Annotated in this window: 51 protein-coding genes; 25 read left to right on the top strand and 26 right to left on the bottom strand. The window is 41.3% G+C overall.

Going from position 1 to position 57,671, the window contains the following annotated elements; all coding sequences use genetic code 11:
• Window positions 1–342 precede the first annotated feature (342 nt).
• From Q4574_RS16275 to Q4574_RS16265, 3 genes are all read right to left on the bottom strand, one after another.
• Complete coding sequence (locus Q4574_RS16275) at window positions 343–1,293, bottom strand: DUF4097 family beta strand repeat-containing protein (RefSeq protein WP_303475376.1); 951 nt, start codon at window positions 1,291–1,293, stop codon at window positions 343–345.
• A gap of 80 nt (window positions 1,294–1,373) precedes the next feature.
• Window positions 1,374–1,880, bottom strand: coding sequence for a hypothetical protein (locus Q4574_RS16270; RefSeq protein ID WP_303475375.1), 507 nt, complete (start codon window positions 1,878–1,880; stop codon window positions 1,374–1,376).
• A complete protein-coding gene (locus Q4574_RS16265) occupies window positions 1,873–2,439 on the bottom strand; it encodes an RNA polymerase sigma factor (protein ID WP_303475374.1) in 567 nt (188 codons plus the stop codon). Before Q4574_RS16265 ends, Q4574_RS16270 begins: the two co-directional genes overlap by 8 nt.
• Before the next feature lie 238 nt (window positions 2,440–2,677).
• On the opposite strand from Q4574_RS16265, the gene Q4574_RS16260 reads away from it, so the two are divergent.
• The gene (locus Q4574_RS16260; protein WP_303475372.1) at window positions 2,678–3,496 is read left to right on the top strand and encodes a hypothetical protein; all 819 of its coding nucleotides are present in this window, start codon (window positions 2,678–2,680) and stop codon (window positions 3,494–3,496) included.
• Here Q4574_RS16260 and Q4574_RS16255 read toward each other — a convergent pair.
• On the bottom strand, window positions 3,443–5,593 hold the full coding sequence (locus tag Q4574_RS16255; RefSeq protein WP_303475370.1) for a hypothetical protein: 2,151 nt from the start codon (window positions 5,591–5,593) through the stop codon (window positions 3,443–3,445). The genes Q4574_RS16260 and Q4574_RS16255 overlap by 54 nt on opposite strands.
• Window positions 5,594–5,845: 252 nt before the next feature.
• On the opposite strand from Q4574_RS16255, the gene Q4574_RS16250 reads away from it, so the two are divergent.
• The 3 genes from Q4574_RS16250 (at window position 5,846) to prsT (ending at window position 10,935) form a co-directional block, all read left to right on the top strand.
• On the top strand, window positions 5,846–6,751 hold the full coding sequence (locus Q4574_RS16250; RefSeq protein ID WP_303475369.1) for a hypothetical protein: 906 nt from the start codon (window positions 5,846–5,848) through the stop codon (window positions 6,749–6,751).
• A 304-nt stretch (window positions 6,752–7,055) separates the two neighbouring features.
• The gene (locus Q4574_RS16245) at window positions 7,056–7,976 is read left to right on the top strand and encodes a choice-of-anchor A family protein (RefSeq protein WP_303475367.1); all 921 of its coding nucleotides are present in this window, start codon (window positions 7,056–7,058) and stop codon (window positions 7,974–7,976) included.
• Window positions 7,977–8,121: 145 nt separating this feature from the next.
• Window positions 8,122–10,935 (top strand): XrtA/PEP-CTERM system TPR-repeat protein PrsT, encoded by a 2,814-nt coding sequence (prsT, locus tag Q4574_RS16240; RefSeq protein WP_303475365.1) that lies wholly within the window; start codon window positions 8,122–8,124, stop codon window positions 10,933–10,935.
• 130 nt (window positions 10,936–11,065) lie between these two features.
• Here the strand turns inward: prsT and rplI are convergent, their stop codons facing one another.
• The 6 genes from rplI to Q4574_RS16210 form a co-directional block, all read right to left on the bottom strand.
• Window positions 11,066–11,518 (bottom strand): 50S ribosomal protein L9, encoded by a 453-nt coding sequence (gene rplI, locus Q4574_RS16235; protein WP_303475363.1) that lies wholly within the window; start codon window positions 11,516–11,518, stop codon window positions 11,066–11,068.
• A gap of 28 nt (window positions 11,519–11,546) precedes the next feature.
• Window positions 11,547–11,774 carry a 30S ribosomal protein S18 gene (rpsR, locus tag Q4574_RS16230; RefSeq protein WP_008843478.1) on the bottom strand — a complete coding sequence of 76 codons (228 nt, stop codon included), beginning with the start codon at window positions 11,772–11,774 and terminating at the stop codon, window positions 11,547–11,549.
• Window positions 11,775–11,785: 11 nt separating this feature from the next.
• A complete protein-coding gene (gene rpsF / locus Q4574_RS16225; protein WP_303475362.1) occupies window positions 11,786–12,208 on the bottom strand; it encodes a 30S ribosomal protein S6 in 423 nt (140 codons plus the stop codon).
• A 195-nt stretch (window positions 12,209–12,403) separates the two neighbouring features.
• Window positions 12,404–12,772, bottom strand: coding sequence for a hypothetical protein (locus Q4574_RS16220; RefSeq protein WP_303475360.1), 369 nt, complete (start codon window positions 12,770–12,772; stop codon window positions 12,404–12,406).
• A gap of 118 nt (window positions 12,773–12,890) precedes the next feature.
• On the bottom strand, window positions 12,891–13,775 hold the full coding sequence (locus Q4574_RS16215) for a DMT family transporter (protein ID WP_303475359.1): 885 nt from the start codon (window positions 13,773–13,775) through the stop codon (window positions 12,891–12,893).
• A 27-nt stretch (window positions 13,776–13,802) separates the two neighbouring features.
• Window positions 13,803–16,664 carry a hypothetical protein gene (locus tag Q4574_RS16210; RefSeq protein ID WP_303475357.1) on the bottom strand — a complete coding sequence of 954 codons (2,862 nt, stop codon included), beginning with the start codon at window positions 16,662–16,664 and terminating at the stop codon, window positions 13,803–13,805.
• Window positions 16,665–17,192: 528 nt separating this feature from the next.
• Between Q4574_RS16210 and Q4574_RS16205 the strand changes: the two genes are divergently transcribed.
• Genes Q4574_RS16205 through Q4574_RS16190 form a run of 4 tightly spaced genes read left to right on the top strand, consistent with a single transcriptional unit; the run spans window position 17,193 to window position 19,491 of the window.
• Window positions 17,193–17,828 (top strand): energy transducer TonB, encoded by a 636-nt coding sequence (locus Q4574_RS16205; protein ID WP_303475356.1) that lies wholly within the window; start codon window positions 17,193–17,195, stop codon window positions 17,826–17,828.
• 28 nt (window positions 17,829–17,856) lie between these two features.
• Window positions 17,857–18,417, top strand: a complete 561-nt coding sequence (locus Q4574_RS16200) for an RNA polymerase sigma factor (RefSeq protein WP_303475354.1) — start codon at window positions 17,857–17,859, stop codon at window positions 18,415–18,417.
• Complete coding sequence (locus Q4574_RS16195) at window positions 18,410–19,024, top strand: hypothetical protein (RefSeq protein ID WP_303475352.1); 615 nt, start codon at window positions 18,410–18,412, stop codon at window positions 19,022–19,024. The genes Q4574_RS16200 and Q4574_RS16195 overlap by 8 nt, the downstream gene beginning before the upstream one ends.
• Before the next feature lie 5 nt (window positions 19,025–19,029).
• The gene (locus Q4574_RS16190; protein WP_303475351.1) at window positions 19,030–19,491 is read left to right on the top strand and encodes a hypothetical protein; all 462 of its coding nucleotides are present in this window, start codon (window positions 19,030–19,032) and stop codon (window positions 19,489–19,491) included.
• 21 nt (window positions 19,492–19,512) lie between these two features.
• Here Q4574_RS16190 and ppk2 read toward each other — a convergent pair whose 3' ends face one another.
• Window positions 19,513–20,286, bottom strand: a complete 774-nt coding sequence (gene ppk2 / locus Q4574_RS16185) for a polyphosphate kinase 2 (protein WP_303475349.1) — start codon at window positions 20,284–20,286, stop codon at window positions 19,513–19,515.
• A 216-nt stretch (window positions 20,287–20,502) separates the two neighbouring features.
• On the opposite strand from ppk2, the gene Q4574_RS16180 reads away from it, so the two are divergent.
• Window positions 20,503–21,396, top strand: coding sequence for a hypothetical protein (locus tag Q4574_RS16180; protein WP_303475347.1), 894 nt, complete (start codon window positions 20,503–20,505; stop codon window positions 21,394–21,396).
• 83 nt (window positions 21,397–21,479) lie between these two features.
• Here the strand turns inward: Q4574_RS16180 and Q4574_RS16175 are convergent, their stop codons facing one another.
• From Q4574_RS16175 to Q4574_RS16150, 6 genes are all read right to left on the bottom strand, one after another.
• Complete coding sequence (locus Q4574_RS16175) at window positions 21,480–22,139, bottom strand: NADPH-dependent FMN reductase (protein WP_303475346.1); 660 nt, start codon at window positions 22,137–22,139, stop codon at window positions 21,480–21,482.
• A gap of 63 nt (window positions 22,140–22,202) precedes the next feature.
• Window positions 22,203–22,643: an OsmC family protein gene (locus Q4574_RS16170; protein ID WP_303475345.1), complete on the bottom strand. Its 441-nt coding sequence runs from the start codon at window positions 22,641–22,643 to the stop codon at window positions 22,203–22,205.
• Window positions 22,644–22,721: 78 nt separating this feature from the next.
• A complete protein-coding gene (locus Q4574_RS16165; RefSeq protein WP_303475344.1) occupies window positions 22,722–23,306 on the bottom strand; it encodes a cyclopropane-fatty-acyl-phospholipid synthase family protein in 585 nt (194 codons plus the stop codon).
• Window positions 23,307–23,426: 120 nt separating this feature from the next.
• A complete protein-coding gene (locus tag Q4574_RS16160) occupies window positions 23,427–23,711 on the bottom strand; it encodes a hypothetical protein (protein ID WP_303475343.1) in 285 nt (94 codons plus the stop codon).
• A gap of 65 nt (window positions 23,712–23,776) precedes the next feature.
• Window positions 23,777–24,091, bottom strand: coding sequence for a hypothetical protein (locus Q4574_RS16155; protein ID WP_303475342.1), 315 nt, complete (start codon window positions 24,089–24,091; stop codon window positions 23,777–23,779).
• Window positions 24,092–24,215: 124 nt separating this feature from the next.
• On the bottom strand, window positions 24,216–24,644 hold the full coding sequence (locus Q4574_RS16150) for an Rrf2 family transcriptional regulator (protein ID WP_303475340.1): 429 nt from the start codon (window positions 24,642–24,644) through the stop codon (window positions 24,216–24,218).
• Between the two features lie 119 nt (window positions 24,645–24,763).
• On the opposite strand from Q4574_RS16150, the gene Q4574_RS16145 reads away from it, so the two are divergent.
• A complete protein-coding gene (locus Q4574_RS16145) occupies window positions 24,764–25,966 on the top strand; it encodes an NnrS family protein (RefSeq protein ID WP_303475339.1) in 1,203 nt (400 codons plus the stop codon).
• A 17-nt stretch (window positions 25,967–25,983) separates the two neighbouring features.
• Here Q4574_RS16145 and Q4574_RS16140 read toward each other — a convergent pair whose 3' ends face one another.
• The 4 genes from Q4574_RS16140 to Q4574_RS16125 all read right to left on the bottom strand — a co-directional run bounded on the left by Q4574_RS16140 (window position 25,984) and on the right by Q4574_RS16125 (window position 31,351).
• Window positions 25,984–26,655, bottom strand: a complete 672-nt coding sequence (locus tag Q4574_RS16140) for an SOS response-associated peptidase (RefSeq protein WP_303475337.1) — start codon at window positions 26,653–26,655, stop codon at window positions 25,984–25,986.
• A 104-nt stretch (window positions 26,656–26,759) separates the two neighbouring features.
• Window positions 26,760–27,824, bottom strand: coding sequence for an alkaline phosphatase D family protein (locus Q4574_RS16135; protein ID WP_303475336.1), 1,065 nt, complete (start codon window positions 27,822–27,824; stop codon window positions 26,760–26,762).
• Complete coding sequence (locus tag Q4574_RS16130) at window positions 27,821–28,972, bottom strand: alkaline phosphatase family protein (protein WP_303475335.1); 1,152 nt, start codon at window positions 28,970–28,972, stop codon at window positions 27,821–27,823. The genes Q4574_RS16135 and Q4574_RS16130 overlap by 4 nt, the downstream gene beginning before the upstream one ends.
• A gap of 72 nt (window positions 28,973–29,044) precedes the next feature.
• A complete protein-coding gene (locus Q4574_RS16125) occupies window positions 29,045–31,351 on the bottom strand; it encodes a TonB-dependent receptor (RefSeq protein WP_303475524.1) in 2,307 nt (768 codons plus the stop codon).
• A 308-nt stretch (window positions 31,352–31,659) separates the two neighbouring features.
• Here Q4574_RS16125 and Q4574_RS16120 point away from each other — a divergent pair, with 308 nt between their 5' ends.
• From Q4574_RS16120 to Q4574_RS16100, 5 genes are all read left to right on the top strand, one after another.
• The gene (locus tag Q4574_RS16120; protein WP_303475333.1) at window positions 31,660–32,325 is read left to right on the top strand and encodes a glutathione S-transferase family protein; all 666 of its coding nucleotides are present in this window, start codon (window positions 31,660–31,662) and stop codon (window positions 32,323–32,325) included.
• Between the two features lie 42 nt (window positions 32,326–32,367).
• Window positions 32,368–33,543 carry a dipeptidase gene (locus Q4574_RS16115; protein WP_303475332.1) on the top strand — a complete coding sequence of 392 codons (1,176 nt, stop codon included), beginning with the start codon at window positions 32,368–32,370 and terminating at the stop codon, window positions 33,541–33,543.
• Between the two features lie 111 nt (window positions 33,544–33,654).
• A complete protein-coding gene (locus Q4574_RS16110; RefSeq protein ID WP_303475331.1) occupies window positions 33,655–34,551 on the top strand; it encodes an ABC transporter ATP-binding protein in 897 nt (298 codons plus the stop codon).
• Window positions 34,548–35,291 (top strand): ABC transporter permease, encoded by a 744-nt coding sequence (locus Q4574_RS16105; protein WP_303475329.1) that lies wholly within the window; start codon window positions 34,548–34,550, stop codon window positions 35,289–35,291. Before Q4574_RS16110 ends, Q4574_RS16105 begins: the two co-directional genes overlap by 4 nt.
• A 22-nt stretch (window positions 35,292–35,313) precedes the next feature.
• Entirely contained in the window at window positions 35,314–37,158 is a 1,845-nt protein-coding gene (locus Q4574_RS16100; protein WP_303475328.1) for an amidohydrolase family protein, read from the top strand.
• A gap of 36 nt (window positions 37,159–37,194) precedes the next feature.
• Here Q4574_RS16100 and Q4574_RS16095 read toward each other — a convergent pair whose 3' ends face one another.
• Window positions 37,195–37,551, bottom strand: coding sequence for a hypothetical protein (locus Q4574_RS16095; protein WP_303475326.1), 357 nt, complete (start codon window positions 37,549–37,551; stop codon window positions 37,195–37,197).
• A gap of 83 nt (window positions 37,552–37,634) precedes the next feature.
• Between Q4574_RS16095 and Q4574_RS16090 the strand changes: the two genes are divergently transcribed.
• The gene (locus tag Q4574_RS16090; protein WP_303475324.1) at window positions 37,635–43,895 is read left to right on the top strand and encodes a DUF6701 domain-containing protein; all 6,261 of its coding nucleotides are present in this window, start codon (window positions 37,635–37,637) and stop codon (window positions 43,893–43,895) included.
• Window positions 43,896–43,971: 76 nt separating this feature from the next.
• On the opposite strand, the gene Q4574_RS16085 is transcribed toward Q4574_RS16090, so the two are convergent.
• Together Q4574_RS16085 and Q4574_RS16080 are read right to left on the bottom strand one after the other, a co-directional pair.
• Window positions 43,972–44,529 (bottom strand): DUF5655 domain-containing protein, encoded by a 558-nt coding sequence (locus Q4574_RS16085; RefSeq protein ID WP_303475323.1) that lies wholly within the window; start codon window positions 44,527–44,529, stop codon window positions 43,972–43,974.
• A gap of 318 nt (window positions 44,530–44,847) precedes the next feature.
• Window positions 44,848–45,579 (bottom strand): YafY family protein, encoded by a 732-nt coding sequence (locus Q4574_RS16080; RefSeq protein ID WP_303475321.1) that lies wholly within the window; start codon window positions 45,577–45,579, stop codon window positions 44,848–44,850.
• A gap of 142 nt (window positions 45,580–45,721) precedes the next feature.
• Here Q4574_RS16080 and Q4574_RS16075 point away from each other — a divergent pair, with 142 nt between their 5' ends.
• Complete coding sequence (locus Q4574_RS16075) at window positions 45,722–46,108, top strand: VOC family protein (RefSeq protein WP_303475320.1); 387 nt, start codon at window positions 45,722–45,724, stop codon at window positions 46,106–46,108.
• A gap of 211 nt (window positions 46,109–46,319) precedes the next feature.
• On the opposite strand, the gene Q4574_RS16070 is transcribed toward Q4574_RS16075, so the two are convergent.
• Window positions 46,320–47,306: a PEP-CTERM sorting domain-containing protein gene (locus tag Q4574_RS16070; RefSeq protein ID WP_303475318.1), complete on the bottom strand. Its 987-nt coding sequence runs from the start codon at window positions 47,304–47,306 to the stop codon at window positions 46,320–46,322.
• Window positions 47,307–47,710: 404 nt separating this feature from the next.
• On the opposite strand from Q4574_RS16070, the gene Q4574_RS16065 reads away from it, so the two are divergent.
• The 6 genes from Q4574_RS16065 to Q4574_RS16040 all read left to right on the top strand — a co-directional run bounded on the left by Q4574_RS16065 (window position 47,711) and on the right by Q4574_RS16040 (window position 55,413).
• Window positions 47,711–48,664, top strand: a complete 954-nt coding sequence (locus tag Q4574_RS16065; protein WP_303475317.1) for a nitronate monooxygenase family protein — start codon at window positions 47,711–47,713, stop codon at window positions 48,662–48,664.
• Window positions 48,665–48,968: 304 nt separating this feature from the next.
• Complete coding sequence (locus tag Q4574_RS16060; RefSeq protein ID WP_303475316.1) at window positions 48,969–50,120, top strand: iron-containing alcohol dehydrogenase; 1,152 nt, start codon at window positions 48,969–48,971, stop codon at window positions 50,118–50,120.
• 32 nt (window positions 50,121–50,152) lie between these two features.
• The gene (locus Q4574_RS16055) at window positions 50,153–51,535 is read left to right on the top strand and encodes a hypothetical protein (protein WP_303475315.1); all 1,383 of its coding nucleotides are present in this window, start codon (window positions 50,153–50,155) and stop codon (window positions 51,533–51,535) included.
• Window positions 51,532–52,908, top strand: coding sequence for a sigma-54-dependent Fis family transcriptional regulator (locus Q4574_RS16050; protein ID WP_303475313.1), 1,377 nt, complete (start codon window positions 51,532–51,534; stop codon window positions 52,906–52,908). The genes Q4574_RS16055 and Q4574_RS16050 overlap by 4 nt, the downstream gene beginning before the upstream one ends.
• Before the next feature lie 116 nt (window positions 52,909–53,024).
• Window positions 53,025–54,083 carry a cyclase family protein gene (locus Q4574_RS16045; RefSeq protein ID WP_303475311.1) on the top strand — a complete coding sequence of 353 codons (1,059 nt, stop codon included), beginning with the start codon at window positions 53,025–53,027 and terminating at the stop codon, window positions 54,081–54,083.
• A gap of 166 nt (window positions 54,084–54,249) precedes the next feature.
• Window positions 54,250–55,413, top strand: a complete 1,164-nt coding sequence (locus tag Q4574_RS16040; protein ID WP_303475309.1) for a porin — start codon at window positions 54,250–54,252, stop codon at window positions 55,411–55,413.
• 190 nt (window positions 55,414–55,603) lie between these two features.
• Here Q4574_RS16040 and Q4574_RS16035 read toward each other — a convergent pair whose 3' ends face one another.
• Window positions 55,604–56,056, bottom strand: a complete 453-nt coding sequence (locus tag Q4574_RS16035) for a MarR family winged helix-turn-helix transcriptional regulator (RefSeq protein ID WP_303475307.1) — start codon at window positions 56,054–56,056, stop codon at window positions 55,604–55,606.
• Between the two features lie 137 nt (window positions 56,057–56,193).
• Between Q4574_RS16035 and Q4574_RS16030 the strand changes: the two genes are divergently transcribed.
• Together Q4574_RS16030 and Q4574_RS16025 are read left to right on the top strand one after the other, a co-directional pair.
• Window positions 56,194–56,622 (top strand): organic hydroperoxide resistance protein, encoded by a 429-nt coding sequence (locus Q4574_RS16030; RefSeq protein WP_303475306.1) that lies wholly within the window; start codon window positions 56,194–56,196, stop codon window positions 56,620–56,622.
• Between the two features lie 219 nt (window positions 56,623–56,841).
• Window positions 56,842–57,474 carry an NAD(P)-binding oxidoreductase gene (locus tag Q4574_RS16025; protein WP_303475304.1) on the top strand — a complete coding sequence of 211 codons (633 nt, stop codon included), beginning with the start codon at window positions 56,842–56,844 and terminating at the stop codon, window positions 57,472–57,474.
• Window positions 57,475–57,671 lie beyond the last annotated feature (197 nt).

Genomic DNA, 57,671 nt, shown 5'->3' with positions numbered 1-57,671 from the left:
CGCTAAGTTTGATATTGCATCAAAGTCTATTGTACAAATTTCTGTGTAATCCAGAAATTCTTTTTAGATGTTTTTATTCGCCTTGTAGGCGGGTGCTTTAGCCCCGCTGTAGTCGGAGGCTTTAGCCCCGAGAGTTGTTTCAATTCCAACTCATAGGTTCATGGCCTAAAGACCATGCTACAGATGATGACAAAATTTCAATTCGCGTGAACCCGGATGTTGATGCCAAAATTCCACCTGTAGGCGGTGGCTTTAGCCCCGCGAGGAACATTTGGAATCCATGGCCTAAAGACCATGCTACAAAGAATCAACCTTTCCTGGTGAATCCATGGCCTAATTTGACTATTTTTTATCGACTTTAATTCTACCACTGACGGTGGATACTTTTACTTGACCATTGCCACCATTGTGAGAAAACTCAAGCCATCGACTAGGACCATATTTCGCTTTATGTTCTTTATCACTGCTGATTTTGTTGATTATTCTGCCACCAGCATGGCCTTGTAGATCAAATCGAGCAGAAATATCCGCTTGGAAATTTAAGCTGATACTACCGCCAACACTGGTAGCCCTAACGTCTCCTTGAGGAACAAGCTCTAAACTAGCTTCGACACTTCCATTTACCGTGTTTAAATTCAAATGTTCCACTTTTGCTAATGTTAATTCAATATCACCATTTACTGTTTCTGCTTTTACTTCCGCCGCATCTAACCTAACGTTGATGTCTCCATTAACAGATTCATAAGTCGCTTCACTAGCTGCAGAATCGCGGTCTTGAATATCGCCATTAACCGTTTGAATTTTAATATTGCCAGTTAATGAATTGGCCTCTATATCGCCATTTACGGCTTCAATTCTCAATCTTCCTGCCAGATTCGAAACGTCTATATTGCCATTCACAGTGTCTATGTCTGCACTGCCGCGAACCTCGGTCACCTCTACATTAGCATTTGTAGAGTTGTAATTTATATGGCTGCCAAAAGGTACGTATATTTCCAGATCATCACCGTCTTCGGAATTCCAGTTCCAACCATTTCGTTTACTGTTCACCTTAACTTTGATAATGACTTCATTGCCATCACGCTCAAAAATAAACTTTTCAGTACGATCACCTAGCTCCCCAGCCACCCTGACCTCATTTTTCGACCATCCAGTAATATTCGCGTAGCCGCCAAGATGCTCAATCTGCACATAACCGTTACCGTCTGCTTTTAATGTTTGGTCAATCTTTTCACCCGCAAAGGTAAAAGAGCTCAACAAGCAAAACCCAACACTAAAAAATAATTGTTTCATTTTTATACCCTTAAATACATTCGCTAATGCGATGTGATAGCGCTTTTTAACACTCAAATTTTTATGTAAACCTATGCTCATTAAATTTGTCTCCATTTAGGAGAATGCACTCGCTCAATTAAATCAATCTGTTGTTGATGAACGTTTTGCAACATTTTTAACAGCGCTATGTTGTTTGGATCCTGCTTCAACGCTGCCTTAATCGCATCAGCTGCTTCATCTAACTCTGATAACTGCTTCTGCCAGTTTTCTGTCAACGCGGGTTGATCCTGAAATTTCACCAACAAAGCATCCTTTTGCGCTTCGTGCTGACTACTTAATGCAGCCACCAAATCCTGTCCGGTTATTTGCCCTGTGGCCGGTTGCAACGAATACCAACTTAAGACGCAAACAAGGGCAAAAGAAGCCGCAATGGCAATCATTTTGAAGCGGGATTCACTGCTCGTTTTTGTTATCTGTTGATTAGCCCCGGTCTCTTCGGTTAACGCCACTTCAATCCCAGCCCATAAATCTCTTTCGGGTTGCTTTTCATTACTAAGGGCATTTATTTGTGCGCGTAAATCTTTTTCAAAATTCGTATTATTCATATCCCATCCACTCCTTTAACAACTGTTTAGCACGGTGAAACTGTGCTTTACTGGAGCCAACCGCCATATTCATCATACTTGCGATATCTTCATGCCGGTAACCTTCTATTGCATGCAATACAAAAACAATCCGCGCCCGCTCGGGCAATCTAGCTACATGCCTTTCTAGCTCGCTTAGGTCAGTAGATTCCTCTGCGGCATAATAGTTTGCCTCAGAGTCTTCAATATTGAACATTCGTTTAACCCAGCCCCGCTGCTTGCGTAAATATGAAATAGTGATATTCGAAGTGACAGTGTGTAACCAAGTTGAGAATTTACTGTCTCCTTTGTAGTTTCCAATTTTACGCCACAGCTGAATGAACACTTCTTGGGCAGCATCTTCTGCTAGTGACTTATCACTAGTGAGTCGATAGCACAGTCCATATACCTGACCAATATAGGTCTGATATAGACGCTGGTATGCATTTTTGTCGCCCTGTTGTACCGCCGTTATCAGGTCACGTTCTGATTTGTCTTCGAACGTGCGCTGGGCAGAAACAACATTTCCGTGTGTGTTCAATATATTTATCAGTTTTTATTAGTGTTAAAGAGTTAGTCGCAGAGTAAATCAGAAAGGTTTAAACCACCAAATTTATATTTTAGATTTTGCCAATTAATGATTATAACTGTCTGATATTTTTACAATTATCCTACTAAAATAATCGCGACCATCTGTTACTTATTGTTTTATACCAGGTTTATTTTTAGGTATGGACATTGCTTAATTTTTAGCCACCACAATCAAAATAAGAAAAATCATGTTCATAGCAAATTCTCGAATAACGGTTATTTACTCATTGGCGTTAGTATTATTTTTATTTCACGCCTTTGCAGATGCGCGCTTGGTTAGAGGGGGAGGAAGAGGAACCTACACAGATTCAGCAAATGTTGAGTATTACCTAATTGACAATAGTTATGAGAACTCTGTCGGCATTGGATTAGACTTTGTAGCGACCCAATATTTATACAAAAACTCCCAAGCCCCCTTCTTACTTGCTACTCCTAATGATTGTTTGAGAAACTTGGGCTCCTTCTCGGATTATAATTTTCAAATAGACAATGGCTTGTTCGTAGAAGAGCCGTGTTACTATGAGTTTTATGAAAATGAAACAACACTTAGCTTAAACGGATTCTCTCCGTTTGCCTTTGATCTTGCCCAAAGCGCGGAAATTAATTGGACCCTATCTCAAATAGGGAAACCTGATCTCATTATTGTTCAGAATATAACTGCGTTTGACGACGAAGATATACTTTTAGACATTTTAATGCCCTCAGAGCTGATACCCGGAGAGTATGAAGTGAGCTTGGATGTCACCTTATATTCAGGCCCGGATGCTGATTTTTATAATGAAGTTTCAGGAGAGGGAAATTCGCTTCCAATCGATTGTGATCCCGTGACTAACGTTTGCGGGTATACCTCTTTTATAGCCTCCGATACGTTGTCATTTACTTCCAGCTATAATGAACGTCTAGTTATTCTTGCTGAACCACAAGTTGAGGTAGCAGAACCGGCAATACTGGGTTTAATGTTGCTCGGTCTGCTGGGTATCAGACGCAAACAGCAAGGTTTTTGCTAATTGTTTCTGTTCGGCTAACTGCTGTTTAATCCGTTGGAAAGAACTTTGCAACTCCGGAGTTTTTGCAAATTTGGAAAGAATGGGATCCTTTTCGCTCCACCATTCTCTCCATCCCCCTTCGATGGCTACCGTCAATTTATCCTTCACTTCAGATAATGGACTCCCGTTTAATACTGAAATACGAACTTGAAGGTAATCTACAAAATTATCTTTAAGTAAGGTATTTTCGGCTAACTGAGCTTGCGTATCACAACGAGAAATAATGCTCTGTGCCGCTTCTATTTCTCCTTTTTGCTGTAATGCCCATGCCACTTCAATGGCGGGGCTACACATGGGCATCATAAATAAGTCCTCGTCACTCAAACCATCGTTGGCTTTTAAAATAAGGGAAATCCCCTGCTCCATATCCCCATAAAGTAGTTGATACCAACCCGCTTCAAACTGAACCCATGGATCATCTGGATACGCTTGTAAGATGAAATCCATTTCTTCGAACAAACTGGCATAGTCCTGTTTAATAATAAAAATTGAGGCATTATAAGCAGGATCATCCGTAGACTTTTCTAGTTCATCCACCAGCTGCAAACTGGTTAAGGTATCTAAATAATTATATTTATACGCCTCATTTTCAGGTGAAAGTTTAGATGCTTGATTCCAATTAAATAGGCTTTGTGCCAAGTTTCCTTGCATAAAAGCATGAGTTGCTAACCCTGCATAACCAAAAGGTGATTCTGGATGTTCTTCTAGCAGCTTATGGAATATGACCGAGGATTTTTCAAATTCACCTCTAAAAGTAAGTTCTAGTCCGTAATTGTTAATTATTGATATAGACAGTGGATCTAACTCATAGGCCTTGGAAATGGCATCCATTGCCTGACTATGCTTATTCAGTTTTTTGTATACTAAAAACTGCCACATATGGGCCACGGCTAAACTAGGGTTAATGGAAATAGCTTTATCGTAACTCGATATAGCTTTGTCAAACTCCTGTTTCAACTCAAAAGACTTCCCCTGAATCGCGTAGGAGCGCGCATTAGTATCATCACGCACAAAGGCTTTGGCTAATTGCTGATCGGCTAATTGTATTGCGATGTCTGTTTCCAAAATACCAAACCGACTATCGCCTTTTTCTAACAATAGAATAGTGTCTGCCAAGGCCACATAAGCCGCTACATACTCTGGGTCTAAGGCAATAGCTTGTTCAAAAAACTGCCTCGCGCCTTTGATAGATTCAGTGGTTTGCTTGCGGTACTGTTCTCGTCCTTTTAAATACATTACATAGGCATCTGTGCTAGCAGTTTTCGATTGCGTTGTTACTTGCCCTGATTCTAAATAACGATCTTCCAGGAGATTAACGATTGATCGGCTAATTTGTTCTTCAATGGAAAAGATATCTTTAAACTTGCGACTAAAGGTTTCTGACCACAAGGTCATGCCATCTTTACTATCAATGAGTTCAGTTCGAATTTTTAAGCGATCGCCAGTCACCCGCAAACTTCCGCTTACCACTACATCAACTTGCAAGCGTCTACCTATATCAGTTGCGGTGAGATTTTGTTCGGCCAAGGCAAAAGCAGAGCTCGCTGCAGCAACCTTTAATTGACTCACTTTACCCAACAATGCCGTTAGTTCTTCACTTATTCCTTCGCTAATGTAGCCTTGATCTTTATCTGGGCTTAGGTCTCTAAAAGGTAGAACTGCTATTGAAGTGACCGACTTAATTTGACTCAGCCCTTCTTCTTGCTTGACCATTTGTTCCTTGAGATCGGTAAAATACACATACCCCAAACCGCCAGACCCTAAGGTGATGAGAATTAACAATAACCATTTGCCAGCACCAAAGGTGATAGCTTCTTCGCCATCAGCAATGGGTTCCAACCCCTCAAGTGTGAAGTTAAAGTACCAAGACAAGTACAAAACTACCGGAAAACCCGCAAACAAAATAATGGCGGTTAGCGTGCCAATCAATGGTGACAAATTGAGCATTGGTTGAATAACTGAAATAACTTGCAGCAGCAACCAAATAAGGCCAATGTAAGGCACTACGGTGGGCAGCACATTGCGGCGACGTATTTCAGACACTAGGGTTTTAAACATAAAAATCCTGAGTAATGCTCTAATTAAGGTAACTAAGAGAATTCTGTCGAATTGGAAGAGCCGAGCGCGACACACTTAGAACGAGAGAGTCTTTTTACTTATGTTGGCCTAATTTAATAGTAAAATCAATTGTGCATATATTAGGCTACACATCATAGGTATTTGTTGCTGAACACTTTATTTTCTAACTATTCGCAAAATAGTCGTCTACAATTTGAATTCAAATCATTAGGGTAATAAGGTAAATCTTCAATGAATATGGAAATAAATCCCTTTAATCATATTTTAGTTGTGCTTCAAGCCAATGAGGACCCATCAATCCCTTTGGCGAGAGCCACACGCTTATGCAAAGCGTATACTGGCAAGATGAGTGTATTCGTTTCCCTCCATGAGCTTTTTTACCCTAAGGCAAATTTTAACTTAGCAGATAATTTACAAGAAATTGTTGATGAACAGCAGGATTCAATTACTAAAATACTGGCAAAGTGGGATGCCACAGAATATGTAGAAGATATCTTTTTGTCTTGGCAGCAAAAACCATCTAAAGCAATCGAAAAATTGTTATCGCAAGAAACCTTTAATTTAGTAATAAAAGCACCTTATCTACAAAGTGACTTTAAACGCCTATTTTTAAGCGGATTAGATCATTATTTTGTAGCAAACTGCCCACTGCCTATTTGGATGGTTAAACCAAGACTTTGGGACAAACAATTTGAGGTGTTAGCCTGCGTGGATATCAAAGATGACGATTTCGACAATCACTTACTCAACCGCAAGATACTCGGCGTTAGTGACAGCTTAGCTCACACTATTGGTGGGCAAATGCATGTTATCGATTGTTATGACGGTGAAATAGGTAGCCTTCACATAGACTTCAATAAAGAGCGCGGTTTTAAACGAGAAGCAACACTGAAACAGAAGCATCAGGAAAAGTTAAAGCTCTATATTCAGGAATATTCCCTTGCCGAGGATGTACTTCATTCCGTAGAAGGCATTCCTGATGAAGCCGTCCCTGAGAAAGCCGCCATTTTAAATGCGGAAGTAGCGGTTATTGGTAACAATGAAGATAAACACTTTTTCGACAAAATGTTTGGCGATACAGCCATGGCACTGACAGAAGCAATGCCCTGCGATATTCTAATTTTGAAGCCAGAATAAGCTGAATGATGAAGAAAGCATTACTAAAGTATAACTAAACTTACCTAATCTAAGTACTCTACCTATCTAAAATATGCTATATTATGCGCGAATTTTCTGAGGTAAAGGGATTCTCGAGTCTGATTTTTTTACACTTTACTCAGAAATAACCAATATATGGAATTATTTTTATAAAATACAGGCACTTAAGTTCCGGCTCAAATATTGCTTATGTAAGCATCTCAAATAAGTTTTGAGGCATGAGTTTTAAGAAACCTGTCTGTGTGGCGTAAATATATAAATTGTAGTAATAGGAAGAAGTAAATTGAAATTGGTAAAATCATTATTCGCATTTGCAGTACTGGCTTCGCTCTCAGGCGCAGCAACTGCAACCAGCGGCACTATTGGTAAGTATAATCTTTTATTGCTTGGTGATTATAATTTCAGCGGTGGGGACGTCCAAGGTCAATCCTTTATTGGCGGCGATTTAAATTCATCTAATCCGGTGGAGTTTGGTAGCAGGCTAGCCAATACTGACACCGCTATCGATGCCGTTACTATTGTTGGCGACTTAAACGCCAACCGCGTGCGAGTGTTGCGTGACAATAATTTAGTTTATGGGGGGGATTTAAACGGTACCGCCATTGAATTGAATGACGGAGATGACGGACAGTTAATACATGATTCATCACTTACCGTAGCTGACATTAAAACTGAGTTGTACGCTGATACAGCCTATTTCGCTGGACTTTCAAGCACTGGTAGTTTTTCCAGTGGTAATTTTGATTATGCTGGCTCGGAAAACATGGCAGTGTTTGATGTTTCTGCTGCCGATATTTTCGCACAAAATAGCAATCTCTCAATGAATTGGGGAAGCGCTGAAACTGTTATCATTAACGTTTCAGGTACCGATATCAATATCGGTGGCGGTGTTAACCTTAATAACGGTTTCAATGGCGATGCAGCATTTTCTAATATCGTGTGGAATTTCTTTGAAGCAACTAACATCGATTTTAATGGCTTAGCATCTAAAGGTTCTGTTTTAGCACCCTATGCAGATACGAGCGGCGGAGCATCTTTTGACGGCTCTTTCGCAGCGGTGTCATACACTGGCGCGAGAGAATTCCATAATTATACATTCGACTACACCCCACCTACATCAACTAAGGTAGCAGAGCCTTCTTTGTTTGGTTTGATGTTACTGTCGGGTTTACTCGTCATTAGAAAACGTAGAATCAAATCATAAACACTTTGATTGTTTGGAAAGCCCGTTAATTAGCGGGCTTTTTTATTGCTAGTGTTAACCAATGTGGCTTTTTAATTCACCAATATCAAGGTAAATTAAAACATTATTTCCCATATAGACAACAACCTGATTCGTCAGAGATCCCATGAAAAAACATCACCTGAAGTACCGTTTTTACAAATTTATCATTTTAATTGCCGGTTGTGCTCTCAGCCAGGTCGTCAGTGCAGACAATTCTGATTATGAAAAAGCACTTTCAAGCTTCCAACAAGGGCAATATGAAGAAGCCTATATCCACGTTAAAAATGCACTTCAAGACAACCCCAGAGATCTGTCAGCAAAAGTACTATTAAGCAAACTACTGGTAAAAAACAAACTGTATAAAGAGGCAGAAACGCAGATTCGCGAGGCAATCCAACAGCGAGTAGATATTAACCTAGTGTTTGCTGAATGGGCAGAAACGCTGCTTAATTTAAAAAAATATAAACAATTAGTAGAACTCGATTATAGCGCTAGGCTATCGCAGAAAAATCAAATGGAATGGAATATCTATAAAGCTACAGCTTGTATTAACTTGTTAGATTACCAATGTTCCAATCAATTTTATCAACAAAATTTAGCGGTCGATGCCGGTCACATTGAGTCTATAAATGGACTAGCGACAATTGCACTGATCGAAAAAAACTATGCTCTGGCCAATAATCAAATTGAGAGCGCCTTACAAGTCTCAACAGAAAACGCAGAAACTTGGCGCTTAAAAGGCCAGCTAGCCCGATCTCAAGGTGATATTCAACAAGCAATTCTTCACTTAAATAGAGCCCTTGAGATCAATCCAACTGAGCCCGCCATCGCCCGTAACCTCGTTGATGCTTATATCGCAAGTAATGACCTGGATAAGGCTTTTTCCCTATCTGACAAGTTACTAGTAGAGTCGCCCAATGATTTATACGTGCAATTCGCGCGTAATTGGTTGGCGGTTAAAACCGCTAACGACAGCGACGGCTATAAACAGATGCAAGTGTTAGCCAATAGGCTCAACGGTTTACCAAGATATTTGATCGACGAATATCCGACTTTTTCATATTTAAGGGGGACGGTTTCTTTTTTACTTGGGCAATACCAAAGTGCCAGGGACGATTTAGCAGAATACAATATGCGCACTGGCGGCGAGTTTCAATCCGCCTATCTATTAGCTAAAACCTACTCGGCACTTTACGACTTTGATGCGGCTTTAGAAACATTTGAAAAATACCAAATGCAAATCACCAATAACCTCTCCCAGTCATTATTTTTAGGTGGGCTATATTTGGTAAACCATAAACCTCATAGGGCTGTTGCTTTATTAGATAGACTTGAAGGAGACTTCTCTGAACAAGTGGAATACAAATTGTTTGCTGTTCAGGTTGCAATCTCAAGAGGTAAAACCGACGCTGCTTTGGCTGAATTGGACAATTTGATCACAGCATACCCCAACAATAAAATGGTTCTCATTGAACACTGCATGGTAAACATGGATGCAAAGAGGCTCAACGCAGCAAACCAGAGTCTGACTAAACTTAAAAAGTTAATCCCTAATGATGTGGATGTTAAAAATCTAGATACTGCGATGCTGATCATGCAAAGCCAAGATCTTCAGGCAATGGCTGCTATACAAAATGTCCTAGCCGAAAACCCGGAATCTTATTCAGCATTATATAACCTTGCGACTGTACAAAGTCGTTTAAAACGGTACCCAGAAGCACTACTGACACTTGAAAAATTGCTCAGCATTAATACCAGCGATATAGCGGTTAAACTGAGATTGGCCAGAATAAATTTGGCTATGTCTAATACGGATAAAGCTAACAACCTATATCAGTCAATACTCAAGCAAGATATCAATAATCTACAAGCAATGGAGGGCTTGTTACAAATTAACGAGCTACAGGCTAATTTTACTCCGGCATTGCGTTTAGCACAAAGTCTCCAACGCTTAGAGCCGCGTTACCCATTATATGTATTAAAAGAAGCACAGCTTCTGATCAAGTTGAAAGACAATGACAAAGCCCTAAGAGCGATTAATAAATATGAAAAACTGATAGAAAAAACAGCGTTTAACTTATTGGCACTGAGTCAGTTGTATTTAGCGATAAATGAAAAAGAAAAAGCATTAATAGCGGTTGCACAAGCACATCAGTTAAAACCTAAAGACATAAATTTGCACTTACAATACGTGTCGCAATTAATTACCTTGAATCATCTCACACAAGCTGAAAAACAGCTTAAAACACTTCAACAAAGCAATGCTACTAATCCTGATGTATTGTTGAAGCTTGGTGAGTTAAATGATGCAAAACAACAATTTGACGTGGCTAAACAGTACTACTTTCAAATATTAGAAATAGATGATAAGTATGAATTAGCTCTGGCTAAGCTCTATGCTCATGTCGCTAATGGGATGTCAGATAAAGAATTTTTAACGGTACTTAATCACATTGTGAACAAATACCCGGAAGCCTATTTTCCACGTAGCTTGCTTGCCCAATTTCATTTTTACTATGGTCAATCATCCATTGCTATCGAACAGTACCAATATTTACTAGAGACCGATAATATGCCGAACAAAGCGGCGCTACTTAATCGGTTGGCGTATTTATATTTACCCGATGACTTAAACAGAAGTGAAGATTATTCATTGCAAGCTTTAGCACTGGATAGTAATAATGTAACTATTCTAAGTAACTACGGGTGGATACTTGCTAAACAAGGCAACTACGAAAAAAGTATCACAGTACTGCGCGATGCGATAACTCGAGATGCAAGCAACCCAGAGCTGAAATACCACTTAGCTTACACATTAGAAAAACTGGGTAAAACCGACCAAGCAAAAAGGTTACTCAACGAAGTCTTGGCCTCGAATGTGTTTTTCACAGAAAAAACGGATGCCGAGTTACTACTCAAAGAAATCGAAAAACGTTGAAATCGGTCTTGAGTTAGCTTGATGATGTTTCCTAAACACCTCAGCCGTTGAACCACATGGCCATATGATTTTATTTTACCCATAAAAAAACCTCGCCAGAGCGAGGTTTTTGAAATGATAAATCTAAGATTTATGCTTCTTGGATGATAACCAATTTAACTGTGGTCATTACATCTGAATGCAACTGTAAGTCAATTTCAAACTCACCAGTTTCACGCAAAGTACCAGTAGGCAATTTCACTTCAGATTTAGCAACTTCAACGCCAGCAACTGTGATTGCATCAGCAATATCACGAGTACCAACTGAACCGAAAAGCTTACCTTCTTCACCAGCAGGAGAAGCAATAGTTACTTCACCAAGCTCAGCGATTTTAGCAGCGCGAGCTTCAGCAGTAGCTAAAGTTGCAGCAATGCTTGCTTCAAGTTCAGCACGTTGTGCTTCAAACTTTTCTACGTTTGCTTTAGTTGCAGGAACTGCTTTTTTCTGAGGAAAAAGGAAGTTACGTGCATATCCTGATTTTACAGTGACAGTGTCACCCAAGCCGCCCAGGTTGGCGATCTTGTCTAGTAGAATGATTTCCATCTTTGCTACCTCTTATTTACGCCAACGATTACTTGTGAGAATCAGTATATGGAAGCAATGCTAGGAAGCGTGCGCGCTTGATAGCAGTTGACAACTGACGCTGATATTTAGCGCTAGTTCCAGTGATACGGCTTGGTACGATTTTACCACTTTCAGTGATATAGTTTTTCAGCAAAGCGATGTCTTTATAATCGATCTGAACAACACCTTCGGCTGAGAAACGGCAAAATTTACGACGTCTAAAAAAACGAGCCATTGTCTGTCTCCTTATGCTTTGTCTTCAGTGCTAGCAGGCTCTACAGCTGCAGCAGGTGCTTCTTCTTGCTTTTCAGTGCGTTCCTGACGACGGTCGTCACGACGATCATCACGACGCTCTTCTTTCGCCATTGGAGACTGTTCAGTTTCAGCTCCTTTGGTACGCATAACAAGGTTACGAAGAACAATATCATTAAAACGGAAAGCAGTTTCTAGCTCTTCAATTGCTTCTGCAGTGGCTTCAGCATTGATTAGTACGTAGTGTGCTTTATGCAATTTTTCGATTGGGTATGCCAATTGACGGCGGCCCCAGTCTTCTAAACGGTGGATTGTTCCGCCGTCATTCGTGATAATTCCGGTATAACGTTCAATCATACCTGGAACTTGTTCACTTTGGTCAGGGTGGACCATAAACACGATTTCGTAATGACGCATTGTTGCTCCTTACGGTTGTAGCCTCTTACAGCTCAGCTAAACTGTGTTGAGACAAGGAACTAAAAGTGATAGCTGATTTAAGGGCGCGAATTGTATATAAAGCCGACACTTAAGGCAACATATATTTCATACAAAAGTGAGGTAGGTAATAGCTCCGTCACTTTTAGCAATAAAACCAATTCTTGTAAGCTGTATTTAGTCCCTTTTCGACTTTGCGATTAGGTTGTCGATAACGTCTTGTGCGCTATAGGCATCTTCGTTGAGCTTCACCCCTTTGCCCATCCGAATATCAAAAATGCTGTGGATCTCTTTACGTTCATTCCCTGCCCCAGTGGCGATTGTCATATCTATCTCGGTAGAAGGGCGTTGGTAAGCGAAGCCCTCCTCGGTAAATTTAGTTTGGCCACTCACTGTGGTATCCAAAACATTGGCAATCTCTGTTGAAACACGTGAATCAGGCGCTCGCTGGTTGAGAGTTAATACGCCGGCTGCCAAAGTAACCGTGCTTGCATGGGCCATCCCAACGATTACCATTAGGTTTAATATTTTATTTAGCTTAGTCATCTTCGTTTCCTCGTGTTTATGTAAATGACACTTGGATAACGAATAAAAAACGCAATTATTCCATCGAATAATAAATTAATTTAACTAAGCCAAAGCAAACTGCCTAACAAGGCGGGTTTTACAGGTGCTCTAAACCCACCAGCACACCCACTCCTATTAACGCGATAATTGACCAAATCGTCGTTTTGCCGCTGACCTTTTCCCCCAGTACTTTAGCCACGACCAGCGATAGAATCACACTCATGGCGAACAAGGTTTGTACGACCGCAGCCTTAGTATAGGTAAAGGCAACCATTTGCAGATACAAAGCGGCGAATGTTCCTATTACGGTAGCGCCGGTGAAAAACAACCATGTACGTTTCACATTGTCAGTCGTCGGCAGCCATTTTTGTTTGGTTATGAACATCAGAATAACAATAATTCCTAGCCCGCCAATTAATCGAATTTGACTGGCATTGAAGGCATCGATTCCTGTTGAGGTAAGAATATCCCGACTCACAACCGCCCCAACGGCTTGGCACATGGCAGCCAGACCAGCATAAATATAGCCACTTAATTCGAAGGGCTCAAAACCGGAACGCTTTTGAATCTTAATGATCATGTCCACTGAAAATAATACCAAGGCAATACCGCACCATTGTTGCCAGGTTAACCATTCAGCAATCCAAGCCATAGCCAGTAATGCGGTAAAAATAGGCGCCAGGGTTTCAGCAACTAAAATAGATTGACTGTCGCCAATTTTATTCAGTGCTTGGAAGAAAAAGGTATCTCCCAGTCCAATACCGATAACACCACTAAATAGCAGCCACAACATGGTTGAGTTAGATACAGACACCTGAGGAAGAAAAAACTGGGTAATAATCAGCAAAATGCCAATTGCGGCTAATCCTTTCCATAAATTTAGCGCTAAAGGCGAAAAGTTTTTGCCTAATATTCGGAACATACGTGCTGCTACGGCCCAGCACAAAGCTGTGCTCAGAGCAGCAATTTCACCTATCATCATATTTTTGGAGTACTTCTATTTGATTATTTACTGTGACGTGAATTCTCGAATTTGTTTGCGCAGAGTGTCACGCAACTCTTCAAGATCTTTATTTAACCACATTTCTTGAGGAACTTGTTGCCATAATCGTTCTAATTTTTCTAAATGACGGTGAAAACTATAATACTCCAGCGCCGCAATCAACAATTGAGGTTTCAATATCTCATCGGATTGCAGAATATCAAAGCTTACTTCATTACCAGATAAAGTCGCTATACGAACTTTCCATTTCATTGCATCTTTGTGGTCTGCACTCGTCACAACTAGCCTAGCAGATTCAAACGCTTGCTGATTGCCAGTGTCATGATGAAGTCGAGCTAACCAGTATTGCCGTTCATAGAAAGCATTTTGCCACTGCCCCATTAAATCACCATTGGTAGCTCCAAGCTTTCTGTAGCTTTGAGCAAATAAGCTACTAGCCTTGTCATTGTTACCCATTAACATGGCCATTTGGGCCAGAGCGGCATCACTAAATGCATCTAGATATTGCCATTGAATATCCGCATTTTCAGTGGCCATTCCTTTAGCACAGGCAACCTTAAGATCATTTAGCACTGCATCAGCTTGTTTATATTGGCCAACTAACATATTTTCATTTGCCAATTTCCACATGGAATATGCTGTAGCCATTGCATTGGCAGGAGAGCGTTCTTTTTTGTAAATCAATGCTCTTAGTCTTTGCTCGCCCTTATTCATCTCAAGGGATTCAGCAATTTTTAATTCTGAATAATACTTATTGGCTAACCAAGTATAAGCGCTGGCCGCTTCTAATAAATCGTTCACATGGGCTGCTGCTCTGCCTTTTTCAGTAAATTTTACAGCTTCAAAAAAGCTTTGGCTGGCACTTTCAAGTTGTCCCCGCTGGGCGGCAATTTTGGCTAAATTTGAATATGCTCGGGAAAGCTCTATTTTGGCAATGGGACTATCAGGCTGCAATTCAACCAGATCATAAGCATTGGCTTGATAAAACTGAAAATATTGCTCGGCTTTTTGAACATCGCCTGCCCGCAAATGTGTCATCGCAATCCAATAGTTAGCATGAGCCAATTCCAATACATAGGTAAACCCGTTTGGGTGAATCTCAACAAGCTCAGTATCCAATTCGAGGGTTTTGTTAAACGCGTCTAGGGCACCGGAGAACTGCCTGTTCTCTAAATAAACTTTCCCAAGTTGGAAAAAGGTTTGGCTGCGACTCAACTTGGCGGCTGTAGAGTCATCTTTGGGCGCAACTGTGCTTAAATATTCCAATGAACGTTTCGAACTTTCCTGAATTAAATCTAACCTCCCAATGGTTTCTAATTTAGTACTTTCATCAATTAGAAATTCTATTAATTCATGGCTTTCATTCAACTTAGCCTCAGCAATTTTTTGATTTACTTTTGCGTCATAAGCATGGTTCACCATAAAACCAAAGATCATCAACAGCACTATGGCCAGGCCAAATCCAACACGATATTTGAGACTTGCACGCTTAATGGAAGCATGGATCATGGCTCTTAACGTAGGGCTTATGGATCCACCTTGTTTAAGAATAGACTCTCCTTCATCCAATGATTTACCCGGTGAAAGCAAATAAGCAGAAGGGCGCGTAGCGCTTTTCCACTCAGAAGCCTGGCCTTCTAATTTGTTTTTAAGCTCGACCTTTTTTTGATGATTGTCTAAGGTTTCATTGAGTCGAGGCCAGTTGGCGAATAGACAATCGTGCACCAAGCTTACATAAAGATTTCCATCAATTCCTTTTTCACTTTTCATAATGCCGATAGCTTCAAATGCATCCACTAGCTCTTTGCCATTATGACTTTTATATAAGTCGTCAGCTACAACCCACACTCTCTCGTAATGGCCTTTAAAGCTTAACACTGCCAGGCGACTTACAATACGATGGAAGTGACGCTTATTAGCACGATCCAAGCTTTCATAGGTTTGCTCGGTCATTTTAGCAATAGCCCGTTCTAAACCGCCTAAATTCCGGTAAGTTGAATAATTAATCAGACCATTTTGCGAACGATTTTGATGAAGATGAAACAACACAAATTGTAATAAGGGTAAACTATCGGGAAACTCAAATGCACGCTGGGCAATATATTCATCTAAACTAACTTGCTCACCGTTTTCCTGCTCAAATTTCAAATGTTTAGCAGGTTCTGGAAACACCATTTTCTTGAGTTGATTTAATGTGGGAGGCAACACATCAAGCTGCCCACCATTTTGTTTTAATCGCAGCAATGCCGGGTAATCTGACAACGTGTGGTAAAAATCACTGCGTAATGTCGCCACAACTAAAATGCCACAGTGGACCACCAGACCTGCTAAAATATCAGTGAAATATCGACGCTCTGTGTAACCTAAGGAGTCGGTTAAAAATAGCCGTTCGAGTTGAAGAATACCAATTGCGAGCTTTTTATCCGCAGGCCAAGATTCCATTTTTTGCTTCATCAACTGCAAGAACTTATCTGGCTGCTGTTTGCTCATTTTAACCAAGGTATTAATATCTTCATTGGCCACAATTACTTGCTCAGAACTTTCTGACAAGGCCGAAATAAGAGACTTAAAGGGATCGATACTCAGGTTACATGGGGTGATAATCGTAGAACGAAATTCGACCTTACCATCCGCTAATTGCAGCTCGTCTAATTTAGGAAAAATACCGGCTTGTAAGAGGCTAGATTTACCCGCTCCGCTTTTACCTAAAAGCAACAAAAATGGTTGGGATGATAGCGCTTTGTGTTGAAGCTTTGACAGTGCCTGTTGAGTTGCATCTTCTCTGCCTTGAAAATAATCAGCTTGATCACTACTAAAGGCATTTAATCCAACAAAGGGGTTCTCATTGTTACGGTGATTTGATTCCAAAATCGACATCCTAATCTAGCAAAATTTTTGCAGCTTCATACTGGCGTGTAGGCTTAACTGCTATTCACTTTATGGCTGTGCCTAAAGTTCCCTGTTTCCATCAAAAGTTAACATAGCGACATAAACTGCCAGTCTAATAATAGATAAAACCGATGCCTACCATATTGAACTACAAAGTTAGCATTTATTGTATGTTTTATCATCAAATAATTATTAAACTAACTTGCTGATAAAAAGTGAATTTTACCTGCAGATTAAATGTACCCTGAGTGTTGATTAGCTTACGATTAGAGACATCCGAACAATGATTATACCAATCTTGTATCAGCAGAAACTATTCTCCAGGTTTTACCAGAATGCTGTTAAATTTTAATTTAATGTAAATGTATTTAGTCAGAAGTACAATTTAAAATTGTCCTGTTCAGAATGAATAAAAAACCTTATCAATCATATTTAATAAATTTTTTTAACCCTGTTACTCGATCTGATTCGTTCAGTTCTTATACCCAATAGTTAACAGGAAACATTATGCAAAATGTCATGCCATATACAGCGAATTACTCGCACCTTAAAATAGCTGGTTTTATTTGTTCTGCTGCCATTATTACCTTCAGCTTATTTGTGATAATGCAAAAATTAACCGCACAAAATGCCAATTACGTCCCAGCGCCAACGGCTGGCGTTTTTGTTGATCCCATATTTAACACCCAAGACAGCCAGTCTATAGAAAAGACCAAAATAAAACCCATTGAACCTCCTAAGTTGATGCCAAAAACAATTCAACCAAAGGAAATATTTGAGCCTAATGACAGCAACCTAACCGCAGGCTTTAAAATTGAGGTCCCCGCTCAGGAAATCACTCAAGACAATCAATTTTTAACGATTCAAGATGCTGAAACCACGCCTATGGTGCGAATTTCTCCGAAATATCCTGCCAGTGCAGCAAGAGAAGGCGTTGAGGGCTGGGTTAAATTACAATTTAGTATTGATGCCACCGGGGCAGTTCAAAATATTCAAATTATTGACGCACATCCCAAACGGACCTTCGACCGTGAAGCACGAAAAGCGTTAAAAAATTGGAAATACAGACCGCAAATAGTGGATGGTAAACCCACTGAGCAGACAGGCTTAGAAGTTGTGTTAGACTTTAAATTAGAAAGCTAACTTTTTTCACTGACGGAAAGGATGTTGCGTGAGCATAACTTTAGCGATTAAAACATTGTTTTCAATTAGTCATTCAAATGAGTGGCTAATAACACGCTTTGCCCAAAGCGGCGATAAAAAACTGTTTGAACAACTTTATGATAACTGTGGCAACGACCTTTACCATTTTTTAGTCACCCAGTCAGACGCTCATTTAGCAAAGGACATCAGCCAACGAACCTGGTTAAAGGTTTTTGAAAAACCTCACTTATATAAGGAATCTGGGCGATTCAGTGCGTGGCTATTCACGGTCGCAAGGAACATGTTAGTAGATGAATTTAGGCATACAAATCGCTGGGAACACCTCCCAGAAAAACCACTAAATCAACTAAAAACGGCCTTTGAATTTTCTGACCCCATTGAAACCATTTTTGATAAAACCTTAATCTCTCTGCCTTTTGAACAGCGAGAAAGCTTTTGCTTACAGCAAGAAGGATTTGGTTTACAGGAAATAGCCGATATAACCGGCTGTGGTGTAGAGACAGTAAAAAGTCGAATTCGATATGCGAAGAATTCCCTTCGCACCCAATTAGAGAAATACCATGACTAAGCCCCATGAACACGATCAAGGGTCGTCAAAACAAGCAGAGCACTTTGAGACTCGGATATCTGACCTATATCAGCATCGAAAATCTAAGGTTCAAGCAACGGCAAGCATGAAACGTCAGTTGATGCAAAGCACCGAATCAAAATCGAAACTCTATGGTTGGTTCTCCAATTTTCAACACCTGACTTTTGCAACAGCTACAATTTTATTGTTAGGCTTAGTTGCATGGCAATCTTACGAATTACGCCAATCACCGGACACCTTGCGTTATACGTCGGTAGAAATACACAACATCGATGAACAATCGTCACAGGATTACCGTCAAATTAGCCAACGTTACCAGCAACATTATCAAGATTACCTACAACAAAAGGCGCTGCTGGCCAGCCATCATCAAAAATCTGCCATACTCACCCAATTTGAAAATGGCTGGGAATTGAGAACTTGTGATCAAGAACTGGTGAAGATATCGAAACAATTAATCGACACATTACAACAAATGAATCTTATCAACGGTAATTTCAAAACCGGTGATAGCGTTGAAATTGCGTTTAATGTCTCAGGCTTGATAGTCGGTATTCATGCCAACAAAACCTTGTTGAAATGTTAAGTACAATGTCATCCGCACCAATTCAACTTGTCGGTACAGTGATAAAAGGACACCAAGTAGCATCCGGAAGGGGCGTTGATACTCCCTATCCTGCCGGCACGATTGAAATGCAGAAACCTTTTTTTAGACGCTTAGGTTTAGATCTTAGCCTATGCTTTAACGGCACCTTAAATGTACGACTCCCCATCACTGAATTCCGCATTCTTCGTCCTACTTTTTGCTTCGAAAAGGTGCTTTGGGCAACAGGGTTTAATTCAGAAACCTTTTCTTTTGTTGCATGCCAAATTGAATTTCAGACTCAACGGTATGATGCTTGGGTTTACTACCCTCATCCCGAGACAAAAACTCAGCATTTCCAACAGACTAATCTAATTGAAATTTTGGCCCCTTATGTCAACAACCTTGCCTATGGCGCACAAATAACCTTGCACGTTCCCCAAGGGAGCATTGACTTTATCCCCGAGTAAAAGCTGATTAATAAACTGTTGTTAACTGCTAATTTTACCATTGTGTAAGTTTTGCGGAGTAAACTGAAAAACCACATTTTCGTCAACGGCATTGTGTTTATTTAGATTATTTTTGTAGTCGATAATTGATAACAAATGGCGAATAACGTTTATTCTGGCTTGTTTTTTATCATCGGCACTTACCACATGCCAAGGCGTAGTGTCGCTATGACTGCGATTTAGCATTTCATTTCGCGCTTGGCTGTATTCATTCCATTTGGCGATGGCGACTTCGTCGATTGGACTAATTTTCCATTGTTTTAATGGGTTTGTACGTCTATCTTCTAAACGGGCAATTTGCTCTTGTTTCGATATATCCAAATAGTATTTCACTATATGAATGCCAGACTCAATAAGCATGCGTTCAAACTGAATTACCATTTGCATAAAATGTTGATACTCAGCTTCGCTGCAAAATCCCATTACTCGTTCAACTCCCGCGCGGTTGTACCAACTTCGATTCATCAATACCATTTCTTGGGCACTGGGTAGGTGACTGACGTAACGTTGGAAGTACCATGAATTGGCTTCGCGATCTGAGGGTTTCCCTAAGGCAACCACTCGCGTATCTCGGGGACTTAAATGCTCAGTGATGCGTTTGATAATTCCATCTTTGCCTGCTGAATCTCTGCCTTCAAAAATCACCAACAGTCGCAAATTATTATGAATAATGTGGTTTTGGAGTTTGACTAATTGAATCTGCAGGTCACGCAAAATACTTTTATACTCTTTTTGCGTCATCGATGATGTATTCATTGTATTTTCCGCCTTTTAATCTCGATTACCATAGTTATAGCCTTTTACGCGGCTAAATTAAACTAAATAGGATGAAGTCTATTTCATTAATTTAAGACTTAAAACATGAATAGATACTCACTTAGATAGCCCTCACCATGTTTGACCTGCCCCCTATAGTTAATGTTATATTTGGTTTTAATCATAAGGAAGAGTTAACAAGAATAGGGAAGTAAAATGAAATTTAAAAAGTGCTTAGTGTGCTGGTTGTTTGTTGGCCTCACATTATTAAGTGGTTGCGCCTCAACACCCTACGCCATTATAGATGGTACCCGCAGCAAAGCTTCTGATTTAGACAACTATGACGTTACCATTGTCTCTATTGATGGAAAAATGGAAGTTGGAAAACAGGTAGAAAATATTGAGCCCGGCTTCCACTATATTAATTTGGCTACCACCAAAAAAGTCAGAAGCAAAGTGACAGAATTTCGTATGTTCCCTTTGGATGCAAAGGAGTGTATGAGATATGTAGTAACGGCACAGCATGACAATAGCCTAGATGATGAATGGGAAGTAAAGTTACTTAGAGAAGAGCCTATTTTATCTTGCACGCCGAGTGAAAAATCGGAAAAAGAAGACGTTCTACCCGCTTATTTAGCCCCCAACTTAGCCACTATTTGTATTGAAATAGACGCGCTTGAAAACACCATTAGCCCGGTTGATTTATACCCGTCAATTAAGCAGTGTATTTTGCAAGGAAAAGAAGACGTAGCAATCTATAATTACGTGTTAGCCAGTGCGTATGGTATTTATGATTCAAAAAGAGTGGTTGATCAAACATCTCACCAAGCTATCAATATTATTCAGAAACATTCAATTTGGTCACTCACCGCCCTAGAGCAAGATAGCTTTCAACAAAAATTAACCGCATTCATTGATTCACCTGAGTCAATGCAACTCGCCTGCAATTTTATCCAAAAAGTTGGGAAGCCCGAATACACCCCAGATTATATGATAGAACACGGAGTTAAAAAGCTCACAGATGAAAATCCAGACGGACTGGTGAATGGTTTTGCAGAACAATCAACCTGGTCTTCAGTATTATTAAATCAACTCAAATGTAAAGGTTAACCTGAAGCACAAACTGGCCCCCTGTCAGTTTTGAGCCCGAGGAAAAACAAGGTTAGCGATTATTAATTGCAGATTAAGTCGAATCAAGGCGCATTTCGCTGCGATGGATTGGCTTTGAAATCCTTCACCATTTTATGGGGGTCCACCGCACTTTGGTGTTTTGTGGCAGCTTCTGCCCACCAAATTAATTGGTTGAAAGTACGGGCAAAATAATTAAACCACGAGGATTGCTGTTCATGCTCGAGGGGCGAACCATCGGCTGCAAATACCTCTTGGGCTTTGGGCACATGGATCATTGCCGAGACAGGCAAACAACCAAGCTCAGAAAGAAAGGTTCGCATACCTACAGCAGCCCGCATTCCCCCCCATTGCCCTGCTGAGTATGTCACTATGGCACTGGGTTTATAAGAAAATAAAGAACTACCAAAGTGATTAAGCAAATTAGCTAATGCCGGACTCATAGAATGATTATATTCAGGGCTAACCATGATATAACCATTACAAGATTGGATTTTATCAGCCAGTTCATTCAGCTTAGCAGGGGCTTTACTTCTCGGGTAAGCAAACTGGGGTTTGAAAACCGCTTCCAAGGGATAGTCCAGCGCATCCACTAATTCGAAATCGTGCTCTGGGTAGCGACTGTTTAAACATTCAATACAGGCTCTCGTTACTCGTTCACCAAGACGAGCAGGCTTAGGAGGTGTACTATCGCGAACTGTACCTAAAAAAACCAAAAATTTCATACACTCTTTCCAAACACTAAAATGGAAGCCTTTATTTTAGGCTTACTGATTTGCTATTGGAGATCATTCATCGCTATACACAATCTCGCACTCAATACTTGTGCTGCAGGATATTGAGTTACGAATTAGGCACTTTTCATCTGATTTAATCAGCAACCTTTCTGCATTATCTTTATTTTCAGTAGCTGGAATTACCAATTTAATTTTTGAAATCACTTTAGTGAATTGTATAGTTCCATCAACTTTGTCCAATTCGCCCTGAGATGAACACTCAATGGTATGCCATTGCAACTTGCCAACTCTGGCGATGGCTCTAAATGACAAAACAAAGCAATTCGCAATTGACGCCATAAAAAGATCTTCCGGCGACCATTTATCTCCCGGCCCACCAAACAATGAAGGCGGTGCAACGGGTATATCGGCTAGGTTTTCACATTTAGCTGTTAAGCTGCCAGACGCATTGCCTTGCGCAACTACGGTGTAATTATGTGGAAGATCTTGCATGTGTATAGTCTCCAAATTATTTGAAATAGTTATCATCAGCCAGCAAATGGTTCGCAAATTAGTTGTAAATTGCGAACCTTACTTAGTCGCGATTACCTGTATAACGGCCCCTCTGCCGGTATGATATTTTCCTTCGATCACGTCTCGTTCAATCTCTTCTAAGTGGTTAAAGTTCAATCCATCAAGATCTGTGAGTATGGATTCTTTGCATGTCATGGAATCGATAGATTTGCCGCCGCCAGTTCCATGCTTCAATTGCTCAGGCGTATAGGCCTCTAACATAAATACACCACCGGCTTTTAGTCCATTTACGGCCTTTTTGTATACACGACTTCGCAATTCAGGCGGTAAAGGGCAGAAAATAGAAAGAACCCCATCCCATACTCCCTCATGGATATTAAATTCGGCCAAGTCAGCGTGAATAAGTTCAATTTCCACACCATTCTCTTTAGCCAACAGCTCGGCTTTTTCCAACCCCACAGCAGAGGCATCTACCGCCGTCACAGCATACCCTTGTTTTGCTAGAAACACGGCATTTCGTCCTTCACCTTCAGCAAGACTCAATACCTTGCCTTTGGGTATGACCGAGAAATGCTCGGCTAAGAAGCTATTCGGTTGTTTGCCATAAGCATAATCTTTGTCCGCGTATCTTTCATCCCACATTTAGCACCTCATTGATTCATATCAAACTGATAGCAATAAAATCCCTAACAGCATGCTGACGAAGCAGCTTGATTCACGTCGTAGAGAGTCTTATAGAAAAAACACTCATTTATTTAGTCTTTAATTATCTACTTTCACATCGTCAACATCAGGTGGATCGCCAGATTCTTCATTTCGTTTTATTTGTTCACGCTTTTGTTTATCTAAACTTTCTGTTGCCGAAGGTGGGATAGGAAATAAAGAAATAAGTGGGAATACGGCTAAAAAAACAAAGGCCCCCTTGGAGTTAGATTTTGCCCACATTATTAGTTTGCTTAAGGCAATGATAAGTATTGGAAATAACAGTAGCGCGAACAGCCCAATAATTTCTTTGCGATAGCTCCCTAGCTCACTAAGTAACTCCATTTAGCAATCTTCATTTCTAATCCAGATAAAGTATAGATGGGACTAAGTCAGTAAAATTAAAGGGGTTATTCTTTGGTTTTTTGATATTCCCAGGACACTATGGCAGCGCACAAACCACTTGAAATTAAACAAAGCACACCAACTACAAAGCTAGCACCACTCATGGCCCAAACCACACCACGGTAACCAGGCGTTTTCATGGAAACAATCAGACCACTGGGATCACCTGCAAAGGTTTGTGGACCCGCAAAAATACTAAAAACAAGTAGACCAACGGAAGCAATCAACGCGAGGTTGCCAATAAAGCCGAGCAAACGAACCGTCAGTAATAATGAGGTCAAGTTTTTTGTTGTGAGTTGAGAGTAAGGATAAAATTTCATAAAAGTCCTTTTTAGTAAGTCTAGAAACGTGACGAGTCTAAGCCTCATAAATTAGCTTAGATCACTATTTGTCAATGTCAAAAAAAGCCCTTTGGTCAGCTTAAGATAAACCCTAAACTTTTGTTTACTGAGAAAATATTTTCAATAAATTTCTTTGTTCTGGTACTAAAAGATCGCTTAAATAATAACTCCGCAAACTAGTAACAAAGGCTTGAGTGGCTTCGGCAAATACGTTTTTTAATTTGCAGGCGGGAGAGATACAACACGGAGGCTTATTGCACTCGACAACCTGCATAGAGTTTTCTAACAGCAGAACTATTTCACCAATATTAATTTGCTCTGGAGGCAGATTTAAAAATACACCGCCACCTTTTCCTCTTTGGGTTTGGATAATCTTTGCTTTACCCAGCTGATGCACAATTTTATTTAGGTTATTTCGAGAAATATCATAGGTTCGACTAATTTCGTCAATACTTGCTTTGCGTCCAGCAGGTAGCAAAGCTAAATAAATAAGTGTACGTAATCCATAATCTGTATATCGAGTTAGTTGCATGTTTGCTTACCTAAAAACGGAGGAAAAATTGCTCACAATTGACACTACTATATAATACTTTTAATATGCACCTTATAAAAGATACATATTATAAGTACCTTAAAGGGTTTACGACTAACATGAATATTTCTGAGCCAAAAACTGAACACGCCATACCAGCCATTTGGAGGCAAGCATTCAGACCTTTATTTTTGATGGGCAGTATTTTTGCTATTTTGAGTATGGCAACCTGGGCACTGTGGTTAACTGGAAAGGTTTCATTTTCCCCATACGGTGGCATGTATTTTTGGCATGGTCATGAAATGCTATTTGGCTTTGTCTCGGCCATCATAGTCGGTTTTTTGCTAACTGCAGTGCAAAATTGGACTGGGTTACGGGCAACTCATGGAAGTTCATTAATCGTACTGTTCTCATTGTGGTTAGCTGGTCGCTTATTGATTGTTTTTAACCCGTTATCCATTCAGTGGTTGACCGCTATTATTGACGCAAGCTTTTTACTATTAGCTGCCGTTTTTATGGGAAAATTAGTCCTCAAAGTAAAACAATATCGAAACCTGATATTTGTTCCTATACTCGCACTGTTGGTGATGGGGAACCTTCTTACTCATTGGTCGGTACTGGCTCAGCAGCCTGAATATTATAGGTGGGGAACCTACACTACGGTAATGACAATCACCCTTATCATTAGCATCATTGCGGGGCGCATTTTTCCCATGTTCACAGCCAATGGTACTAATACCAAAAAGGTTGCCAATCTAGAATGGCTGGAAAAAGTCGTGATTGGATTAACATTAATCTTAGCTTTGTTATTTCTAACCAACTTATCCAGTTATTTACCCAAAATGGTTATGGCAGTTACATTTGGACTTGCAGCTGTGTGCCATACTATTCGAGCATTACGCTGGCGTCCTCAGGTAACCTTCGGCACTCCTTTGGTTTGGTCATTACATTTAGCCTACTGGTTTGTACCCGCTAGTTTAGCTTTGTTTGCTATGCATTTTGCCGGTGGCAATATTTCCCCATCAACCGCACTCCACGGTTTAACTGCAGGTGCCATAAGTTCACTCATCTTGGCAATGATCGCAAGAATATCCTTGGGCCATACAGGCCGGCCGCTGCAGCCCAGGAGAACTATGACATTTGCATTTATGATGATTATATTGGCGGGGATCAGCCGCGTGAGTGTTGAATACTTGCAAGAGTTCACCAGCGCTAATTTATATGTAGTCGCCGCAATTTTATGGGTATTTGCCTATTTGCTATATGTTCTAGGCTACTGGAAGATTTTGACCAGCCCAAGACCTGATGGTCGCCTCGGTTAATCTTTAAATGAGTTTAATTAAAAGCCAAAACCTTGTTGGATTTGGCTTTCAGGTTCCGTTTCTTGGATCAGTTCCGCTCCTTGATTGCTGGCTTTATTGACTTTGCTTGAAACCGGGTAGTAACGGTAGTCATCAGCATAGGGCAGCCACGCAATTTCCTCACTTTGCTGTTGCTCTGCCACAAACCATTGCGTCGCAAGCTTCTCATCAAACATCAGTGGCATAGCGTGATGAAGGGGCTTTAGTTCACCTTCTGAAGGACGGGTTATGATAGTAAACGAACCAGGGGCATCTATTCGTGGGGATTCATATAAACCACCGAATAGAATTGGATTACCATCTTTACGACACACAAAGTAGGCTTGTTTGTGTCCATTTTCTTGGCGCCATTCGTAATAGCCCAATGCAGGTACAATACAGCGTTGACCGGTCTCCCAAGCATGTCGAAATGAAGGCTTTTCACTCAAGGTTTTAAGACGGGCATTGAAGGTAGAAAATTCAGTATTGGCAGTTTTCACCCAACTAGGTAATAAGCCCCAGCGAAATACTTCACATCCATCAGGTGTAATTATTGGCGCCATTTGAGTAGGCGCTATGTTAAAACCCAATTCAGCCTGAGCAGGCCAGTCAGATAAAATATCTGCCCAGCCATGCATGGCTCCAATATGATTCGCGTACCTACCGCACATTAATTATTCGCACCTTTAATGGTTTGTAAATGCAGTATGGCAAAAGAAACTCAGGATTAACAGCATGCTCAAAAACACATAATAAGGTGCCCAGCCAACCTGTTTTAAAACACTAGATGTTGTTGTAATAATAAGTCACCTTGAGTGTCTTTGAGACTCAAGCTGACCTTAATTTCATTTTTTGTATCATTTGCGTTAGGCCACTGAATATCAATTTGTCCAAAGTTTGCATCAATGAATGCTTCGCCTTGTCGGTGCTCATTAGGACTGATTTGGTGCCAGCTTTCCGTTAAACCTGAAGAAGTCAGCTCCCATATGGATTGCCCTTTTGCGGTTTTATCTGCTGATAACTCCCCCCAATGTGTATCACCGCTAATCGCAAACAAGTTATGAATATTCAACTCATCAAATAAGGCTAGCATGCGTTCACGCTCTTGGGGAAAGTTAGCCCAGCTTTCCCAGCCAGTAAATTCAGAGATGAACTGGATACTAGACACCAAAATACGTAAATCAGCTGGCTGTTTTAATTGTTCTTCTAACCACTGCCACTGAGCCTCACCTAAGATCATGCCCTTACCAGAAGGATCAGGCTCGTAAGGACCTAAATTATTAGGCGATTTAATTTTTTCATATTGAGTTTTCGATACTGCATGAAGTGCACTGCGATTCCAGCGCAAATCCAATAATATCACTTGTACTTGCTGTCCTGGCGGCCCGTATATATAGGCTGTATAAGCGCCGTCTTTGCGCCTGCGTCTTTGGCTGTCAGCAGGCTCTTTAAAATAATCCAACATAAGTTGTTTGGAGGCTTCCTTTTGAGGATACTTAACTCCACCATCGTTTACGCCAAAATCATGGTCATCCCAGATCCCTATCACTGGTGTGGTTTCACGCAATTGTTTAAAGCCTGAGACATTAGCTTGTTTTTGGTATTTTTCCGCCAACACTTGCATATCTTCTGTATCACCGTAAATATTGTCGCCCAACAGCATAAACAGATCTGGTTGTTGTTGATTAATTGATGCCCAAATAGGTTGTGGTTTATCTTGATGCACACAAGAACCAAATAAGATCTTGGTCATTGGTATAGTCGTTGCTTGCTGGGCGAAGACAAAACCATGAGAGTTCAATAGTAAAATGAAGCAAACAGTATAAATATAGATTTTCATTGCGGGTTTACCTCAATAGCTTTACCAATGTCATCATTAAATTGTTCAGGCTTAATATTCAACAAACTAAGGGCAGTAGCGGCAACTTGGTCCAAACTAAATGTTTGTGTATTTTTTTGCTCTCCTAATGGTTGATCCTTTGCCAACATTTGCTTTACGTCAGGCCCCATAGCCGCGAACCAAATTTCGTTTGAACCCACTATGCCATCTTTGAACTCAGAGCCTGCATTAATATAACCTTTTACCGCTTCAGGGCTGCCATGGTGTGGCCAGCTTTTCAATGTTTTTCCCCGTCCGTGATCAGTGGTAATGATGAGGTTAGTTTTTCCTGCGTATTCGGGCATACTTTGTAGCTTTTGCCATAAACCAGCAATTAAGTTGTCAGCACGATGCAGTGCATCGGCATATTGCCAATAACTGCCATTGTGTGCAAAATCATCAGTTTCACCTAATGCCAAATACAATACTTTGGGTTTAAATTGACTAACATATTCCTCAGCGAATCCCACTGTAAAAGCATCTAAGCGTACGTTATGCCAAGGGCTCGGGATGTTTTGTTGCAAATGATTAAGCCACTCGGTTCTTTCTGACAGGTTTTGCCATTGCGCCGATTCAAAACCGGCATTGATTGGCAAGCCACTTCGTTGCCGATTAATGATGGCCGGAAATACATCCCAACTACCAAATACAGCAACCTTTTGTTGATACATTGCCTGTTGATTCAGCCATTCCAAAAACGTCACATTTTTGTTGTTATTAGCAGCATTATCTCGAATCCTTGAGTCCGCTTTACCGGTTAAAAGCTCGTTATATCCAGGGTATGAAAACCACATGGAATTGCTAACCGTCATGGCAGAATCGATATCTCGATTGCCCAGCAGTAGTCCATTGTTTGCAATTGTTGACCAAAGGAACGGCATCAGCTTCGCTCTTTTTTCATTTGCAGAAGAGCCGCCAAACTGGTCAAGTTGGCGCTGTTTAATAGCAGGATTAATATGTTGGCTGTACAGCTTGGGGTCATAACCTCGATACACATCTTGCCAGCGAACCCCATCAAGAGATATTAGAATAAGGTTTTCAGCACTACGGGCCAACGAACTTGCCATTAAAGTAGATAAGCATAAAATCATCAACAGGGGGCGTTGCATGTAATTTCTCCATAAAAAAAGGGCTGCAAACGCAGCCCAAAGACACAGGGTCACACATAAAGCAGTTTTAAATTAGAATTTCACCATAGCGTTAAACGCAGCGGTGCGCGGAGCTCCAATCCAGGCCGATTGACCAGAAATACCACCTAAATAGCTCTCATCGAACATATTGTTTACGGTAAGGCGAAGCTCAATAGAATCCACACTTTCGCCCAGATCATCTATTATTACACCAGCATAAAAATCAGAAACTAAATAAGCATCAGCAACTTGCGTATTCGCCGCGTCGATAAAACGCTCATCGACCCATTTTGTAGATAATCCTGCGATGTAATTATTTCTATTCCAATCTACAGAAATAACCGCCATGTGTTCAGCTGAACCAAATACCGTATTGCCAACAGGGTAATCAATTGAACCATCGGTATATTCAGAATCATTTTTAGTAAATGAACCGTAAACACTCAAGTTATCATGCACTTGAATATTGATACTTGCCTCAATACCGCTTGAATCGATGCCCCCCACGTTTACATAACCGCCATTGGTACCGATTAAGAAATCGATCCCTTCTGGTGAATCAGGTGCAATAAAAGTTAGTCTGTTTTCGAACTTAATCGAATAATAAGTCAAACTAGCGGTCACAATGTCGCCAGTATATCGAACACCTAAATCAAGATTTTCTGCGGTTTCAGGAGAGATATCTCCTAACTGAGACGAATCACGTTCTAGCACTGTATCTTTAATCGCTGCAAAGTTTTCTGCATAACCCGCAAACACTTCTAACCCGTCAAGACCGGTTTGAACCACTAAGCCACCGCTCAACAATACATCTGAGTCTGATGAAATACTTACGTTTTCGGTCTCGCCAAAGTTGTCGCTACGTTCTAAATCAACATAAAATTGTTTTACACCAAAACGTGCGGTGAACATGTCACCCTCAAGTATATTTTCCAAATACATCATGGTTGTTTCAACGGGGAAAGAACGGTCATATTGCACCCAGTAAGGCGTATTGTCGTATTCGTAACCGGTTCTTGAGTCGATTACTTTATGCCAGTCCCGAGACTCGTTGCGATCATAATCTTCATACCAAATTCCGCCACGAAGGTTATTTTGCATATCATTTATTTGTGCAATCCAAGAAAAATCAGCATTAAAGCCAATACGCTCTTTTTCATAATGAGTATGGCGATAAGAACTAACAGGCAATGCACCAGATGCGTAACATGCAGGATCATATTCAGCGCCAGCTCCACCATACGGGAAAGTGATTGAACTCACACATCCATCAGTGGGTGATAAAGCAACACCGCTGGCATCCACAAAAAAGATTTGCGATAGTGCACTGCCACCTTCTACAGTATTACCAGAAACCAACTCAGAATGTGGCTGACTGGTACCATCAGCTTCCACATCAACAACGTATTGTGGGATCCAATCACCACGACCTTCATTGTAGTGGTAGTAGGCATTTGCATTGACAACCACAGAACCAAACTCATGTTCTAATTCAATATAAGCAAAGCGATTTTCCCGTAGTGTTGACCATCCTTTACGATACAGTTGATCAACATAAGGAATACCTGTCCATTCAGACGTTAAGCGATCCCAATCAGGATTTTGTACGAATTGATCCAAACTTACCCTTTGGTAGTTGTCTTCATGGGCATCATCCCAAGAAAAATATGCGGTTAAATCGGTGTCGCCATAACTGCTGATGATTTTTGCGGCAATGTGGTCGCGGGTATTTTCCGCAGATTGATTAACCCAATCGGTATTGCTGGAACTTGAAACACTAAACCATGCATAAGTGTCTTTAGCAATTTCGCCAGTTTCATATCCCACAAACATTTTTTGCGCATCGAAATCACCTAAAGTAGTGCTAAAAATCATTTGCTCTTCGGCACCGGGATCAATAGTGACGAAATTTAAAGTGCCGCCTAATGCTTCATTAGAGCGAGATGCAATATCAGATGTACCTTGAGATACTTCAACAGTAGAAAGATTTTCAGTATCGATATAGCGGTTCGCTTTAGCACCACCACCATAGTTGGAATTACCGTTGGCAATGCCGTCAACCGTAATACCTATTTGTTGTTCATCTTGGCTTAACTGAAAACCACGAATGGAAACAGTGGTTGACCAATCATCTGTTCCAAAAGTATCACCTTCATTAATTAACACACCAGGTAAATTATCGATAACAGATAAAACACTGGTAAGCGAGCTTTGCTGTAATAACATCGTCTCAGAAGTTTGGTTATTAGCATAAGAAACACTTTTTCCGATAACACTGATTTCTTCTATTTCAGCTTCTTCTTGGACGTTTTCTTGGGCAAAGGAATGTTGGGCATATAAGGCTGCAGCCACGAGCATTCCAAGGCTCGAATATTGAAATGGTAATAGTTTATTGTTGCGCACCATGATTCCCTTTTTGTGTTTAATTTTCGGGCGCTAGAGTGCTAGGAACTCATGACAGTAGGGTTTAATTTCAATGACATTTTGAATAAGGTTTTACTACAAAAAAATGAAAGGAACACTAATTTAACAATAAAAAACAGTAACTTAATAAAATTTCATCAGGTAATTTTCAGCTCTTATTCACAACTATAAGTATTCAAATGTTGCGTCTTTATACACAAAGCAGCACATTAGGAATGTCGATTAAATGCTTGGAGAATTTTATGCTTAAGTTATATGGATTTGCCGTTAGTAATTATTTCAATATGGTAAAAATGGCGGCGGCTCTGAAACAAATTGATTGCGAGGATGTGATCACCTACCCTAATCAAACACCTGAGTATTTGGCCATTTCTCCCACAGGTAAAGTCCCAGCACTGGAGACCAATGAAGGTGTGTTAGTTGAAACCAATGTGATTCTGGAATATTTAGATGAAAACTACCCGGGCATTGCGTTGTATCCCAAAGAACCTTTCCAAAAAGCCAGAGTTAAAGAGCTGGTTAAAATGATTGAACTCTATATGGAGTTGCCCGCCAGACGCTGTCATGCCGAAGCATTTTGGGGCGTTCCAGGTGAAGATATCACTAAAAAAGAAGTTAAACGCGCATTGCTAAATGGTATCCAGGCTATTTCAAGAGCAGCGTCTTTTTCTCCGTATATTGGCGGTGAGCAAATTAGCGCAGCTGATATCGTATTTCTATATTCTGCTGATCTTGCTGCTAAAGTCGCGGCCAAGTTATTTGCGATTGATTTGTTAGCGGAAGCACCTGGTGCTAAAGAATTACTTGCCAAATTAAATGAGATGCCCGAAGCTAAAGTTATTGCTCAAGCACGTGCTGAGGCTACGCCTGCATTTAACGCTTATTTGCAAAAAGCGTTTCAAAAGTAGCCCATATTCACTTTAACCTTTGTTACCCAACCTGGAGTACTTATGAAAAAAACACGGATTGTTGTTGCCCTAGCAGCCGTTGTAGTAATAGCTTACGTAGGCGTTCGAACTTTTGTCCCCAGTGTAATAGAAGGACAAATGAATCAGGTTCAACGAGGACAAAGCAATAATGTCGATGAAACTACCTTAGCGTTCCACAATTCGCTGATTGTGGGTGATTGGCACGCCGATACGCTTCTTTGGGACAGGGATATTGCTGAGCAAGCTGAATTAGGTCATGTTGACATTCCACGGTTGCAAAAAGGCAATGTTGCACTGCAAATGTTCACCACTGTGACCAAATCTCCCGAGGGGCTCAATTACGAAGAAAATGCCACGGATGCGCCTGACAGCATTACTAAATTATCCCTAGTGCAGGGCTGGCCAATGGCGACATGGACGAGTTTAACAGCTAGAGCAATTCATCAGGCAGATAAACTTAACCAACTAGCCCAGCAACATCCTGACGATTTGATGATTGTTACCTCACAGTCTTCTTTGGCAGACTTTTTAACGAAGCGTGAAAGTACCCCCAAATTAGTAGCCGGCTTACTCGGCACTGAAGGTTCTCACGCGTTAGATGGCAAGCTCGAAAACATTCAGGTGTTGTACGATAAAGGCTTTAGAATGATGAGCTTACAGCACTTTTTTGATAATAAACTGGGCGGTTCACTGCATGGCACCAGTCAAACCGGACTGTCCGAATTTGGCCGTCAAGCGGTGGAAAAGATGCAAGCACTGGATATTATTGTCGATGTTTCACATTCATCAGAGCAAACGGTTAAAGATGTCTTGGCGATCAGTCAAGCTCCTTTGGTCATCAGTCACACAGGGTTTAACGGGCATTGCCAGTCGAAGCGCAATATAGATGACAGCTTGATGCAACAAATTGCAGATAAAGGTGGCCTAATAGCAGTGGGATATTGGGATGGGGCTATATGTAAAATTACGCCGAATGATGTGGCCGACTCGATTATTTATGGCTTAAAATTGGTGGGAGAAGATCATATTTCCCTAGGCTCTGACTTTGATGGTGGCGTGACCACCAGCTTTGATAGCAGTGAATTAAGTGTTATCACCCGCGCTCTGCTACAAAAAAATGTTTCCAAACAAAGCATTGCTAAAGTAATGGGCGGTAATATGCTGAAATTCTTACAAAAGCAGTTACCTGCAAACTAAATTTTAAGTTCTTTTTTATCACTTCAAAACAAAAACGTGACTTTTGTCACTTGTTTAGGTCAGCAAACTCGATAAAGTTTGCTGACTATTTTGTTTTTGTAGGAAGTAAAAATGGATCACTCCCCTCCCATACTCATAGCGAAAGATTTAACAAAGTCATACGGTAAAGTGGCAGCCATAAAAGGCGTCAACATCAACCTTCAAGGTGCAGGCGTATTTGCCATTCTTGGGCAAAACGGGGCAGGTAAAACCTCACTGATAAAATGTGCTCTGGGGTTAGAAAAAATGTCTTCCGGTAGTTTACAGATAATGGGATACCAGCCAGGTAGCCTGCAGGCAAAACGCCAAATTGGGGTGATACTTCAGGACTCTGATTTACCCGATTTACTGACTGTACGTGAACAAATCACCTTATTTGCCAGTTACTATCCCAAGCCATTTTCCGTCAATCAAACCATTGAGATGTGCGAACTTCAAGCTTTCGCAGATAAACGCTATAAAAATCTATCCGGAGGCCAAAAAAGGCGAGCTCAATTTGCTTTAGCCATAGTCGGCAATCCACAACTTATCTTTTTAGACGAGCCCACAACAGGTTTGGATATTGAAGCCAGACGGAATCTCTGGGCTATTATCCGACAATTTGCCAACCAAGGTAAAACCATAGTCCTAACCACTCATTATCTAGAGGAAGCTGAGAATTTGGCCGATCGGATAATGATTATGAACTCAGGTGTAATTGTCGCTGATGCTTCACCTAATGATATTAAGAAGCAAACCACGGGCTCAGTTATCCGCTGCGAAACCCAAATTTCAAAAGATGTATTGCAAAACATAGCAGGCGTAAGTTCAGTAATGAATACTGGAAGGTATACGGAAATACGCAGCGACAATGTCAATCAGTCACTTAGTGAAATGTTGCAGCTCGATCCGCTACTGTCGGATCTCACTGTGGCTCAACCTAAATTAGAAGATGTTTTTAGCACCTTAAGTCAAGGAGAGCAGTCATGAACAGAATTTGGCAATCATTCGTGTTAGAAACTGGCGCTGAACTATTAAAAGCTTTCCGAGCACCTGAATTTATATTTCCCACATTGGGCATGCCGGTGGCATTTTACTCGCTATTTGCCATCTTGCTGCCGGGAAGCAGTAACAACTCAGCTCACTTACTCGCCACCTACGGTGTGTTTGCGGTAATGGGACCTGCGATATTTGGCTTTGGAATAAGCGTTGCTAACGAGCGTGATAAAGGCTGGTTAGATTTGAAATTAGCAGCGCCTAGTCAAGGGTTTAGCTATATTGGAGCTAAAGTTTTCAGCACCCTTCTCTTCTCAAGTATATCACTAATTATCATATACTTAGTTGCAGGTTTTGGGGCAGGTGTTGAGTTACCCCAAAGCACTTGGGCGATGATGTTAGTTTCACATGTACTAGCGACCTTTCCATTTATATTGATTGGCCTAATTATTGGCTTTAGTTGCTCAGGAAACGCTGCAATCGCCATTTCCAATGTCATCTTTTTGGCTTTAGCTGCCCTCGGCGGCCTGTGGATACCAATGATGTTATTTCCACAAAGCATGCAAACATTTGCGCATTTTTTACCGACTTTCCATCTAAGTGAAATTGCCCTGTTTATTTTAGGGGCCAGTGGAGAAAGAGACATAGCTTATCATCTAATGATTGTCGGTCTTATGAGTATTATTTTGTTGTTATTGACCACCCTAGCCTGGTCAAAGCAACGTAGTCGTTAATGTATTAAAGGGAAGCAGTACCATGATTAAATATATATTTAGTATTGTTAGTGCAGTAGTTATCATAATGTTGATTACGCTGGTTTTTATATTACCCACTAATAGAGACAGCGCCAATGCTGACAGTGAAAATCAACAAGCAGATAATACATCGGCTTTGACCAATACGCTGTTATTCAAAAATATTAGATTATTTGATGGCACAGAGTTCATCGAAAACACCAATGTCTTAGTTAAAGAGGGGCTGATTGCAGACATATCAAAATCAATTGATATCCAGCATCTTGGCGATATTCGTGTGATAGAAGGACAAAACCTGACCGTATTACCCGGCATAATCGATGCCCATACCCATTCTTATGGTAATGCTCTCCAAGATGCGTTGCGTTTTGGTGTCACCACCCATTTAGATATGTTTACCAATGAAATGGGCTTATTAGAAAGTGTTCAGCAACGACAGAATTTACAACAGACCGATAAAACCGATTTATTTAGCTCTGGTACTCTGGCTACGGTTGATGGAGGCCATGGTACACAATATGGCTTCGCCATTGATACAATTCAGAATATAGACGGGGTTGCGGCTTGGGTGACAAGGCGTAAACAAGCGGGCGCTGACTATATCAAACTCGTGTATATGCCTAATCAGCAATACATGCCTAGTTTAGACAAAGCAACCGCCCTGGAAGTGATAAAACAAGGTCATTTACAAGGGCTAAAAGTATTGGCGCATATTTCCAGTTTTAGCGCAGCTAAAGATCTAATTGAGGGTGATATTGACGGGTTAGTGCATATTTTTGCTGACCAAGTGGTCACTAGCGACCTGTTGGCAATGGCCGCTGAAAAAGGTGTTTTTATTATTCCAACGTTAGGGGTCATTGCATCGGTGAATCAGCAAAATCGCAATAGCGAATTATTAGCCGATGAACGCATATCTGGCGCACTTTCGGCTGCGCAAAAGGAGACCTTACAAGTTAGTTTTAGTCATGCCGCCAGTGGCTTCGATTTCGCCATTGCCAAACAAAATGTCAGTTTATTCCATCAAGCTGGTGTAACAATACTAGCAGGTTCAGATGCGCCTAATCCGGGTACCGCATACGGAGTAAGTGCATACCATGAGATCATCTTACTGACTGAATCCGGATTAACTAATGCGGAAGCGTTGGCGGCAGCTACAGGCACTACCGCCACACAGTTTAGCCTCGAAGATCGCGGTGTAATTGCAGTAGGTAAACGGGCTGATATGGTAGTCATTGAAGGGGATCCTAGTCTCGATATCGATACTATTTTCAATCTGAAACATGTATTGAAAAATGGCTATCAAGTACAACAAGATTTGCCTCAAAGCCAGCAAGGGGTTGCCATTGAAAATCCAATGTTAGGAGATTTCGAAACTCAAGACAGTTTGCAACCAAACGAAGGGTTTAACTGGACTCAAACTCATGATGGTTATGCCAATGGCAACTCCACAGCAACAATCACACGAGTAGGCAATATAGGGGTTGATGGTAGCGCCGCCTTGCGAGTTGTCTCGACTGTCGAAGCTGGTTTTCCATATCCCTGGGCGGGAGCAGCAATTGGTGATTTTTCACCTCCCATTAGTGCTGCAGATATAGCCGCATACACCCATATTACATTTGATGTAAAAGGCTCTAAGGGAAACTATCGAGTTATGTCGTTTTCGGCCACCTCTGCCAATATTCCGCCTTCTCAGAACTTTGATGTGAGTTCCCAATGGCAGCACATTCGCTTGCCGTTATCAGGCTTTAAAGGTTTGGACCATACTCAAGTATCCGGCTTTGCATTTGTAGCTGGCCCTACCCTTGGAGAATACGAATTTGTGTTAGATAATGTGAGCTTAGAATAGAAGTTGAAATATTCAATAGAAGGCTTGTTGCGCCTTCTATTGTTGTTCATCTTGTTGCAGCAATGTATCTAGCTCCTTTGTTTGTTTATTCGCTGTTTCAATTAGCTGTTGTTCCGCCAATCGCTGCTTTTCAGCCGCTATTGCCATTAACTCTCCTTCCGATTGCTGCATTTCCAACTCAGCACTCTCTTCGAGAGCTGACTGTACTAGATCATTTGCAACCTGCGAGTCTTTCAGTAGTTTTTGCTCAGCTTCTAGCTCCAATGCTTGATCCTGTCTTTGTTGCTCCTCGAGCAACTCTTCTGGGCTTTTTTCCTTGTTTAACTCTGTGGGGGCAGGATTACATGCCGTTATGCTGACAAGTGACAAGATAAAGAGCATATTTATACGCATGTCTAGTTCCTAATATTACAATTGGATTATAGCTGGGTTACTATCTGTGTGTCGTTACTAACGTTAATAAAGACTTTGTTTTAATGCAAATTTTCAAAAAGCCCATTTTCACTTCCTCCAGGGTACAGGCTGCTGCTTTACTTGCGGCTCTGCCAGCTACCTGTTTATCCGCAGAAGTACTGCAACCCTCTACAATTACCTTAGTGGAGACAGAATATAACAGCACCACCTGGGCCGCCAGCAATCTACTAGACGGAGAATCTAATACTCATTGGTTATCTGGCAAACTCAATAACGATATCAATTTTCAACTAAATGACAACAACGAAGCCCTTTGTGTAGATGAATTTGAATTGTTCAATTACGGTAAAGATTCAACTTCGTTAAAGCAATTTATTCTACTGACCAGTTCAGATAGTACCCTGAGTACAGATTCTGGTACAGAGGGGTGGCGCCCGGTTATAGCTGAAGAAAACCCCACGAACAAAATAGATTATTTAAGTTGGGCACAAGGTGCTCGTATAGTATCAGTAGACAGCGAATATAGTAGTACGACTTATGCAGCGAGCAATATCAATGATGGCAGCTTTAAGTCGAGGTGGTTATCGTCTAAATCGAATAACACTATTGAATTCAATTTCGATACCGACTGGAACGGTAATGTTGGCAACTCCATTCCTATTAGTGAAATCCAAATTACCAACTACGGTAACGATGATCGATCCATAAAACAGTTCCAAATTGAATATACAACTGATGGTGTAACTTGGGACAAGCTTGAAGTTCCCGGTTCTGTCGCCGGTGATGAAGACTATATATACTCACGTATTCAAGATGGGGGGATTTTGGGTAACGTCGATAGTGAGTACAATTCCACCTCATGGGCGGCAGAAAATATACTTGATGGTGATGACAATTCCCTGTGGCTAAGTAACGATGGTAACAATACCATTGAACTCACTTTTGACCCAGACAATGACGGCACAACAGGTGCCGAAGGCGACAGTGATGATCTTTTTAATTTTAACAAAATTTATATTAAAAACTTCGGGGATAACGACCGCTCTGTTCAACAATTTCAAGTAGCGGTGCAAACCCTTGCTGATCCAAGTTGGCAAAAGTTGTATGTACCAGGGTCGGCAATTGGAGATAGCAATTTTAATTTTGCATTATCTCATCATGGCGGCACCTTAGTTGAAGTCGATAGAGAATTAGACTCCAACTATTGGAGCGCGGCTCATATTCACGATGGCGATCAGAATACTCGATGGCTAAGCCCCCAGGGCAATAATACTCTTTCTTTTCAATTCGATGTTGACGAAGACGGTGTAATGGGCTCACCTACGGACTATTTTACCCTCGAAAGTTTTCGTCTACGAAACTATGGAGATGATGATCGTTCTATAAATCAGTTTCAAGTTTCTGTTAAAACAGCATCAAACACTGAATGGCAGAAGATTGCTGTTCCAGGTTCCACTAGTGGAGAGGCTGACTATAATTTTGCCTTATCCTATCAAGGCGGCACATCAACCAGTTTCGACGGTGAACTTAACAGCACATCATGGGCTGCGGCAAATATGCATGACGGCGATGACAACTCTTTTTGGCTTAGCAACAAAACCAATAATTTCTTTGAATTTCAATTTGATGCTGACGGAGATGGATCAGTTGCCACAGTCGCAGATCAATTTACTTTCGAGAGTTTTTATTTACAAAACTATGGGGCTGATGACCGAGCCATCTATCAGTTTCAGATTGCGGTTAAAACAGCGGCAAATCCAAGCTGGCAAAAACTAAGTGTACCTGGTGCTGTAATCGGCGAAGCCAACTATAACTTTGCCTTGTCTCACCAAGGGGGCGCCTTGGTCGACATTGATAGTCAATATAATTCAACTAGCTATGCTGGGGCTAACCTACTCGACGGCGATTTAACCACCCCATGGTTAAGCAGCAAAGAAAATAATACCTTAGATTTTCAGTTTGATATTGATGAGGACGGTAATTTAGCTGGTGCACAAGACAAGTTCAAACTTGAGAGCTTTAACTTAGTTAATTACGGGGTGAATGATATTTCAATTAAACACTTTCAAATTGAAGTGAAAACCCAGTCAAATCCAGTGTGGACAAAAATTCCAGTTGCAGGTTCATCTGCTAATGAGCCTAATTATAACTTCTCTTTGAGCCACAACGGTGGCAGTTTAACAACCGTAGATAGTGAATATAATTCGACGTCTTATGCTGCTAAAAATTTGTTCGATGGTGATCAAAGTAATCAATGGCTGTCTTCTAAACAAGATAATACGTTAGTCCTTACGTTTGATACCAACAATGACGGAACTAATGGAGATAGTATTAATTTCGATACTTTTTCATTAGTTAATTACGGCAATAACATATCAATACAAACCTTTGAGCTTGATATTCAAATCGCTAGTGGTCCCTGGCAAACTGTCAACGCCCCTGATGGTGGAACCACCTTTACTGCCGATATGGGTATAGAGCTACAAACATGGTCTGTAGGTGCTTATAACAATGTAACAGCTACCCGCATACGCACACTGACTAACCATGGTCATTCCTCCTATATCGGAGCCAAAGAGTTGACTTTCTCAGGTGATTCCGTGGGGCCTACATATACGTACACAGCGGCTATGAATGGTGATGGAGAGAGTTTCAGTATCGATGCTGCCTATCAATTCGACAATGTCACTGATGTGCGTCTGCGCACAATATCGAACCATGGTGATGGCACTTATATTGGTGCTCAAGAGTTGCAATTGTTAGGCCCTTCGGTAACTGAGAATAAAACCTTCAAAGCTGCAATGCATGGCGATGGTGAGACTTTTACATTTGATAGCGAAGACGTTCCCGTAGACGTCACCCATGTAAAAATCATCACCATAAGTAATCATGGCGATCCTACCTATATTGGTGCCCGTGAATTTGAAATCCGTGGCTTATCTGTCGCTCCAAGTAAAACCTTCACTGCTGCCATGAACAATAGTGTTCAGACGTTCACCCTTGATCCCGCTAATTTACCGATTGATGTCACCGACGTAAAACTCGTAACCATCAATAACCACGGGGATGCAACTTATGTCGGAGCCAGAGAGTTTGAACTCATGGGTAACTCAGTTACCCGAACAAAAACCTTTAGCGCTGCTAAACATGCTGACGGTGAAACCTTTGAATTGGAAGAACTAGACGTCCCGGAGGATGTGACCGCAGTTAAATTGATCACCATAAACAATCATGGAAGTTCATCCTACATCGGTCTACGTGAATTTGAGGTGATTGGAGAGTCGGTCACCCCCTCAAATACCTTTAGCGTACCTATGACGGCAGCGACGCAAACCATAGTATTGGATGAAGAAGATGAAGTGACAGATGTAATTGGTGTACGTTTAGTTACCATTAAAAATCATGGGGATTCCAGCTATAGCGGTATCGCTGATTTCAAATTATTGGGCAACGCTATTACCCCCAGCTATATATTTACGGCGGAAAATACTAGCGTTTTACAAAGCTTCGATTTCGATCCAATAACCACGAATATTCTACGTTTCCACAGTCTTAATAACTATGGTAGCTCATCTTATATCAGAGCCACCGACTTCAGGTTAAATGAAGGAGTTTGCAAAAACGCCCAGTGGCGCATGGATGAGCCCAGTTGGAACGGCACGGCTAATGAGGTTAGAGATAGCACTAACAGCGGTTATGACGCAGTTTCCGTTGGTTATGGTGTTGGTGAAGATCCTGCAACTTCAGCACTGAACCCCGCCCTAGAAGGCGATCCTGGTACCTGTGGATATGGTGAGTTCGATGGTATTGATGATTATATTGTTAGTAGCGGTGGTGACAATTTAGATGAACTGTCAACCATGACCCTCTCTGCTTGGATAAAAGCCAGTAGCTTTAATCAAACTAATGGCACAGATTCCAGAGGGATCTTTTCAAAAGGCCCCGATGGCATAGATGAAGTTGCTTATGGCGCATTTTTTACCAACTCAGGGGGCAATAGACTTCAGGTTGATATTGATGGTTCAGATGACAGGTTTCAATCAAATACCAGCTTCGCGGCGGATACCTGGTACCACATAGCAATAGTATTTGATGGCACACAAGACGAATCCGAACGGGTCAAACTCTATGTGAATGGAAATCTTGATGGCACGTTTTCAGAGTCTAGTAGCTTAATACCCAACACCTCAGGCGATTTTTATATTGGTAATTTATATTCATCGGAAAACCAAAAAAGCGTTTTTCACGGTGCTATCGACGAAGTCGCTGTAAGACCTATCGCAATGAGTGCCACTGAAATATCAAGCTTAATGGCGGCAACTCACTCATGCACAGTTCCTTTGCATCATATTGAAATAGAGCATGATGGAAGTGGCTTAACTTGCAGTGCTGAGTCTTTAACCCTTAAAGCCTGCGCTAACCTAGATTGTACTGATTTAGTACAAAATGACGTGTTGGTTACCCTTGCAGCCACTGGTGATCCATCGACTTGGAGTAATAACCCAGTCACCATTCCAAGTGGTGAAAGCCTAACGGTTGAGCTGAGTCATACAACGGCTGAAACCGTCACATTATCTGCCACCACCGAGATCCCCGCGCTTTATGAGCCTGAATGTATTCCAGATTGTGACATTGATTTCGCTAGCGGAGGCTATCTGCTGACCTTAGAAGACCATACGGCTTGCAGTACAACTAACTTGACCATTCAAGCCGTCAAACTGGACGACACTAGTACCGTTTGTACTGCCGCGGAAAATGGTGATTTGGCGTTAGATTTGATTTTTAATTATGCCAACCCAACCACGGGTAGCAAAGTGCCAACCCTTGACTCTACTGATATGGCCGCCGCTTCCGTGGCGCAAAATAGAATCATTAACTTTGATGAAACCGGCACTGCAGTGCTCAGTTTTGAATATCAAGACGCGGGTAAAATTAGTATAGAAGTGAATGATGCAAGCGGAAATGGATTAGCCTCTTCGACTGTCACCACCATAGTCAGTCCTGCCAAACTCATAGTTGCCAGCCCAGATACAAATGCCCAATGCACAACTAACGATGCCAACTGCAGTGTGTTTAAACAAGCTGGAGAAGCGTTTAACCTATCGGTGGCGGCAGCCTGTTCTGATGGAACCATTACTCCCAACTTTGAAATGGATAATATCCCTCTTTCAGTCGATACCATTGCCCCTCTGACCGGCGCCTCAGTATCTTTGGGTGTCGCTAGTGTAAACATTGCGACAGGTGACAATGGTGAGCATGTAGAAGCAAATCAAACTATCTCTGAAGTAGGCGTTTTTAGCATAACAGCCACACCACCGGTTAATGGCTATTTTGGGAAAACCATAGCCGCCGCAACCAGTGCAAGTATTGGCCGATTTACGCCTGCATATTTTGATTTGGAAACGGTATTAGATGGTTTTCTATCGGGTGGCGATCCTTTTGTTTATGCTGGGCAGATGAACATTTTAAGTCCGTCCTCAGGCCAAATAAGTTACGGCACTGAGCCTGAATTCACTATTACCGCCAAATCTTTAGATGGCAATACAACATTGAACTACACTGGTGATTTCATAAAATTAGATGAATCAAATGTTGTTAGGACTACGCCTACAGAAGACTCAAACCAAATTGGTGCCGACGCCAGTAATCATGTTGCTGTTAGCGCCGTCTTGAATTCTGCAACGATAACGGAAACCAGTGGCGTGCTGACTTACCGGTTTAACTCAACGGATAATTTTGTGTATCTGCGCAACCAAAATTCACTAATCGAACCCTTTACCAGTGCGTTAAGTTTAAAAGTCGCATCCATAGTTGATAATGATGGGATTGTAGCCAAAGACTCGGACGGCGATGCGAGTAATGGCGTTCACGAATTACTTCCATACGGCCAAGAAATTCGTTTTGGTCGTTGGGTTCTTGAGAATAACTATGGCCCAGAAACATCGTCTTTAAACATTCCGATGAAAATTGAGTATTGGGATGGAAGTCGGTTTGTAATCAGTAGTGATGATTATTTTACTCGTTATGATGCTGCAAACGATGTCAACATAACGGATATAAACTTAGCACCTGCGACCAGTAGCGCATCAGGAGACGGTGTGTTCCAATCTGGACGAGGGGAGTTCACCCTTTCGGCACCAGGGATCAATAACAAAGGCGAGATACAAATAGAATACGAAGCACCAACCTGGCTGCAGTTCGACTGGAGCGACTTCGACTCTAATTTTGATGGGCCTTACACGGAAAATCCAACTTCGGTAGCCACTTTTGGCATATTTCATGGCAATGATCGCATGATTCACTGGCGTGAAACCGCCAATTAAAAGTACTCTGATAGACAGTGGTTATGGGTATATTATCAGAATGACAAACCGCTAACTAAATTAACAAGCGCATAGTTTAACTTTGCTCATAGGCCATTTTTAACCAATCGAAAAGCGCTTGATCAACCTCATCGACATGGCTGATTTTAATCCGATGAGAAACCATCGAATTAAAACTACCTGAAGCTTCCAATCGCCCTTGAGGTTCTACATTTTTAAGGTTAATCCCCACATCAATACGCGTTTTAGTGGAGGGTTGAATCAATGCAAATTGTTTTTTGCGTCTCAGGCTAACATAAGATTTTTTCGGTGCTATTTGCATTTCATCTAAAGGATGCAAACCTTGAATTATGCTATCGTAAATTTCTTTCAGTTCTTGCTTAGCACCACTATATTGATTGTCGATTAGTGCTGTATCATCTGCTGGTTGAGTATTGCGATTTAAAAAGTCATTGGCAATTAAATTGGCAAAACCATGGGTAACCGCAAATTCACTTTTAAGCATCTTAACAATTTGCCCATGCTTTTCTAGTTGGCCCTTAGAAATAACCTCAAACCAGGCACTCATGGTTCTTCCGGTTTTAGATTCCACATTGTTTCGCATGGTTTGCGCCATTTCTTCTGGAGTTGCCATAATTTTGCCTTAGTATTTTTATATTAGGTTAAACTAAAGGTTCTTATATTTTTGTCGTACTCGTCTAAACGGAATACCATTTATATCCAGCAGAACAGTTTACCTTGCCGCATTCTTCTCTGGCTTATTGATCATAAAAACCAGTATAGCCAATGAGTAGCCTAGCTACCCAGGATTTTGAACTAAAACCAAACTTCAACTTGGAAATAAGAATAGCGATTTTACATTTGTTACATTCCAAAGTTGATTTGCTAATAAAAGGCCATAAAAAATAGTAGCAAATGAGTCTAAGGTGCTTTCTGTGGGAGTTACTAGCGTTTAATTACTATCAAGTTCTTTGCAATCATTCCCTTTGAAACGCGTTTCCTCCTGTTCATTTACACGTTTCAAATAGGTGGTTAAACTTTTGTCTTTTTCATGCGTAAAGCGACGCTCGAGCTTTTCAAACTTAGCAATACGATCGAGTCGAAAATTTCTAAAATCTTTGCGTAGTTCACACCAACCAGCCAATAGCCATACCGGGCTAAATGAAATCAAAGCTAATGGCCGTATAATTCTCACCGTTAGCTGTTCATTTAAGTCTAGATAGGTGAACTTTACTAATTGCTTACGTCTGATACATTCTCGCACTTCGGAAAAACTCACTTCCCATGGAATTTTGTAGTGGCTCGGCGCAGAAAAAGTACTTATTTGATGAAGCTCGTTTATTAAGGTATCTGGTAAAGTCGCTTGTATTTTGCGGTAGGCACTCTGTGCTTTTTTGGCAAAGTGTTTATCGGTCCAATTGCCTACCATACCTATACCCAATGCAATGGCCTCCAATTCATCAGCGTCAAACATAACAGGCGGAAGGTGATACTTCTTGTCTATTAAGTAACCGACTCCAGCCTCGCCTAAAATTGGTACGCCAGTATCGATAAGGTCTTGAATATCGCGATAGATGGTTCTTTGGCTCACTTCAAATACCAAAGCTAACGTTTGCGCCGTAACTGCTTGGTGCATTCTTCTTAAATAATGGACTATTTCATTTAGCCTCTCAGCTTTACGCATATCAGTTGCCTTTTAACTTCCATCTTTTTTCACAGGATCTGTGAACTTATATTTGCAGTTTAATTAAACACTACTGACATTAGCTGTCAGTAGTCAAAGACTATTATGACTTTGCATTCAAAAACACAAACAGGAGAAGAAAATGCTTGGATACGTTACCTTAGGTACAAATGATTTAGCAAAGTCAGGTAAATTTTATGATAGTTTATTTGAGACAATCGGAGGAAGCCGTTTCATGGAACAGCCCGGCTATTTTATTGCATGGAAGAGAGCGGATACTGAATCATCCCTGGGAGTTACAGTCCCCTTTGATGGCGAGTCTGCAACAGTGGGTAATGGTGTTATGGTGGCGCTGGCAATGGAAAGCCCGAAGCAAGTTAACGCCTTTTATAATGCTGCTTTGGAATTAGGTGCAACCTGTGAGGGTAAACCTGGGTTTCGCCCAGAAGACGCTAACAAAGGATTTTATGCGGGCTACTTTCGAGATTTAGACGGCAATAAACTTAATGCGTTTTGTATCGTCGAATAGCGTTATCAAAATCAAGTTTTTATTAAAATAACGATTTATTTAGGCTTGATTTTTTACACCAAAAAAAGCCCTGAACATTTCTGTTCAGGGCTGTTAGATTAATACTACTTTTCTTCAGTACTTAACGCATCGAAGCGATTAAAAATAGTGATTGAAGGTGTAGCTTAATTTAAAACAACACTTTTAAATCAAACTTGTCCTCAACTATTATTTACTTAGCCAAGCGCTTACGCATACTCATACCCATCAAACCAATTCCAAACAACAATATAGTTGCAGGAGCTGGAACATCAGTAGGGTCGTCGTCTCCTGGAATATCTACAGTACCGACAGTATCACCGAATACATATGAGTAACTAAGTGTTGCTGACTCACCCGCGTTCAAATCCCCAATCATAAACCCTAGACCGATACCATGGTCACCGACAGAATCAAAACCGGCAACAGGAGCGTAGGAACCACCAAAAACGTACGAACTTGGAGTGATAACACTACAGCAAAATGTAACTATTCCTGAGTTGTGTTCATAATCACTTTCGGTAAACATACCTATAGTAAGGCCGCTTAAAACGCCAGAAGCACTAATAAAATCAGTTTGTGCTAACTCGCCAGCATCATCATAATCACCATCATTATTCAGATCTAACCCACGTTCATTGTTGGTAGATGCTGAACCTCCGCTGTAGTTATCTGGATCAGGATCAATTGCTCGAGAAAAAGCAAGATTGGTCAAGTCGCTTGCAGCGGTAATAGTAGTAGTTATATTTAAGTTCTCATCGTCATCATCAAAGAAGAAGTCATGAACGATATCGAAAAAACCGTTGTCTGCAGTACCTTCCCAGCGTACGTGGTTATCGAATGCGCCACCACCTAGATCGGTAAGACTCACTTGACTTACTTGATCACTTGAAGAGTTTCTATTGCCAACAGTACTGAATTGGTCAGACGAAATACCAAAACCCTCAAACGGCGAACCTGGGCGAAGGTAATCACCTCTTGCAGTATCGAAAGTACCAGTTCCTGTAGCATCGTGGATTAATCCTGGAATAGCGTTTTCATCCCCTAGAGTGCCGTCGTCCGAAACTTGGGTATAGAGAAAATCACCTTGCATGAAAATCGGTGCAGCCATTACGCTCGGAGCACCTAGCATAGCACTCAACGTAATGCCTGCTAATGCCAATTTTTTTGTTTTAAACATTGTTCGATTTCCTTATTATCAATTTTTATCAGTAATGCTTCAATCCTACTGAAGCTTCCGATGCTCACTTCAATTTTGCATCTAGAAAAAAGCGTGCACAGTTTAAGCCAACTTTATCTTTACAATAAAATTCAGAAGGTTATATAAGCACAGAATAAAATAATTACCCTCCTGAAAAACGAGTTTGTAAAAAAACATGACAGCCATTTTACTTCCAACCCTTTTCCGTCCACCTTATTAGAATTTGACAAACAATAGTGATTGCAGGCCCTGCTTGTAAACCGGCTTAACACAATAAGCCAATTGCTAGGCACTCTATTCATGAAAAAAAGTACCATTTTGAGTTACAAATCTATAACAATGTTAATACTGACTTTATTCATGATTCACTTCAAAGGAAAAATATGTCAAATATTGTGCTCAAAACACGCATCACAGATATGCTCGGAATTGAAAAACCTATAATTCAAGCAGCCATGGGTTGGATAGCACGCTCACAGTTATCATCAGCGGTTTCAAACGCTGGGGGCATGGGCATTATTGAAACCAGTTCAGGTGAACTTGATATTATTCGCGAAGAAATTATAAAAATGCGCGATTTAACAGACAAGCCCTTCGGCGTGAACATTGCGCAAGCTTTTGTTCGTGATCCTAAAATACTCGATTTCATTATTGCCCAAGGGGTCAAATTCGTTACAACGTCAGCCGGTGATCCAACCAAGTATACCAGTCAACTAAAAGAGGCTGGGTTAACGGTTTTCCATGTTGTACCCAACTTTAAAGGTGCGTTAAAAGCAGTTGAAGCCGGTGTCGATGGACTCATAGTCGAAGGAGGAGAAGGTGGCGGTTTCAAAAACGCCGACGACGTATCTAGCATGGTGTTAATACCTCAGGTGTGTGAAGCGGTAAACGTACCTATAGTCGCAGCTGGCGGTATTATGGACGGACGCAGTATGGCAGCTGCAATAGCATTAGGTGCAGAAGGCGTGCTTATGGGTACTCGTATCTTAAGTGCAACGGAAAGCCCTGTTCATCAAAATTGGAAAGATGCCATTATTGCCGCGGACTCCACCGATACACTGTTTTTAAATCGCTCGGGGCCTGGCCCGGCGTTGCGGGCGCTTCGCACCGAACGCTCAACCCGTATTTTAAAAGAAGGCTCAGCCAGCATATTTAACGAATTTAAAGACACAAAAGCCGTTTACTTTGGTGGCGATCTAGAGGCCGGAATTGCCTTAACAGGACAAGTTGCAGGGCGCATTAAAGAATCTAAGTCAATCAAACAAATCTTTGACGAAACCTTAGCCGAGTTTGGCGAAGTTACTGGACGTTTAGCCGCTATATCTAAGCGCCTCTAATCCTAAACACAATAGTAGTAGTTTAATTGGGGTTAGAGTGTTTTTAATTTTAACGACTCTAACCCTAAGGATTCTACAACACAAAACACGACTTCGATTCCAAAAGAAATCAATTTGATTCCAAAAGGAATCGAATTATTATGTAATTGTATATTAATAAAACAGTAACCAAATGGAAAAGTCCCGTTAACATTGGGTTTACATGACTTTTCATGTATTGGCACTTGTCTTGCTACTTCGTGTTATTCAATAGTAACGGCATCATCATTTAAGATGATGTAATGGGAATGAGGACTTGAACAATATGCAAATATCATCCTTTAAAAGCGCTCATACACTAATAACCGGTCACGGCTGTTCCTCAGAGCTAATTGAGCATATTAAGAGTTTAAACATTAATTACCCACTAATAGTGACTGACAAAGGTGTTAGAAAATCAGGAACTTTAGAACTTATCACCGCTCAACTTGAAACTATGCCTTTTTCAATTTTTGATGATGTAAACGCCGAACCCGACAATGAAGTAGTAGAACATTGTTTTGAGGTATATAACTGCAAACCTCATGATTCAATTATCAGTGTTGGTGGTGGCAGTGCAATTGATATTGCTAAGTGTGTTGCAATGTTAGCGGGTAACTCACAATCCTTAAATGCTATGTTTGGCGAGAATAAGGTGATTAATAGGGGCGTTCCCCACATCGCCATACCTACCACCGCGGGCACAGGCTCAGAAGTCACCAATATTGCAATTTTGGCTGTACCCAGAGAACAAACTAAAAAAGGTGTGGTAAGCAATTATTTATTACCAGATGTTGCCATAGTCGCACCGGAAATGACCTTAAGCTGCCCACCTCATGTAACTGCAGCAAGTGGTGTCGATGCTTTGGTGCATGCAATTGAAGCATACTTATCAAAGTTCGCCAGCCCAATTACAGATGCCCTTGCTATTAAAGCCATGAACATGATTATGAGACACTTACCTACCGCCTACGAGGCACCACAAGATCTGGATGCCCGGGAGAATATGGCCACTGCAAGTTTGATGGCTGGTTTAGCGTTCGGAAACGCAGGCGTTGGAGCAGTCCATGCTTTAGCATACCCATTAGGTGGCCGCTATCATATTTCCCATGGTGTAAGTAATGCCTTAATGCTCCCCTACGTAATGCAGTGGAATAAAAGCGCGTGTTTAGCCCGCTTTGTTGATATGGCCAACGCTTTATCTACTCCAGTCTCCCCCGAAAACAATGCCGATTTCGTCGCCAATAAAGTAATACAGCAACTTCATAATTTATGCGCTCAGGTTGGTATTCCTAAAGGATTGCATTCATTGGGTATTAACAAAGAAGATATTCCAGAATTAGCTCAAGAAGCGATTAAAGTAGAACGTTTGCTGAAAAATAACCCTAGAAAATTGTCCCTGTCTGATATTGAAAGCATATATTACGCGGCCTATTAACCTTACCAATAAGAATTTGGAACTTTAAACCCATGACTTGGAAAAACCACCAATACGGAACTGAAACAACTTTTTTTCCTTTAGGGCCGTTTAAAATACGTCTACCTTTTTTACATTACCGATTCGAGTGGCCCGACTATTTACAGGGCTTATTGATGTGTGCCGTTGACCTCGCTGCAATTCCTCTGATGGTGGAACTACTCGGGATGCCCTTCGAAGCAGCTATCGCAATCGTTATGATTAATGGCTTTTTGTATTTACTTCACCATATTTTAGGGGACCCTGTGATCCCCGGCTGGATCACTCCAGCGGTGCCGTTACTAATGGCATATGTACAAACCTTTGACCCGGGTCCTGACAGGGTTCATGCATTAATTGCTTTCCAAATCATGCTCGGCTTATTAGCCATTGTTCTTGGACAAACCAAACTTGCCTCCAAAGTGGTAACGCTTATTCCTTCGGCGATTAAATCGGGTGTAATCATTGGCGCGGGCCTAGCGGCGATAGTGGTGGTGTTTAAAGAAGGGGGGCGTTTCGAGCAATTCCCAATCACCATAACCATTGCTGTTGGCTTAGCATTTTATCTGATCTTTAGCACCCATTTTGCCCAACTAAAACAACGCAACGCCTTCTGGGCGAACCTCGGAAAACTGGGTATTTTTCCCATTATTATATTGGCAGTCGTACTTGCCCCTTTGGTTTCTGAGGCGAATTGGCCAGATATTGAGTGGGGTATTACCAGCCCTGACTTCGTTTTGATGTTTAACCAGTACACAATTTTTGGAGTAGGTTTACCAGATGCATCTATGTTCTTGACGGCTCTGCCTACTGCATTGGCGGCCTACATAGTGCTGTTTGGGGATGTACTGCAATCAAAAGCCATTTTAGATGAAGCAGATGAGAAACGCCCTGATGAAAAAATTGACTATGACCCTAACCGCTCACATCTAATTTTTGGTGGAAGAAATGTACTAATGAGTATTTTTGGGCCAGATGTTGTGATGTGTGGTCCGCTATGGGCAGCAATGCATGTGGTGATTGTAGAGCGCTATAAACAAGGGCGTGAAGCGATGCAATCTATTTTTGGCGGCTCAGGATCTTTCCGATGGGGCACGAATACAGGTTTGCTGTTACTGCCTGTAGTCAGCTTAGTACAACCCATCCTAGGAGTTGCCCTTGCCCTAACACTGCTAATTCAAGGATTTGTGAGTTTTAGAATTGGCATTATGGAAGCTAAGAGCCAACGAGATTTAGGCATTGCAGGCATTATTGCTGCGATTTTAGTCATTAAGGGAGCGACTTGGGCCTTTGGCGTCGGTATTTTATTAGTTCTTCTAATATACGGTAAGAACTTTTTCAAAGGTGATCCTGAGCACAACTTCAACCCAACTAATCAATCCGATGGTGACAAATGAAATCACTGAACGCCAAACTTTTGCAGCCGGTTTTAGATGCTTTACCCGACGGGGTTTATATCACCGATGCTGAAGGTATTACTATAACCGTAAATAAAGCATACGAAAAAATAACCGGTTTACAGCGTCATCGTGTGCTAGGAAAACACATGAAAGACTTAGTTGCAGAGGGGTATATCTCTAAGTCGATTTCACTGGAGGTGATCCGTGAAAAGCAACCAATCACTCGGGTCCAAACCATTAAAGGTGATCGAAAAATAGTAGTCAGTGGCAACCCAATGTTCGACGCAAACGGCGAACTTGAGTTTGTGATGAGTTCGGTTCGCGACGTCACTGCATTGCTGCGAGCAAAACATGCTGAAGAGCAATTGGAACAAATCCTCACCGTAAGAAAAAACTACGGTATCGATGTCGATGTACTCACCGACAAAGCTGGCGTATTAACCGGCACTAATACGCGGCAATGTTACAAACTGGCAGAAAAAGTCGCGCCCACCGACGTTAAAATTTTGATTCAGGGGGAAACAGGTACGGGGAAAACCTTGTTGGCCCAATTTATTCACGATAATAGTCTGCGTGCTGAAGCTCCCTTTATTTCCTTAAACTGTGCAGCAATGCCGGAGGGCTTGATAGAAGCGGAGCTATTTGGTTACACCTCTGGGGCATTTACAGGTGCATCAGTAAAAGGTAAAGAAGGATTACTCGATATTGCCAACGGTGGCACTCTTTTTCTCGACGAAATTGGTGACTTACCTTTATCTTTGCAAGCGAAGCTTTTAAAAGTGATCGAGGAAAATAGATTCCTCCCCTTAGGCGGTACACGCTTTAAAACCACCAACATAAGATTGATCACCGCAACCCATCATGACCTTAAAGCCGCGATTGCCGATGGTAAATTTAGAGAAGATTTATATTATCGATTGCAGGTTATGCCCTTAGAGTTACCCCCATTGCGTAACCGTCAAGACGAAATACTATCGTTACTGGAACACTATCTAGAACACTACGCAAAGCGATACAACACCGAAAAAACTCTGCACCCGGAAACTTCCGAGGTTCTTTTACATTACAAATGGCCGGGCAATATCCGCGAACTAATGAATTTGGCCGAGCGTCTAGTGCTAATTACTGATCATACTGAAATTCTACCTAAGGATTTACCTGAATCCATCAAACCTTTGGCCGTACAAAGTGACCCTTTCAGTTCTGCTAGCCTCAAAGAGCAAGTTTCCAATTTAGAACGGGAATTAATCGACAACGCCCTTCGTCTGTACGGCTCCACAAGAGCAGCCGCAGCATCTTTAGGAATTAATCAATCTACACTAGTTAAGAAACGGCAAAGTCTCAATGCCGTCCAAAAACAGGAGCAATGAACTTACATAAGTCTGCGCTGACTTCAGATGAGCGTCATTAGCAGACAGTTAGTCTCTGTGCCCTAGCACAAAGAAACTATATCGCCAATTAAGGCAAAACAAGAAGAAGGTGAAACATGACACATATAGCAAGAAAAACATCACTGACAAAAACCCTTTCTGCCCTTGTCGTAGGCATTTCCTTTACCTGCGCGTCTTTAACTTCATTTGCGGCTGAGGAAACGTACATCGATAAATTATTAGCCGATGCGCCTAAAAACTGGGGAAAGTGGGGGAAAGACGATCAGATAGGAGCCTTAAATTATTTGGACGAAACACAAGTAAAACGTGGAGTAAAAGCCATTCAATCTGGTGAGCGCTTTACCTTACAACTACCCATGATCCATGGCGTTGGGCCAGTCTTTCCCGGTCGTGTGCCAGTGATGCACTTCATGGCACAGGATGAGGGTATTTATTCATCGAATAAATCTGAACCGCTAGTTGGCGGCATGAAATATTCTGATGATGCGGTTTTCATGTACTTACAAGGTACTACCCACATGGATGCTCTGGGCCATGCTTGGTATTCTGATAAGGTATATAACGGCAAATCATCCGATACGACTGTACACGGCCACGACTATGTGGACATTGCTCATTTAGGTGATGTAGGTGTGGCTGGTCGTGGCGTACTTATTGATGTAGGTCGTTTTAGTGGTGATAAAAATCATCGTTTAGCACCAGGCACTTGTGTCACTTTAGCTGACATTAAAAATACTGCTAAAAAACAAAAACTGACCATTGAAAAACGCGATATTTTAATGATTAGAACGGGTTCAATGGGTAGATTCTATGACGAAGATGACAAACAAAACTGGACAGCTCTTGATGAGCCAGGTCTATGTTACAGCCCTGAGCTAGTGCAATGGATTGCTGATATGGAAATTCCCGTTATTGCAGCCGATAACTTGGCCGTTGAACTCGCCGCACAAAAGGTCAATGGCAATGACATGGTTATTCCATTACACGGTGCGCTAATTAGAAACTTAGGTGTTGTTTTAACAGAATTGTATTGGCTAGATGATTTAGCTGCAGATTCTGCTGAAGATGGTCAATACAGCTTCTTCTTCTCAGTAGCACCGTTAAAAATGAAAGGTGGTACTGGCTCTCCGGTTAACCCCATGGTTATAAAATAGCCAACAAATAATACTACGGGGCAAACCTGCCCCGCTTCTCCTTTTTATCGCTTTTGAAATAGGCACTTTGCCTGTTTAGGGTTTGTTGCGCCTAAATTTTACTATTTAGTAGACAAACGCCTTAACTCAAACGCTCTAGAAACACTTAATAAACCAAGGTAAGCAAATGAATAATATAAATAAAGTAAAACTTATCGCACTTACATTAAGCATATTTTCAAGCGTCGCAGTCAACGCTGTAGAAATTGAAAGTAATGGATATACTTTTGGCTTTAATGGCTATATCAACACCCATCTTGTATACGTAAGCTGCGACGATAACCCTGACAATGTAGCAGGTAATGCATTGTTATGTACTGGTGATGACGCGACTTCTGTTTCTAACGGTTATAGCCCTGCGAGTTTTCAATTTAGTGCGGCAACCCAAAAAAATGGGGTAGATATTAAAGCTGTTTTTGCCTACGAACCGGGCAGCACTGATAACAGCGCTTTCAATGGTGGCGGTGATAATAAAGCTTATCGCGCCTTTTTCACTGTTGGAAATGAGCAAATAGGAACCTTTAAAGCCGGTCGTGATTACGGTGTATTTGGAATAGATATTGTTTTACAAGATATCTCTTTAAGCGGTGTAGGTGCCCCCGCCCTTGTCACTACCCCACTAAACACCAGTTTAGGTGGTGCAGGTTATGGCTATATTTTTACTGATCGCCTTTCACAACTAACCTATTCTTATACAAAAAACGGTTTAAGTGGAGCAATAGGCGTTTTCCAACCTCTGGACCCTGTAAGTTTTGGTGGTAACGGGTTTGTAGGAGACAGTGGCTCAAAGACCCCAGGGATACATGGCAAACTGCGCTATGACTTTGACCGTGGATTTGTATCTACCACATTCCTAACTCAAAGTGTCGACACAGCATTAAACGATTACAATGCAACCGGAATAGACCTGACATTGGTTTACAACATCGGCGACACGAGTTTATTAGCCTCTGGATTTTCAGCTGATGGTTTAGGTTACTACGGGCTATTGATTGACGGATCAGACAGTGCAGCAAATCCAAGAGATAGCGACGGATACTTTATTCAAGCAACCTATAGGTTTGATAATACCAAAGTAGGTGTCAATTACGGCGTATCCAATATCGATTTAGCTCCCCAAGACACGGCTATCCAGGTAAAACGACAAAGTAAGTTTACCCTTGGGATCTATCATACACTGTGGAGTATGGTGACGATTTCTGCAGAATATTCAGACATTAACGCAGAGAATCATCAAGGTGGCGAGATTAAAAACCAAGCCATTAGTGTAGGTGCTGCATTGAGCTTTTAGTGCAAATACAGGGTTTTAAAAAGGGCTGTGAGTTAGTTGAAGTGACCCCTTAAAGTTGGACTTGCACCCTTTCTTTATTGCAACTTTTAATTCTTTCAATGATGACTGATAAGTTATTTGCTCTCGTTCTGTTTATTTTGGGTGGTTAGGATGTCTATTCGATAAAAATTAACCTCTTTAGTGCAAACTGTTATGTCTGGTCGTCATATTGGCTATTTAAATCCCCCACAATTAAGTCTAGTAACTGCATAAGCTGGCTGGCTTGTGTGGTATCGACACTCTCAAATTTGCATAAAATACTTTTTGGAATATGAGCGGCGGCAACTTTTAGTTGTTGTCCATTTTGCGTAAGTTGCACTAGGCGTTTACGTTTGTCGTGTTTGTCTTTTATAACCTCAAGCAATGATTTTTCGGCCATTTTCTTGAGAATTTGAGTCATGGCTCCACCATCAATCGCAGTTTTGTCCACCAGCTCAGCTATGGTTATTGCATCTTCCTCCCACAGCGCCATCATCACAACATACTGAGGATAGGTTAAATTAAGGGCAGCTAAAGGCTCGCGGTAGGCCCGAGCAATGCTGTTGGACGCCATATATAGCCGATGGCACAACTGATTTTCTAATTTTAATTGCTCAAACGACATAATCGCTCCCAACCTTATAAAGCCAAACTTCAAATTAATTATAATTTGCATGCAAAATATTTGCAATTGAAAAACATTTAACCTATTATTTTGCATACAAACTAAATAATGATTAATTGAAAACTTTGGAGTTCACTATGAAAGTATTAAAAAGCGTAGCCTACACAGCAAAAGCAACAGCCACCGGAGGCCGTGAAGGTACAGCTAAATCTGACGATGGCCGTTTAGAAGTTAACCTATCAACACCTAAAGGATTAGGAGGTGATGACGGCCAAGGTACTAACCCAGAGCAATTATTTGCTGCCGGTTATGCCGCATGTTTTATAGGCGCACTTAAAGTAGTCGCAGGAAGTGCAAAAATCTCTTTACCTAGTGATACTTCCATTAATTCCGAAGTATCCATTGGCGCAATCGACGGTGGTTTTGGAATTGCCGTAAAACTAGCTGTATTACTGGGTGATATGGATAAAGCAGCAGCCTTAGAACTAGTAAATAAAGCACACCAAGTCTGCCCTTACTCAAATGCAACGCGCGGTAATATTGAAGTAGAACTAACGGTTATTTAGCAACATCAAAACAAAGGCCAGTGATTCGACCGTACAACCTCACAACCAGAAAAATTTACTTATCGGTTGTAAAAAACTTACATGAATAACCTAAAAAATAGGTTATGCGATGGCTAACAAACTTAGGCTATCACTGGGCCTCACTGCCTTTTCAGGGGTAGGATCGGTAATTGCTTCCTAGTCTTTAAACACGCAACTACTGAAATGAGGTAAGCAAAAATGAATAGAACATTAATTATTGGCGCAAGTGGGCAAATCGGTAAACAACTCACACCACAAATGTTAGATGCGGGACAAAAAGTGGTCGCTCTGGTTCGCGATAAAGAAAAATTGTCAGATGTGAACAGTGATAATTTGACCATATTTGAAGGCGATCTCACAAAAAACTTTGAACAGGCATTCGAAAACTGCAATCAAGTTGTATTTGTAGCGGGCTCAGGCGGGCACACAGGCGCGGATAAAACGTTGTTAATCGATTTATGGGCAGCTTGCCGCGCTGCAGACTACGCCAAAAATACCGGACTCTCGCATTTTATTATGGTTAGCTCCATTGGTGCAGACGACCCTTCACAGATATCAGGTGAAATGCAGCCGTATTTGGTAGCAAAACACATGGCAGATGAACATCTAATGCACAGCGGTTTACAGTATTCGATTATTCGCCCTGGGACTTTGACAAACGATGAGCCTACAGGCCAATTTTCATCACAACGTCCAAGCAACAAAGATGAGGCAAAAATTACCAGAACAGATGTGGCAAAAGCGTTACAATATTGTGTTTCCAACCCACCTAATAAAAGCACCATAATAGAACTGTTTAATGGTGAAAAATCCATTGAAGAGATTCTTTAAAGTTTTTTATCCTGCGCAGAACACAACGCGTGGCACTGGTTCGATTTCAGCCCTAAAACGACAAAACCCCGAACATTTCTGTTCAGGGCTTCTAGAATAATGGTGCCTCGACCCGGGATGGATACGCACGCGCAGCAGCGGGACACGACGCGTGGCACTGGTTCGATTTCAGCCCTAAAACGACAAAACCCCGAACA

This window comes from Aliiglaciecola sp. 3_MG-2023 (assembly GCF_030548205.1).
Taxonomy (GTDB): Bacteria; Pseudomonadota; Gammaproteobacteria; order Enterobacterales; family Alteromonadaceae; genus Aliiglaciecola.
Note: the sequence above shows the minus strand (reverse complement) of the source record. Positions and strands in the feature narration are given on the sequence as shown.

Coding starts and splice junctions, on each gene's coding strand:
- Q4574_RS16275 (WP_303475376.1), bottom strand. CDS start 1,293: ATGAAACAATTATTTTTTAGTGTTGGGTTTTGCTTGTTGAGCTCTTTT.
- Q4574_RS16270 (WP_303475375.1), bottom strand. CDS start 1,880: ATGAATAATACGAATTTTGAAAAAGATTTACGCGCACAAATAAATGCC.
- Q4574_RS16260 (WP_303475372.1), top strand. CDS start 2,678: ATGTTCATAGCAAATTCTCGAATAACGGTTATTTACTCATTGGCGTTA.
- Q4574_RS16255 (WP_303475370.1), bottom strand. CDS start 5,593: ATGTTTAAAACCCTAGTGTCTGAAATACGTCGCCGCAATGTGCTGCCC.
- Q4574_RS16250 (WP_303475369.1), top strand. CDS start 5,846: ATGAATATGGAAATAAATCCCTTTAATCATATTTTAGTTGTGCTTCAA.
- prsT (WP_303475365.1), top strand. CDS start 8,122: ATGAAAAAACATCACCTGAAGTACCGTTTTTACAAATTTATCATTTTA.
- rplI (WP_303475363.1), bottom strand. CDS start 11,518: ATGGAAATCATTCTACTAGACAAGATCGCCAACCTGGGCGGCTTGGGT.
- rpsR (WP_008843478.1), bottom strand. CDS start 11,774: ATGGCTCGTTTTTTTAGACGTCGTAAATTTTGCCGTTTCTCAGCCGAA.
- rpsF (WP_303475362.1), bottom strand. CDS start 12,208: ATGCGTCATTACGAAATCGTGTTTATGGTCCACCCTGACCAAAGTGAA.
- Q4574_RS16220 (WP_303475360.1), bottom strand. CDS start 12,772: ATGACTAAGCTAAATAAAATATTAAACCTAATGGTAATCGTTGGGATG.
- Q4574_RS16215 (WP_303475359.1), bottom strand. CDS start 13,775: ATGATGATAGGTGAAATTGCTGCTCTGAGCACAGCTTTGTGCTGGGCC.
- Q4574_RS16205 (WP_303475356.1), top strand. CDS start 17,193: ATGCAAAATGTCATGCCATATACAGCGAATTACTCGCACCTTAAAATA.
- Q4574_RS16195 (WP_303475352.1), top strand. CDS start 18,410: ATGACTAAGCCCCATGAACACGATCAAGGGTCGTCAAAACAAGCAGAG.
- Q4574_RS16190 (WP_303475351.1), top strand. CDS start 19,030: ATGTCATCCGCACCAATTCAACTTGTCGGTACAGTGATAAAAGGACAC.
- ppk2 (WP_303475349.1), bottom strand. CDS start 20,286: ATGAATACATCATCGATGACGCAAAAAGAGTATAAAAGTATTTTGCGT.
- Q4574_RS16180 (WP_303475347.1), top strand. CDS start 20,503: ATGAAATTTAAAAAGTGCTTAGTGTGCTGGTTGTTTGTTGGCCTCACA.
- Q4574_RS16175 (WP_303475346.1), bottom strand. CDS start 22,139: ATGAAATTTTTGGTTTTTTTAGGTACAGTTCGCGATAGTACACCTCCT.
- Q4574_RS16170 (WP_303475345.1), bottom strand. CDS start 22,643: ATGCAAGATCTTCCACATAATTACACCGTAGTTGCGCAAGGCAATGCG.
- Q4574_RS16165 (WP_303475344.1), bottom strand. CDS start 23,306: ATGTGGGATGAAAGATACGCGGACAAAGATTATGCTTATGGCAAACAA.
- Q4574_RS16160 (WP_303475343.1), bottom strand. CDS start 23,711: ATGGAGTTACTTAGTGAGCTAGGGAGCTATCGCAAAGAAATTATTGGG.
- Q4574_RS16155 (WP_303475342.1), bottom strand. CDS start 24,091: ATGAAATTTTATCCTTACTCTCAACTCACAACAAAAAACTTGACCTCA.
- Q4574_RS16150 (WP_303475340.1), bottom strand. CDS start 24,644: ATGCAACTAACTCGATATACAGATTATGGATTACGTACACTTATTTAT.
- Q4574_RS16145 (WP_303475339.1), top strand. CDS start 24,764: ATGAATATTTCTGAGCCAAAAACTGAACACGCCATACCAGCCATTTGG.
- Q4574_RS16140 (WP_303475337.1), bottom strand. CDS start 26,655: ATGTGCGGTAGGTACGCGAATCATATTGGAGCCATGCATGGCTGGGCA.
- Q4574_RS16135 (WP_303475336.1), bottom strand. CDS start 27,824: ATGAAAATCTATATTTATACTGTTTGCTTCATTTTACTATTGAACTCT.
- Q4574_RS16130 (WP_303475335.1), bottom strand. CDS start 28,972: ATGCAACGCCCCCTGTTGATGATTTTATGCTTATCTACTTTAATGGCA.
- Q4574_RS16125 (WP_303475524.1), bottom strand. CDS start 31,351: ATGCTCGTGGCTGCAGCCTTATATGCCCAACATTCCTTTGCCCAAGAA.
- Q4574_RS16120 (WP_303475333.1), top strand. CDS start 31,660: ATGCTTAAGTTATATGGATTTGCCGTTAGTAATTATTTCAATATGGTA.
- Q4574_RS16115 (WP_303475332.1), top strand. CDS start 32,368: ATGAAAAAAACACGGATTGTTGTTGCCCTAGCAGCCGTTGTAGTAATA.
- Q4574_RS16110 (WP_303475331.1), top strand. CDS start 33,655: ATGGATCACTCCCCTCCCATACTCATAGCGAAAGATTTAACAAAGTCA.
- Q4574_RS16105 (WP_303475329.1), top strand. CDS start 34,548: ATGAACAGAATTTGGCAATCATTCGTGTTAGAAACTGGCGCTGAACTA.
- Q4574_RS16100 (WP_303475328.1), top strand. CDS start 35,314: ATGATTAAATATATATTTAGTATTGTTAGTGCAGTAGTTATCATAATG.
- Q4574_RS16095 (WP_303475326.1), bottom strand. CDS start 37,551: ATGCGTATAAATATGCTCTTTATCTTGTCACTTGTCAGCATAACGGCA.
- Q4574_RS16090 (WP_303475324.1), top strand. CDS start 37,635: ATGCAAATTTTCAAAAAGCCCATTTTCACTTCCTCCAGGGTACAGGCT.
- Q4574_RS16085 (WP_303475323.1), bottom strand. CDS start 44,529: ATGGCAACTCCAGAAGAAATGGCGCAAACCATGCGAAACAATGTGGAA.
- Q4574_RS16080 (WP_303475321.1), bottom strand. CDS start 45,579: ATGCGTAAAGCTGAGAGGCTAAATGAAATAGTCCATTATTTAAGAAGA.
- Q4574_RS16075 (WP_303475320.1), top strand. CDS start 45,722: ATGCTTGGATACGTTACCTTAGGTACAAATGATTTAGCAAAGTCAGGT.
- Q4574_RS16070 (WP_303475318.1), bottom strand. CDS start 47,306: ATGTTTAAAACAAAAAAATTGGCATTAGCAGGCATTACGTTGAGTGCT.
- Q4574_RS16065 (WP_303475317.1), top strand. CDS start 47,711: ATGTCAAATATTGTGCTCAAAACACGCATCACAGATATGCTCGGAATT.
- Q4574_RS16060 (WP_303475316.1), top strand. CDS start 48,969: ATGCAAATATCATCCTTTAAAAGCGCTCATACACTAATAACCGGTCAC.
- Q4574_RS16055 (WP_303475315.1), top strand. CDS start 50,153: ATGACTTGGAAAAACCACCAATACGGAACTGAAACAACTTTTTTTCCT.
- Q4574_RS16050 (WP_303475313.1), top strand. CDS start 51,532: ATGAAATCACTGAACGCCAAACTTTTGCAGCCGGTTTTAGATGCTTTA.
- Q4574_RS16045 (WP_303475311.1), top strand. CDS start 53,025: ATGACACATATAGCAAGAAAAACATCACTGACAAAAACCCTTTCTGCC.
- Q4574_RS16040 (WP_303475309.1), top strand. CDS start 54,250: ATGAATAATATAAATAAAGTAAAACTTATCGCACTTACATTAAGCATA.
- Q4574_RS16035 (WP_303475307.1), bottom strand. CDS start 56,056: ATGTCGTTTGAGCAATTAAAATTAGAAAATCAGTTGTGCCATCGGCTA.
- Q4574_RS16030 (WP_303475306.1), top strand. CDS start 56,194: ATGAAAGTATTAAAAAGCGTAGCCTACACAGCAAAAGCAACAGCCACC.
- Q4574_RS16025 (WP_303475304.1), top strand. CDS start 56,842: ATGAATAGAACATTAATTATTGGCGCAAGTGGGCAAATCGGTAAACAA.